Raw genomic sequence first — 57671 nt, 5'->3', positions numbered from 1 at the left:
GCGATCGCGAAGGCGCTGGCCGCCGAAGGCGCGTCGGTCGTCGTGAACTACGCGAGCAGCAAGGCCGGTGCCGACGCCGTCGTGAGCGCGATCGTCGAAACGGGCGGCCGTGCGGTCGCGGTGGGCGGCGACGTGTCGAAGGCAACGGACGCGCAGCGCATCGTCGATGCCGCTATCGAAAACTATGGCCGTCTCGACGTGCTGGTCAACAACTCCGGCGTCTACGAGTTCGCGCCGATCGAGGCGATCACCGAAGAGCACTACCGCCGGCAGTTCGACACAAACGTGTTCGGCGTGCTGCTGACGACGCAGGCCGCCGTCAAGCATCTCGGCGAAGGCGCGAGCATCATCAACATCAGCTCGGTCGTGACGAGCATCACGCCGCCCGCGAGCGCCGTGTACAGCGGCACCAAGGGCGCCGTCGACGCCATCACCGGCGTGCTCGCGCTCGAGCTCGGCCCGCGCAAGATCCGCGTGAACGCGATCAACCCGGGCATGATCGTGACCGAAGGCACGCACAGCGCGGGCATCATCGGCTCGGATCTCGAGAAGCAGGTGCGCAGCCAGACGCCGCTCGGCCGCCTCGGCGAGCCGGACGACATCGCGTCGGTCGCCGTGTTCCTCGCATCGGACGACTCCCGCTGGCTGACCGGCGAGCGCCTCGTCGCGAGCGGCGGGCTGCACTGATCGCGCGAGTCGGCGCGCGCGGCTACGCGATCATCGCGATCGCGTTCGCGCCGACATGCCAGCGCAGGCTCTCGATGACGAGTGCGTGATCGCGTGCGTCGTCGAGCCCTGCGATGGTCATCGCGCCGACGATGCCGCCGCCGGCAAGCCGCAACGGCACGCCGCCGCCATCGAGCGCATAGTCGGCGTCCGACAATCCCTGCGACTGCAACGACCAGCCGGCGCGGCGAAAGCGCGCGCCGACCTCGAACGAACTGACGCCGAAACGGAACACCGTGTTCTGTCGTCGGCGGATCGCGTCGCTGTCGTTGGCGCGGCTGCCGTCCAGCGCGCAATAGAACAGCGGCGCGGCTTCACCGACGATGCCGACCGCGATCGGCAGCCCGCGGCGCGCCGCGAGATTGATGGCGATGTCGCCGAGCCGGCGCGCGACGTCGGCATCGAAGTGCGACAGCATCGGCGTCGACGCGATGTCGCAGATGGGCGCGGGTGCGAAACGGGGGAAGGTGGTCGCCATGGCAACTCCGTGTCGTCGCAAATGCGGCTCACGCACGCGTTTTCATCCTGCGTCTCGCGCGCCGGCCGTCGATCGTTCAGCGCATCGATGCGTCAGCGCCCGGGTGCCGCGTCGAGCATCCATTCGTGCGCGGGGTCGTTCTTGAATGCCCACGCGCGGCTCGGCCCGGCCATCACGTTCAGGTAGTACAGGTTGTAGCCATGCGGCGCGACCACCGGGTGATAGCCGCGCGGCACCAGCACCACGTCGTGGTTCTCGACCGCGCACGCCTCGTCGAGGCTGCGGTCGTCCGTGTACACGCGCTGAAACGCGAAACCCTGCGGCGGATCGATCCGGTGGTAATAGGTTTCCTCGAGCGACGTCTCGTCCGGCGCCGCGTCGCGATCGTGCTTGTGCGGCGGATAGCTGCTCGAGTGGCTCGCGGGCGTGATCACTTCGACGACGAGCAGCCGGTCGGCGGCCGGATTGTCGCCCATCAGGATGTCGCACACGTAGCGCGTGTTGGTGCCGTGCCCGCGCACCGCGCGCCGCATCCGTTCGCCGTCGAGGCGCTGCACGCGCTTGTCGCCGCTCGCGTAAGGCGCGGTGCACAGCGCGACTTCCGCATCGCGCGTCGCGACCAGCGTGACGGTCTTGCCGCCCGGCACGTACAGCGCGTCCGGCGACACTTCCTCGAACACGCTGTCGCGCTTGCCGAGCGCATCGTACGTCTCGCCGTCGACTTGCGCGCGCAGCGTACCGGTGAGCACGACGACGCACAGTTCGCGCGCGCCGGTATCGAGCGTTTCGGTGTCGCCGGCCTTCAGGCGCAGCGCGCGAAAGCCGACATGTTTCCAGCCGGCCGACTCGGGCGTCACGTTGCAGATTTCGCGGTCGGCGGATGCTTTGACCAGCAGGGGAGAAATCGTCATGGAACGGGGCTCCGCAATGGGGTGACAGCGGGGTGACAGGGCTTACGCGCTCAACCGGTCGACGATCGCGCGCAGCGATTCGTAGCCCTTCTTCGCATACTGATAGCTCGGCGCGACGGCCGGGTCCTGCTCGGCCTCGACCACGAGCCAGCCTTCGTAGCCGGCGTCCTTCAGCGTGCGAAGCGTCGCTTCGTAATCGAGCGCGCCGTCGCCCGGCACCGTGAAGGTGCCGTTGATCACGCCGTTCAGGAAGCTCCAGCCGCCGTTGCGCGCCTGCGTGACGACCTGCGGCCGCACGTCCTTGCAGTGCACGTGCACGACGCGCGACACGTGTTTCTTCAGCAGTGCGACGGGATCGGCCGCGCCGCCGAAATACGCGTGACCGGTGTCGAACAGCAGGAACACCTTCGCCGGATCGGTCAGCGCCATCAGCCGGTCGACGTCGGCGGGCGATTCGACGTAAGCGCCCATGTGGTGATGGTAGGCGAGCTTGATCCCGTAGGTCTCGAGCAGGTGCGCGCCGAATGCGTCGAGGCGTGCCGCATAGCGTCGCCAGGCTTCATCGTCGACGAAACGCGGACGCTTCGCGACCGGCGTGTCGATGCGGCCCTGGATCGTGCCCGCGCATTCGCCGTACACCGCGACCTTCACGTCGTTGAACTGCAGCTTCGTCATGTGCGCGCGGCAGCGCTCGATTTCGGCGGCGAGCGCATCGGCGTCGCTCATGCCCGGTTCGACTTCCGCGAGGAAGCCCGAATACCAGCCCGACACGCATACGAGCCCGAATTCGGCGAGCTTCGCCTTCAGCTCGGGGCCCGTCTTCGGAAACTTGTTGCCAAGCTCGAAGCCCGCATAGCCGATTTCGGCGCCTTCCTTCAGCGCCGTCTCGAGCGGCGTCTCGCCGCCGAGCGACGGCAGGTCGTCGTTCATCCACGACAGGGGATTGATACCGATGCGAACGTTCCAGCTCATGACTTGCTTCCTTGGTTCGAATGTTGTTGTCGCGGAGCGGCGGATTGAAACGGAAAGCGTGTCAGCGCCGCTGCCGGGTCTTCGCGTCGAGATACGCGCGATGCGCATCGTCGACGCCGGCGCGCGCGGACACTTGCGGCACCGCGACTTCCCACCACGCGCCGCCGTCCGCGGTCGTGCGCTCGTGCGTCGTGTCGATCACGATGACCTGGCTCGTCTTCGCCGCGCGCGCACGCTTCATTTCGCCGCGCAGCTCGCCGACGTCGCGCACGTGCACGGCTTCGGCGCCCATCGCGCGCGCATGCATCGCGAAGTCGATCGTCGAGCGTTCGCCGCCCTCGGGCACGCAGTCGTCGAGCATGTTGTTGAAGCTCGCGCCGCCGCAGTTCAGTTGCAGCCGCTCGATGCAGCCGTAGCCGCGGTTGTCGAGGATCACGACGATGATCTTGCGGCCGAGCATCACGGACGTCGCGAGCTCCGCGTTGAGCATCATGTACGAGCCGTCGCCGACGATCACGATCACTTCGCGCTCGGGCCGCGCGAGCTTCGCGCCGAGGCCGCCCGCGACCTCGTAGCCCATGCACGAGTACGCGTAGTCCATGTGATAGTTGCCCGGCACGCCGCTGCGCCACAGCTTGTGCAGCTCGGCTGGCAGCGTGCCGGCCGCGCACACGACGAGATCGTCGCGCGCGCTGTCGTGCCCCGCGTCGGCCGCGGAGTCGCGCACCGCGCCGATCACTTCCGCGTCGTACGGCAGCGTGTCCTTCGGCACGCGCGTGGTCAGCTCGGTCACGCGCGCGTTCCACGCGGCGGCCTGGTCGCGGTTCGCGGCGGTCCACGCCGCATCCGCCTGCCAGCCCGCGAGCGCGGCCGACAGCTGGCCGAGGCCGGTGCGCGCGTCGGCGATCAATTGCCGGCCGCGTTTCTTGCCCGCGTCGAACGGCTGCACGTTCAGGCTCAGCAGCGTCGCGTTGCCGAACAGCGCGTGCGAGCCGGTCGTGAAGTCCTGCAGGCGCGTGCCGACCGCGAACACCACGTCGGCCTGTGCGGCCGCGCGGTTCGCGGCAGGCGAGCCCGTCACGCCGATCGAGCCGAGGTTCAGCGGGTGGTCCCACGCGAGGCTGCCCTTGCCGGCCTGCGATTCGGCGACCGGCACGCCATGCGTGTCGGCGAACGTGCGCAGCGCGTCCCATGCCTGGCTGTACAGCACGCCGCCGCCGGCGACGATCAGCGGCTTCTTCGCGGCCTTCAGCACGTCCAGCGCATCCGCGAGTTCGAGCGAGTCCGCGGGCGGCCGGCGCATCCGGATCACCGGTGGCGCGAAGAAATCCTCCGGCCAGTCGTACGCGAAGGTCTGCACGTCCTGCGGCAGCGCGAGACACACGGGTCCGCACTGTGCGGGATCGGTCATCACCTGGATCGCACGCGGCAGCGCCACGAGCAGCTGTTCCGGCGACGTGATCCGGTCGAAGTAGCGCGTCACCGGCCGGAAGCAGTCGTTCGCGCTGACGTCGCCCTGTTCGAAATCCTCGATCTGCTGCAGCACCGGGTCGGGCAACCGCGACACGAACACGTCGCCGGGCAGCAGCAACAGCGGCAGCCGGCCGACGTGCGCGAGCGCGGCGGAGGTCAGCATGTTGGTCGCGCCGGGGCCGATGCTCGACGTCACCGCCATCATTCGCTGGCGGAAATTCGCTTTCGCGAACGCGACGGCCGCATTCGCCATGCCTTGCTCGTTGTGCGCGCGGAACGTCGGCAGCCGGTCCTTTTCGGCGTGCAGCGCTTCGCCGAGCCCGGCCACGTTGCCGTGCCCGAAGATCGCGAAGACGCCGCCGCAGTACGGCAGGATTTCGGTGCGGCCGTCCGGCTGGACGACTTCGGCGCGCAGGGCGGCCAGGTAGCGCACGAGCGCCTGGCTGACGGTCAGTCTCACGGTGGTGGTCATCGTCTGTCGATCAAGAGGAGTCGGGTGGTCGTCACGGACATCTGCATCAGGCTGCTGCCGCGGTGCGCGCGGCGGCGCGGCGGCCGAGCCAGGCGTCGACCAGCTGCGCGAAATTGCCGGCCACTTCGTCGATCAGCGCCTGGTCGTCGATCCGGCCGGCGAGCCAGTGCAGCGACGCGTCGGCCCACAGCGTACGGCCGACCATGAAGCCCTTGACGATCGGGTTGGTCGCCGAGCGGAAGCTGTCGACGAGATACTGCAGCGGCTGGTTCAGCCCGAGGATCACCGCGCCGCGGCAGTACGGGTCGCGCTCGGCAACCAGCGTCTCGAGCCGCGCCCAGCCGTCGGCGCTCATCGGCGCGAGCTTCCACCACTCGGGCATCACGCCGAGGTTGTAGAAGCGCGCGACCGTGCGCAGCACCGCGTCGTCCTCGGTGCCGGCCGGCGTGACCGCGCGCGGCGGAATGATTTCCAGCAGCAACTCGTTGCCGCTCGCGCGCGTGGCTTCCCACAGCTCCAGCACGCGCTGCTCCTGCGCGACGCGCAGGTCGACGTCGTCATCGGGGTGGTAGTGGACGAGGCACTTCACGACCTGCTCGGTCGGCCAGTGCGTGAGCGACGAGCCGACCGAGCGCGTGTCGTCGAAACACAGCGGCCGCGAGCCGGGCAGTTCGACCGGGCGGCCGACCCACCAGCCGCGGCCGGTGGCCGACGCGAGCGCGTCGCTGCCGTACGCGCCGCCGTCGATCAGCACGCCGACATGGCCTTCGATATGGCGATCGCGCTCGACCTGTTCGGCCGCGCGCACGAGCAGGCGCTTCAGCGTCTTGATCCGCGCCTCGTCCGCGCCGGCCTGCACCGCGAGTTCGTAGAACTGGCTGCGATGGTCGAACGCCATCACGCACAGGTCGTCCCATTCGCGGCGCGGCACCGTCACGCGATGCAGGTGCGCGAGCGTGCGATCGGCGTCCACCCGCGGATTGCGGCTGCCGCCGAACCAGTGCGCGAGCTCGGCCGGCGTCGGCATCGCGGCCGAACACGCGTGGCGCGACACGACGATCGCGCCGCACGCATTCGCGATGCGCGTCGATTCGGCCCAGTCGCGCCCGCGCAGCAGCCCGGACAGCAGGCCCGACAGGAACGCGTCGCCCGCGCCGAGGACGTTCAGCACTTCGACGCGTTCGCCATGGAAGGTCGGCGCATCCTCGATGCGTGCAGGGATGTCGCCCTCGATCACGCAGCAGCCGAGCGCACCGCGCTTGACCACCAGCGCCGCGCCGCTCGCGCGGCGCACGGCCTGCAGCGACGCGATCAGGTCGTGCGGCACGCCGCCCGCGATCAGGAATTCTTCCTCGGTGCCGACCAGCAGATCGAATTCGCCGAGCACCTGCTGCAACTGCCGTGTGACCTGCGCGTCCGGCACGTAACGGTTTTCGCCCGCGCCGCGCGCGGTCAGCCCCCACAGCACCGGCCGGTAATCGATGTCGAGGATCCGCACGACGCCGTGGCGGCGCGCGTAGCCGAGCGCGGTCAGCGATGCCTCGCGGGTGCCCGGCGTCGACAGATGGGTGCCCGTGATCGCGAGCGCGCGGCAACCGGCGATGAAGTCCTCGCGGATCTCGTCGGCGCGCAGGGCCATGTCCGCGCAGTTCTCGCGCACGAACAGCAGCGGGAACGTGTCGCGATCCTTCAGACCGAGCAGCACCAGCGCGGTCAGCCGTTCCGGATCCGTCTGCAGCTGGCTCGTGTCGCAGCCTTCGCGGTCGAGCGTCTCGCGCACGAAGCGGCCCATCTGCTCGTCGCCGACGCGCGAGATCATCGCGGTCTTCAGCCCGAGCCGGGCGACGCCGAACGCGACGTTGCCCGACGAGCCGCCGAGATACATCTGGAAGCTGCGCGCGTCTTCCAGGCGGCTGCCGTATTGTTGCGCGTAAAGGTCCACGGCGACGCGGCCGAGGCAGGCGAGATCGACGGGGCGGTCAGTCGGAAAGTTCAACGGGCTCATATCACGTATCACGCTCGCGGCCGGCGTTCGACCATGCCGGCGGATTGGGGACCGATCCAGCGACGGATCTTCGTCGCATGTCACGACGCGACGCGAATGCGCCTGCCGCAACGACTCGGGCTACGGAACGGAGTCTAGACTTTTTGGAAATCCAGTTCCCTAGGTGAAATCACGTAGAAATAAATTTCCAAATATTCGAGGAAGTGATCTACAGTTTCATCCGGATGCTTCAGTCCGTTATCGGACTCGGCCCGGCGGCGCGCAACGCGCCGTTTTCCGCCCCCCGGAGATGAGGAGACAGAGTGATCATGAAGACCAAGCTGATGGCCGCCGCGGCCGCCGCGATCCTGGCCATGCCGCTCGCGCATGCCGAGAAGATCGGCGTGACGATGGCATCGTTCGACGACACGTTCCTGACAATCCTGCGCAACAGCATCGCCGATTCGGCGAAGAAGGACGGCGCGACCGTACAGATCGAGGACGGCGGCAACGACGTCGGCAAGCAGTTGAGCCAGGTCCAGAACATGATCGCGCAGAAGGTCGACGCGATCATCGTGAATGCGGTCGACACCGACGCGACGCCGAAGATCACGAAGATGGTGACCGCCGCGAAGATTCCGCTCGTCTACGTGAACCGCAAGCCGGTCGATTTCGAGAAGTTGCCGGCCGGTGTCGCGGTGGTCGCGTCCGACGAGAAACAGTCCGGCACGCTGCAGGCGCGCCAGGTGTGCAAGCTGCTCGGCGGCAAGGGCGACATCCTCGTGCTGATGGGCGAGCTGTCCAACGAGTCGGCCCGCGCCCGCACCAAGGACATCGAGGACGTGATCGCGACCAAGGACTGTTCCGGCATGAAGATCGTCGACAAGCGCGAAGGCAAGTGGAGCCGCACGCAGGGCCAGGACATCACGATGAACTGGCTGAGCTCCGGGACGAAGTTCGACGCGATCGTGTCGAACAACGACGAAATGGCGATCGGCGCGATCAACGCGCTGAAGGCCGCGCGCAAGCTGACGCCGAAGACGGTCGTCGCGGGCATCGACGCGACGCCGGACGGGCTCGCGGCGATGAAGAGCGGCGACCTGAAGGTGTCCGTGTACCAGAACGCGGCCGGGCAGGGTGCGCAGGCCGTCGCGACCGCGCTGAAGCTCGCGAAGAAGCAGCCGGTCGACCGTTACGTGAACGTGCCGTTCGAGCTCGTCACGCCCGAGAACATGAACCAGTACGCGAAGCACTGACCGGTTTTTCCGCTGAACTGCGCGAGCCCGGCGCGTCCGGGTTCGCGTGTGAATTTCGAGGAACGTCCATGTTTACAGCCAGGATGGCGCGCTCGATGGCCAGCGAAAGCGCGCCGGCCGCCTCGCTCGCCGCATCGGGTTCGTCCGCTGCGCCCGTCGACGATTGCCTGCTGGAGGTGCGCGGCGTCGGCAAGTCGTTTCCCGGCGTCGTCGCGCTCGACGGCGTGCAGTTCCGCGTGCGTCGCGGCACCGTGCATGCGCTGATGGGCGAGAACGGCGCCGGCAAGTCGACGCTGATGAAGATCATCGCCGGCGTCTACACGCCCGACCAGGGCGAGATCCTGATCAACGGCGAGCCGGTCGTGCTGAGCGGCCCGCTCGACGCGCTCGATCGCGGGATCGCGATGATCCACCAGGAACTCAACCTGATGCCGTACATGACGGTCGCGGAGAACATCTGGATCCGCCGCGAACCGAAGAACCGCTTCGGCCTGATCGATCACGCCGAGCTGCGCCGCCGCACCGCTGCGCTGTTCGAGCGGCTGTCGATCGACATCGACCCTGAAGCCGACGTGCGCACACTGACGGTCGCGAGCCGCCAGATGGTCGAGATCGCGAAGGCCGTGTCGTTCGACTCGGACGTGCTGATCATGGACGAGCCGACTTCCGCGCTGACCGACAAGGAGGTCACACACCTGTTCCGGATCATTCGCCAGCTGCGCGAGCAGGGCAAGGGCATCGTCTACATCACGCACAAGATGAACGAGCTGTTCGAGATCGCCGACGAATTCTCGGTGTTCCGCGACGGCAAGTACATCGGCACGCATGCGTCGACCGATGTCACGCGCGACGACATCATCCGGATGATGGTCGGCCGCGAGATCACCCAGATGTTCCCGAAGGAGGAGGTGCCGATCGGCGACGTCGTGCTGGCCGTGAAGAACCTCGGCGTCGACGGCGTGTTCCGCGACGTCAGCTTCGAGCTGCGCGCGGGCGAGATCCTCGGTGTGGCGGGCCTCGTCGGGTCGGGGCGCTCGAACGTCGCAGAGGCGCTGTTCGGCGTCGTGCCGGCGACCTCGGGCGAGATCCGGATCGACGGCAAGCCGGTGCGAATTTCCACGCCCGCGCAGGCGATGAAGCACGGGATGGCGTTCCTCACCGAGGACCGCAAGGACACCGGCTGCTTCCTGAATCTCGACCTGCTCGCGAACATGGAAGCAGCGGTGCTCAGCCATCGCTACGTGAAGTTCAATTTCGTGCGGCAGGCGCAGTTGAAGCGCGACTGCGAGGAAATGAGCCGGATGTTGCGCGTGAAGACGCCGGGGCTGCACGAGGAAATCCAGAACCTGTCGGGCGGCAACCAGCAGAAGGTGCTGATCGGCCGGTGGTTGCTGACGCAACCGCGCATCCTGATCCTCGACGAGCCGACGCGCGGGATCGACGTCGGCGCGAAGGCCGAGATCCACCGGCTCGTCAGCGCGCTCGCCGGCAAGGGCGTCGCGGTTCTGATGATCTCGTCGGAAATGCCGGAAGTGCTCGGCATGAGCGACCGCGTGATGGTGATGCACGAAGGCCGGATGACCGGCATCGTCGAGCGCAAGGACGCCGACCAGGTCCGCATCATGGACCTGGCCTCGCGCTGAGCCGCAACAAGCATGGAGACAACTGAAATGGGCAACCTGAATCCGGTCGCGGACGCGCAGTCCATGACGATCAAGACGCGGCACGCGAAGTGGCCGCCCGAGCTGAGCATCTTTCTGGTGCTGGTGGGCATCAGCCTGTTCTTCGAGGTGATCGGCTGGCTCGTCGTCGGCCAGAGCTTCCTGTTCAACGCCGAGCGGCTCGAGATCATCGTGTTGCAGATGGCCGTGATCGGCATCATCGCGGTCGGCGTGAACCTCGTGATCATCACCAGCGGGATCGACTTGTCGTCGGGGTCGGTCGTCGCCGCGGCGGCCGTCGTGTCGGCCAGTCTCGCACAGGTATCCGATTTTCCGCGCGCGGTGTTCCCGCACCTGACCGACCTGCCGATCATCTGGCCGGTGCTGGCCGGCGTGTGCGTCGGCCTGCTGGTCGGCCTCCTGAACGGCTCGCTGATCGCGCTGACGGGAATCCCGCCGTTCATCGCGACGCTCGGCACGATGGTTGCCGCGCGCGGCTTCGCGAAGTGGTTCACCAACGGGATGCCGGTGTCGATGCTGACCGACCAGTTCGCGGCGATCGGCGCGGGGGCGAACCCGGTCATCATCTTCGTCGTGGTGGCCGCGATCTTTCACGTCGTGCTGCGCTACACGCGCTTCGGCAAGTACACGTACGCGATCGGCGCGAACCGTCACGCGGCCGTCGTGTCGGGCATCAACGTCACGCGTCACCTGGTGTTCGTCTATGCGATCGCGGGCCTCTTGAGCGGGATCGCCGGCACCGTGACGGCCGCGCGTGCGATCTCCGGCCAGTCGGGCATGGGCGTGATGTACGAGCTCGACGCAATCGCGGCCGTCGTGATCGGCGGCACGTCGCTGTCGGGCGGTCTCGGGCGCGTGACGGGCACCGTGATCGGCGTGCTGATCCTCGGCGTGATGACGTCGGGCTTCACGTTCATCCGGATCGACGCGTATTACCAGGAGATGGTCAAGGGCGCGATCATCGTCGCGGCCGTGATCGCCGACCAGTATCGCAACAAGAAGTCGCGCCGCTGAGCGCACGCCTGCGCTCGCGTCAGCCACCCCCATTCGCGAAGGAAGCCCGATGAAGATTGCGCTGGATCCCTACATGATTCGCCACCTGCCGCTCGACCGGCTGCCGCACGCGGTGGCCGAGCTCGGCTACGACCAGATCGAGTTGTCGCCGCGCAGCGACTTTCTCGACTGGTGGGTGATGCCGCGTGCGACCCGCGAGCGCATGGCCGCGTTCCGCCAGGCGATGCGCGCAAGCGGCGTCGGCCTCGCGTCGCTGCAGCCGATGTACCGTTGGGCGAGCCCGTTCGACGACGAGCGGCAATGGGCCGTGCGGTGCTGGAAGAAGGCGATCGAGGTCGCGGTCGAGATGGAGTGCGCGCTGATGGTGTCGGAGTTCGGGCGCGGCGCGTCGCCCGAGCGCTCGGTCGGCGAGCGGCCGGGGGCGAACCCGAAGGAGCTGTGCGAGGCCGCATGGTTCCGGTCGATGGACGAACTGCTGCCGATTCTGGAGCGCGAACGCATCGTGCTGTCTGTCGAGCCGCATCCGGAGGACTGGATCGAGCAGCTGCAGCCGGCGATCGACATCGTCACGAACCTCGGCTCGCCGTCGCTGAAGCTGTCGTACATCGCGCCGCACACGTTCTACTACGGCGACGACATGGCCGCGATGATCGCGCAGGCCGCGCCGATCCTCGCGCACGCGCGCGTGGCCGATACGTTCGACCACCGCAAGAGCAGCCAGCTGCGCTACATCGTGAACCCGCCCGGTTCGAACCAGATCCGTGTGCACCAGCATCTCGACATCGGGCAGGGCGAGATCGACTGGGACGTGTTTTTCCGCGCGCTCGGCACCGCCGGCTTCGACGGCGTGATGTCGTCGTGCGTGTTCGCGTGGGAGGACCGCGCGGAAGCATCGTCGCGCTACATGCGCGACACCATCCAGCGCTACGTCGATCGCCATTTCGACCGCACCGCGCGCTGACCGATTGTTGACCGGCGCGGCACGGGCCGCGCCGCTGATGAACGACTGGAGACTCGTAGATGACCTTGCAAATCGGCGTGATCGGCTGCGGCGCGATCGGCCAGGACCATATCCGCAGACTGACCCGCACGCTGTCCGGCGCGCGCGTCGTGGCCGTCAACGACATCGATCCGCAGCAGGCGCGCGACGCGGTGACGAAGTACGGGCTCGATGCGGAGATCTACGGCGACGGCCACGAGGTCGTCGCGGCCGCCGACGTGCAGGCCGTGCTCGTCACGTCGTGGGGGCCGACGCACGAAGCGTTCGTGCTCGACGCGATCGCGCACGGCAAGCCGGTGTTCTGCGAGAAGCCGCTGGCCGTCACGGCCGACGGCTGCATGCGGATCGTCGAAGCCGAAGTCGCGCACGGCAAGCGGCTCGTGCAGGTCGGCTTCATGCGGCCGTACGACGAAGGCTACCGCGCGCTGAAGCGCGTGATCGACAGCGGCGAAATCGGCGCACCGTTGATGCTGCATTGCGCGCACCGCAACCAGTCGGTCGGCGAGCGCTACACGACCGACATGGCGATCACCGACACGCTGATCCACGAACTCGACGTGTTGCGCTGGCTGCTCGGCGAGGATTACACGAGCGCGCAGGTCGTCTATCCGAAGAAGACGCGCCATGCGTTAGCGCATCTCGCCGATCCGCAGATCGTGCTGCTCGAAACCGCGAGCGGCGTGCGCATCGACGTCGAGATCTTCGTGAACTGCCAGTACGGCTACGACATCCAGTGCGAGGTGGTCGGCGAGCAGGGCATCGCAAAGCTGCCCGATCCGCCGGCCGTCGGGCTCAAGCATGCGGCACGGCAGTCGGTCGAGATCATGACCGACTGGAAGGAGCGCTTCATCGCGTCGTACGACGTCGAGCTGCAGGCGTTCATCGACGGCGTGCGGCAGGGCGCGCTGACCGGGCCGTCCGCGTGGGACGGCTACGCAGCGGCGGTCGCGGCCGATGCGTGCGTGCGCGCACAGAAGAGCGGCGCGGTCGAACCGATCGCGATGGCCGACCGTCCCGCGTTCTATCGCGGCTGATCCGCGGCCACCCGCCGCTTGTCTAACGGACCGACCGACATGACGATGAAGATTGGCTGCGCACCGTGCTGCTGGGGTGTCGACGACGTGAAGAACCCGCACCTGCCGCCGTGGCGGCAGGTGCTCGCCGAGGCCGCGCAGGCCGGTTACTCGGGCATCGAGCTGGGGCCCTACGGCTACATCCCGCTCGAACTGGACGTGGTGAGCGCCGAGCTCGAGCAGCAACGCCTGAGCATCACCGCCGGCACGATCTTCGACGATCTCGTGTCGCCGGAGAACCTGCCGAACCTGCTGCGCCAGACCCGCGACATCTGCGCGCTGATCACGCGGCTGCCCAGGCTGCCGACGCAGGACGGCCAGCGCCATGCGGCGCCGTACCTGGTCGTGATGGACTGGGGCCACGAGGAACGCGACTACGCGGCCGGCCACGGCGATCGTGCGCCGCGGCTGTCGGACGAGCGCTGGTCGACGACGGTCGACCATATCCGGCAGATCGCGACGATCGCGCGCGACGAGTTCGGCGTGCGCGCGGTGATTCATCCGCACGCGGGTGGCTACATCGAGTTCGCGGACGAGATCGACCGGATCGTCGCGGACATTCCGGCCGACACGGCCGGCCTCTGTCTCGACACGGGCCACCTGTACTACTCGGGCATGGAGCCGGAAGCCTGGCTGCGCCGTCACGCGGCGCGCGTCGACTACGTGCATTTCAAGGATATCGACGCGGCGGTGTACGACGCGGTGATGGGCGAGCACATCGCGTTCTTCGCCGCGTGCGCGCGCGGCGTGATGTGCCCGATCGGCACCGGCGTGCTCGACTACCGCGCGATCCGCCAGGCGCTCGACGAGATCGGCTACGCCGGTTACATCACGATCGAGCAGGAGCGCGACCCGCGCAACGCCGGCACGAGCCTGCGCGACGTCGCCGCGAGCCGCGCGTTTCTCGCGTCGGCCGGTTTTGCATGATCTTATGAACACGTACCAGGAACACCACCATCATGATTGACGGACAGATTCTGCTCGGGCATTCGATTCCCTGGGGCATGGTCGGCGGCGGCCTCGGCAGCCAGATCGGCTACAGCCACCGATCGGCCGCGTTGCGCGACGGCAGTTTCCAACTGGTCGCCGGCGCGTTCGACATCGATGCCGAGCGAGGCCGGCAATTCGGCGTGAAGCTCGGTGTCGACGCGCAACGCTGCTATTCCGACTACCGGACGATGTTCGAAGCCGAGGCGAAGCGCGCCGATGGCATCCGCGCGGTGTCGATCGCGACGCCGAACAACACGCACTTCGAGATCTGCCGCGCGGCGCTGAGCGCTGGGCTGCACGTTGTCTGCGAGAAGCCGCTGTGCTTCACGACCGAGGAGGCCGAGGCGCTGCAGCGGCTGTCGGTCGAGAAGAATCGCATCGTCGGCGTCGCGTACGGTTATTCCGGACACCAGATGATCGAGCAAGCGCGCGAGATGATCGCGCGCGGCGATCTCGGCGAGATCCGCATCGTGCAGATGCAGTTCGCGCACGGCTTCCACAGCGAGGGCGTCGAGGCCGCGAGCGCGGCTGCACGCTGGCGCGTCGACCCGAAGTTCGCGGGCCCGAGCTACGTGCTCGGCGACATCGGCACGCATCCGCTGTACATCTCGGAAGTGATGGCGCCGGAACTGAAGATCAAGCGGCTGATGTGTTCGAGGCAGAGCTTCGTGAAGAGCCGCGCGCCGCTCGAGGACAACGCGTTCACGATCATGGAATACGACACCGGCGCGATCGGCTACGTCTGGTCGAGCGCGGTGAACGCGGGGTCGATGCACGGACAGAAGGTGCGCGTGATCGGGTCGAAGGCGAGCGTCGAATGGTGGGACGAGCATCCGAACCAGTTGCGCTACGAAATCCAGGGGCAGCCCGCGCAGGTGCTCGATCGCGGAATGGGGTATCTGCATCCGCAGGCATTGCGCGAGGATCGCATCGGCGCCGGGCATCCGGAAGGGCTGTTCGAAGCGTGGTCGAACCTGTACGCGCGCTTCGCGCTCGCGATGGACGCCGCCGATCGCGGCGACGGGCAGGCGTTGGAGGGCATCCATTTTCCGGACGTCCGCGCGGGTGTCGAGGGCGTGCGATGGGTCGAGAACTGCGTGCGCTCCGCCGATGCGGGCGGCGTGTGGGTCGACTATCGTTGAGCGATGGAGGGGCGATGCCGGCGTCGGCGTCGGTGAACGCCCTAGTCTTTACGCCGGGGCAAGCACGTTGGAAAATCGTTTCCAGCCAAGCCGTGGAGCGTGTGCAGGTGATGATCGAGCGCGTGGGAGCGAGCGTGCGGCGCGGTCCGTGCCGCAAACGTGATTAAATTCGCCCTTCATGCATGTGTACAGGTGAGTCCCGGGCGGCGTGCGTCGGTATCGCGCGCGCATCGGGGCCGTCAATTTCGCGCTATCCGATGAGTTCATCCGAGAAACCTCCCGCCACCGTCGAGCAGTTCCTGCAGCATCTGACGCAGGAGTACGACGGCCTCAGCAATCGCCTGAAGGTGATCGCGCGTCACGTGGAAACGAATCGGGATCAGCTTGGCCTGGAAGGCATCCAGTCGCTCGCGGAGGCGTGTGGGGTCCAGCCGTCGGCCGTCGTGCGGTTCGCGAAGCATTTCGGCTTTTCCGGCTTCTCCGAGATGCAGCGATTGTTCCGCGAGGGCCTGGCCCAGCAGATCGCGCCGGGCCGCGCGTACAACCTGCGATTGCGCGACGTCATCGAATCGGGCTCGTCGAGCCTGCAGCCCGAGCAGATCGCCGACGAATTCATCAAGGGCAGCATTGCCGGGATGCAGCAGCTGCGGCAGACGCTCGACCCGCAGGCGCTCGCGCAGGCCGTCGACCTGCTCGCCGACACGCAGGCAATCTGGATCGCCGGCTCGCGCCGCGCGTTTCCGATCGCCGTCTATCTCGACTACGCGCTGCAGCACACCGACAAGCGCATCGGCCTGTTCAGCGCGCTCGGCAGCATGCATCTCGGGCAGATCCGGTCGGTGCGCGAAGGCGACGTGATGATCGTGATCTCGTTCATGCCGTACGCGGAAGAGACGGTGCAGGTCGCGCAGCAGGCCGTGCAGCGCGGCGCGCGCCTGATCGCGATCACCGACAGCCGGATGAGCCCGCTGGCGCGGGATGCCGAGGTGACGCTGATGGTGCAGGACAGCGCGACGTTCGGGTTCCGTGCGCTGACCGCGACGATGGGCCTCGCGCAGAGCCTGTTCGTGGCGCTCGCATACCGGCTCGAGCTGTCGTACCTGCCGACCGCCGACGGAGCGCACGGCACGAAGGCCGGCTGACACCGGCCTTCCGCATGCCTGCCGCCCGTGGGCACATCCGGCGGGCGGCATACCCATCGCGCTTACTTCGCGGTCGGCATCGCGAACTCGGCACCCTTGCCGATGCTCGATGACCAGCGCTGCATCACCGACTTCTGGCGCGTGTAGAAGCGCACGCCTTCCTCGCCGTATGCATGCATGTCGCCGAACAGGCTCTTCTTCCAGCCGCCGAAGCCGTGCCATGCCATCGGCACCGGAATCGGCACGTTGATGCCGACCATGCCGACCTGGATGCGCCGCGCGAATTCGCGCGCGATGCCGCCGTCGCTCGTGAAGCACGACACGCCATTGCCGAACTCGTGCGCGTTGATCAGGTCGACCGCTTCGCCGAAGTCCTTCACGCGCACGCAGCCGAGCACGGGCCCGAAGATTTCTTCCTTGTAGATGCGCATGTCGGGCGTCACATGATCGAACAGCGTGCCGCCGGTGAAGAAGCCTGCCTCGCGGCCCGGCACGCGCAGCCCGCGCCCGTCGACCACCAGTTGCGCGCCTTCGCTCACGCCTTGCTCGATATAGCCTTCGATGCGCTTCAGCGCTTCGCCGGTGACGATCGGGCCCATCTCGACTTCCGGCGACATCCCGTCGCCGATCACCAGCTTGCGCGCGAGCTCGGCGACCGCCGGCACGATCTTGTCGGCCACGTCGCCGACCAGCACCGCGACGCTGATCGCCATGCAGCGTTCGCCCGCCGAGCCGTACGCGGCGCCGATCAGCGCGTCGACCGCCTGCTCGATGTTCGCGTCGGGCATCACGACGAGGTGGTTCTTCGCGCCGCCGAGCGCCTGCACGCGCTTGCCCGACTGAACCGCACGCTGCTGCACGTAGGCCGCGATCGGCGTCGAGCCGACGAAGCTGACGGCTTGCACATCCGGATGGTCGAGCAGCGCGTCGACCACGTCCTTGTTGCCCTGCACGACGTTGAACACGCCGGCGGGCAGGCCGGCCTGCGTCAGCAGGTCGGCCATGAACAGCGCCGCCGACGGGTCGCGTTCGCTCGGCTTCAGCACGAACGTGTTGCCCGTCGCGAGCGCGACCGGGAACATCCAGCACGGCACCATGCAGGGGAAGTTGAACGGCGTGATCCCGGCGACAACGCCGAGCGGCTGGCGCATCGTCCAGTTGTCGATGCCGGTGCTGACCTGATCGGTGAAGTCGCCCTTCAGAAGCTGCGGCACGCCGCATGCGAATTCGATGATGTCGATGCCGCGCGCGACTTCGCCCTGCGCGTCGGAGAACACCTTGCCGTGCTCGGCCGTGATGATCGCGGCGAGCGCGTCGCGGTGTTCATTCATCAACTGCAGGAAGCGGTGCAGCACGCGTGCGCGGCGGATCGGCGGCGTCTCGGCCCAGGCCGGGAACGCGGCGTGGGCGGACGCGACGGCTTTCTGCACCTCGTCGTCGCCGGCGAGCGCGACGCGGCGCACTGCGCGGCCGAGCGCCGGATTGAGGACGTCCTGGAAGCGGCCGCTGCGGCCGGCAACGGGCGCGCCGTCGACATAGTGGCCGACGTCGGCGTCGGACGTGTAGGCGGGAACCGGGTTCATCGTGTCTCCAGAGGATGGGGGTGGACGGAACCTAGTCTAGGCAAAGCGGCGGGGCGGGAGAAGGCCGCGCAGCTTGATTCACTGTTCAGAATTCTGAATAATCGGTGAATGAATCAGCAAAATGTCCAGGCGCTCTGGCCGCATATCCATTCGCTGACCGTGCTGGCGGCGGCAGGCAGTTTCACGGCCGCTGCGCAGCGGCTCGGCATCAGCAAGGCCGCGATGAGCCAGCGCATCGCCGATCTCGAGAAGGCGGCCGGCGTGCCGCTGGTGCGGCGCACGACGCGCAGCGTTCGGCTCACCGACGCGGGGCAGACGCTGGTCGACAGCACGCGCGACGCGTTCGAATCGATCGGCCAGCACTTCGCGCGCGTGAAGGACCTGGCCGGCGAACCGCGCGGGCTGCTGCGCGTGACGGTGCCCGTCGCGCTGGGGCGCCAGCAGGTCGTGCCGCACTTGCCCGATTTCCTGCGGCAGCATCCGGGCGTGCATATCGAACTCGACCTGTCCGACCGGCTGCATTCGCTGACGCAGGAGGGTTTTGACCTCGCGATCCGCCATACGACGATCGCGCCGCAAACCCACGTCGCGTGGAAGCTGTGCGACACGCGTTCGTTGCTCGTCGCGAGCCGAGACTACCTCGACGCGCGCGGCACGCCGCGCCACCCGAGCGAACTCGTCGACCACAGCTGCCTGTGCTACCTGCGCGACAACGAACCGGCGGCCTGGAGCTTCGAGCCGGACGGCCGCCGGCGCCAGCGCGTGAGCGTGCCCGTGCGCGGCAGCTTTGCGGCGAACAACAGCGAGGCGATGCGCGAGGCCGCGCTCGGCGGGCTCGGCATCGCGCTGCTGCCGGATTTCAGCGCGCGGCGCGATCTCGACGCCGGCCGGCTCGTCGCGCTGCTCGATGGCTGGCGACCGTCGGGCGCGTTCGGCGACCACATCTTCGCGATCCGGCCGTACAGCCCGGTCGTGCCGAGTGCCGTGCGCGCGCTCGTGCGGCACCTGCGCGAGCGGCTCGCGGGCGGTTTCACGGGCGCCTGACGGGCGAGGGCTCGCGAGGGCGGGCGCGCCGCGTCGCATGGCCGGGCGCCGGCCGCGCGGGCAGGGGGGCGCTGCGGTAAAATCGCTGTTTCCTCCCGCGCCCGTGTGGCGCGTCATTCGAAGGTCGACAGCCGATGCAGATTCACAAGGAAGTGGATGCGCGCGGGCTCAATTGCCCGTTGCCGATCCTGCGCGCCAAGAAAGCGCTCGCCGATATGGAGAGTGGGCAGATCCTCAAGGTGCTCGCGACCGATCCGGGCTCGCAGCGCGATTTCGCCGCGTTCGCGAAGCAGACGGGCAACGAGATCGTCGAAGTGACGACCCAGGACAAGACGTTCGTATTCCTGATGCGCCGCCGCTGACGGTCCGCATCACGCGCCGCTTGCGGCACCCGCACGGGCAGCGCGCGTTGCGGCCTGGCCGCGCCTCTGCACCTCTGACAATTCTTAAACCTCGTCACACGGCCGGCTGCGTATACTGACCCGGCCGGTCGTCCGTCTCGGATGGATGCGCCGGCCACGGTACGTCACATGAGGCTGGCACGGGGGCCATGCCTGACGCTACCGTCGTACAAACGGGGAGAGGACATGTCCTTCAGACCAGGGACCATTCGAAGTCCGTCCGCAGCGGAATGCATCGCGCCCGCACGCGCGGCGGGGTTGAGCCGGATCGAGCTCGACCCGGAACGGGATCGCCACGCGCGTGCCGCGCTGGAAGCGTACGCCGATTCGGCGGCGGCCGAGATGCCGTGGCTGGCCGAATCGCTCGATGAAAGGCTGCGCGGCGCCGCGCAGGACGACGGCGCAGGCTTCACATATTGCGGCGCAACGGTCGAGCGCGTGTTCGATATCGCGCAGACGTGGGCGGCGAGCCAGCCCGACTACGCGGCGCCGGCGTGGGAGCGCGTGCGCGGCCAGCTGGAGCGGCTGCTGCGGCAGCCGGAAGATCTCCCGGCCGCGCGGCTGCGGCGCCTGTCGACCGACGATCTGTCCGAGCCGGTGGCCGGCAAGGCGGGCCCCGACTAGGCGCGCGATCGCGCGACGGGAAGGATTATTCGAATAAAGGACCGTAGTTCGCGCAATTTCTTGGCGAATTTCATACTACTATGGTGAAATCGCCGGTTCGTCCGTGCCCCGTTTTCGAGATATTTTGCCGGGGTGCCGTGTCGCGCAGGTTGCGCGCTCGGCAAACGACGGCTCGCCGGCCGGCGTCGGCGGCTGCGCGGGGTGAGCGCGGGGAGCTGAACTGGACGAATCGATTTCGATTTGCGGGGTGCTATGAGAATTGCTGTACTGGATGACGATCCGGCCCAGACGGATTTCGTCAGTCAAACGCTGACGGCCGCCGGCCACACATGCTATGCGTTCAAGGAAGGCAAGGCCCTGAAGAAGCGTCTGCAGCGCGAGACGTTCGATCTGCTCGTGCTCGACTGGAATGTGCCGGACATGTCCGGCGAGGAAGTGCTCAAGTGGGTGCGTGCGAACCAGACCGAGCACAGCCTGCCGATCATCTTCATGACGAGCCGCGACGACGAGGCGGGGATCACGCAGATCCTCAATGCCGGCGCCGACGATTACGTGGTCAAGCCCGTGTCGGGCCCGATCCTGCGCGCGCGCATCGGCTCGCTGCTGCGGCGCGCGTATCCGGTCAACGCGGAGGCGACCGTTCGCGAGTTCGACCAGTTCCGCTTCGACGTGAACCTGAAGCAGGCGTACGTCGGCGACAAGGCCGTGAGCCTCACGCAGAAGGAATTCGAGCTCGCGCTGCTGCTGTTCCAGCACCTCGACCGACCGCTGTCGCGCGCGCACATTCTCGATCTCGTGTGGAAGCAGGCGACCGACATTCCGTCGCGCACGATGGACACGCACATCTCGATGCTGCGCACGAAGCTCGGCCTGCGGCCGGAAAACGGCTATCGCCTCGCGCCGATCTACGGCTACGGCTACCGGCTCGAGCGGGTCGGCCAGGGAGAACCGGAGTGACCCAGCGAATCACGCAGCGCACGGCGCGCTTGCGCACGGCGGCACTGCACGCGGCGTGCGCGGTCGCGGTTGCGTTCGCGTTCGCGGCACAGCAGGCCGTTGCGCAGCCGCCCGCTGCCGTGGGCAAGACGGTCGTCTACCGCACGCATGCCGGCGACACGCTGTACGACGTCGCCGCGCGCTACCTGCAGGGGCCGGACGACTGGCAACTCCTGCAGCAGATCAACGGCGTGCCCGCGCCGAAGCGCCTGCAGCCGGGCGTTGTGCTGAAGCTGCCCGTCGCGCGCTTGCGCAAGGAAAAGCTGACCGCGCGCGTCGTCGCAGTGCAGGGCACGGCCGAGCGCGCGTCCGGCGCCGCTTACGCGCCGCTCGTGAGCGATGCGACGCTCACCGAGGGCGACCGCGTGCGCACGGGCGCGAACGGCTTCCTGACGCTTGAACTGGCCGATGGCACGCACATGAGCCTGCCGCCCGACAGTCAGCTCGACCTGAAGACCTTGCGCCGCACCGTGCTGACCGGCACGCTCGATCGCGAATTCGAACTCACGCGCGGCTCGGTCGACAGCGAGGTCACGCATCTGAAGAAGCGCGACGACCGCTTCCAGATCCGCTCGCCGTCGGTCGTGGCCGGCGTGCGCGGCACGCGGTTCCGCGTGAACTACGACGCCGCCGGCAACGCGGCGACGCGCGTCGAGGTGCTCGACGGCACCGTCGGCGTCGCGGGCAAGCAGCAGTCGGCCGACCCGACGCTCGTGCATGCGAACTTCGGCAGCGTCTCGACGTCATCCGGCGCGGTCGGCGCCCCCGTGCCACTGCTGCCGGCGCCCGCGCTCATGCATCCCGACAAGGTGCAGGACGAGTCCGACCTCACCTTCGACATCGCGCCGCTCGAGCGTGCGCATGCCTATCACCTGCAGCTCGCGCGCGACGCGGGCATGCTCGAGCTGTTCAGCGAAACGCGTACGGTCTCGTCGCGTGCGGTGTTCCGCGAGGTGCCGAACGGTACGTACTTTGTCCGGATTGCCGCGATTGACGACAACGGTCTCGAAGGCATGCCGCACATTTACGCGTTCGAGCGGCGCCTGATGGGGCTCGACGCGACGGCGTCGCCCGGCCCGAACGGCTATGAGTTCCGCTGGTCGCCGAACGGCGCGAGCAAGGATGCGCGTTATCGGTTCGTACTGTCGCGCTCGAAGGACCTGAGCGCGCCGGTCGTCGACCAGATGGGCCTGCAGGCGCGCAGGATCACGGTTTCGCACCTGCCGCCCGGCGACTACTACTGGGCGGTGACGGTCGAGGAGTTCGACGGCGGCAAGTTCTATCAGAAGACGAGTCCGGTCAGCGCGTTCACGTTGTCGCGCTGACCCGCGGCGCATGAAAACCGACTCCGTTTCCCCGCGGCGGCGCCTCGGCCGCCGCTTTCTGATCGAGTGGATCGCGATCGGCTGCCTCGGGATCGCGGTAATCCTCACGTGCGCGTTCGGCCGGTTCTCGTCCAGCGTCGACGGGCTCATCTACGACCGGCTGCTGATGCTGCGCAGCCTGCCGTTGTCGCCCGATGTCGTCGTCGTCGACATCGACAACCAGAGCGTGTCCGCACTCGGTCGCTGGCCGTGGCCGCGCAGCGTGCACGCGCGGCTGCTCGACACGCTGGCGCGTGCGCAGCCGGCTGCCGTCGTCTACGACGTGCTGTTTACCGAGCCGTCGCCGGAAGATCGCGCGTTCGCGGACGCAATGACCCGTGTGCCGACCTTCCTGCCTGTCTTGCTGAGTCCCGAGCAGGCGGACGGCACGCGCACCATCGATCCGCCGGTGGCCGAGCTGTCGGCACGCACGACGGGGCTTGGCCACATCAATCTCGAAGTCGACCCCGACGGTATCGTGCGCAGCGTCGCGCTGTTCGAAAGCGACGGACGCGTGCGCTGGCCGCAACTGATGGTGCCCGTCTATCGTGCGATCCAGGCCGGCCGGCTGCATCCGGTCGGCGGTGTGCCCGGCGCGAATGCGCACGACCTGTCGCGCGACGCGACCGGCGAGGGCCGCTACCTGATCCCGTTCAGCCGCAACACACCCGCCTATCCGACGCTGTCGTTCGACGACGTGCTCGAAGGGCGCGTGAAACCCGACGCGCTGCGCGGCAAGATCGTTGTCGTCGGCGTGACCGCATCGGGCCTCTACGACCGCTTCGCGACCCCGGTGTCGGGTGACTTCGGCCCGCTCGCCGGCGTGTACATTCATGCGAACGTGCTCGACATGCTGACCACCGGCAGCGCGATCCTGCCCGCGTCTCGTATCTGGCTCTTCGCCGCATCGCTGCTGCCGCTCGCCGTGCTGCTGGGCGGATTCCTGATGCTGTCGCCGTGGCGCGCGCTGCTGCTGACGCTGAGCCTGGCCGCGCTGTCCGTCGTCGCGAGCCTGGCGCTGCTGTTCGAGGCGCGCGTGTGGCTGTCGCCCGCGCCGGCGATCTTCGGGCTGATCGCCGTCTACCCGATCTGGAACTGGCGGCGCCTGGAAATGACGATGTCGTACCTGCGCCGCGAGCTGCAGCGGCTGGCCGACGAGCCGCACCTGCTGCCCGAGGCGCCGCGCACGCGCAGCGTCGGCGGCGACGTGCTCGAACGGCAGATGGCGTTGATGGCGCAGGCCGCGCAGCGCGTCCAGGACATGAAGCGCTTCGTGTGGGACAGCCTCGACAGCATGCCGGAGCCGATCTTCGTCACCGACCTGGCAGGGACCGTGCTGATCGCGAACCATGCGGCGAAGCGCTACGGGGAACGCCTCGCGCTGCCGCTGCCGGAAGGGCGGCCGCTGCGCGCCGCGCTCGGCGAGCTGACCTTCATGAAGACCGTCGACGGCAACGCCGAACACGACGTCACGATCCGCGAACACTGGCCGGCCGCGCTCGACCCGACGCTCGGGGCCGAAGACGAAGCGATGGCGCGCGGCATCGAGGTGCGCGATCGCGACGGGCTCGACCATCTGTTACGCTACGCCCCGTGTACGAATGCGCAGGGCCACGTGACGGGCTGGATCGCCGGCCTCGTCGACGTGACCGAACTGCACGCGGCCGAGCGGCAGCGCGAGGAGGCGCTGCACCTGCTGTCGCACGACATGCGCTCGCCGCAGTCGTCGATCCTCGCGCTCGTCGAGATCGAGCGCGATCGCGTCGAAACCGACGCGATGCGCGGGCTGCTCGCGCGGATCGAGCGATATGCGCACCGCGCGCTGTCACTGGCCGACGAGTTCGTGCAGCTGGCGCGCGCGGAGTCGCAGGCATATCAGCTCGAACCGACCAGTCTCGTCGACGTGCTGATCGACGCGAGCGACGAAGTCTGGCCGCAGGCGCAGGCGAAGCGCATCCGCATCGAGACCGACGTCGGCACCGACATGTGCTGGGCGCGTGCCGACCGCTCGCTGATCACGCGCGCGTTCGTCAACTTGCTGAACAATGCGGTCAAATACAGTCCGTCCGACACGGTGATCACGTGTACGCTGACGGTCGAGCATGCGTCGAAGCGGATGTTCTGTACGATTCGCGATCAGGGGTACGGCATTGCGCCGGAAGATCAGCGGCATCTGTTCGAGCGTTTCAAGCGATTCCATGCGGGCGAGCGGCCTGAAATCTCGGGCTCGGGGCTCGGCATGGCATTCGTGAAGACGGTCGTCACGCGCCACGGCGGCAGCGTGACGGTCGACAGCGAAGTGGGTGTCGGCACCGCGGTGACGGTGTCGCTGCCCGCGATCGACGAGCCGTCCGCCTGACAGGGCCGGGCACGACGGCAGGCATTTGGGGGAAGTCATGAGAAAGGAATGGGCAGCGACCGCGGTGGCGGTGGCGCTGTTGACGGGTTGCGCCGGCGTCACGACCGGCGTGAGCGCGCTCGGGCAGCCGACCGCGTTCGAATCCGGGGCGCACGACTACGATTTCGTTCGCACGGCCGCGCAGGCGGACGACGCCGAATACCGGCAGATCGAGACGCTCGTGCGCGACGAACTCGCGCACCGCGGCTTCAACGCGCAGCCCGGCCAGGCCGCGCGCTACCGGCTGTCGATCGCGTACGCGACGCAGCCGGCGTCGGTCGCGGCGACGGCCGACCAGTGCGGCGCGGCAAGCAGCGCGTGCGTGACCGTCGACGGGCCGGCACCGTTAGCGCTGCCGTTCGCCGGCAAGGTGTACCGCCACGTGCTGACGCTGCGTTTCGTCGACGCGAAGTCGGGCGCCGACGTCTATCGCGTGTCGGCGTCGATGCGCGATCGCGATGCGGGCACGCAGCGGGCCGCGCCGACGCTCGTGAAGAGCGCGCTCGCGAAGCTGCCGTTCGAGCAGGGCGACGGTTGGCTCGTGAAGACGAAAAAAGACGACGCGGGCGCAATGCCAAGCGTCGTCTCGGTGAAGTCGGCCGCCATGCGCTGACGCGCCGGCCGTGAGGTGAGGGCGGGCCCGCCGCGCAGGCGAGGCCGGCCCGTGCCGCGTTCAGGCAGCCGGGTGCCCGTTGCCGCGCGCGCGCAGGTACGCGTCGAACTCTGCGCCGACTTCCGGGTGGCGCAGCGCGAATTCGACCGTCGCCTTCAGGTAGCCGAGCTTGCTGCCGCAGTCGTAGCGCGTGCCCTGGTACTTGTACGCCAGCACCTGTTCATCGGCGAGCAGCGCCTGGATCGCGTCGGTGAGCTGCAACTCGCCGCCCGCACCCGGCTTCAGCGCGCGCAGGTGTTGGAAGATCCGCGGCTTCAGGATGTAGCGGCCGACCACGCCGAGGTTCGACGGCGCGACTTCCGGCGCCGGCTTCTCGACGATCGCCGACATCTTGACGATCGACTCTTCCCATTCCTTGCCGTCGACGATGCCGTACGACTTCGTCTCCGACGGCGGGATCTCTTCCACGCCGATCACCGAGCTGTGATAGTGGTCGAACACATCGACCATCTGCTTCATCACGGGCGGGTTGCCGTCGAGCAGGTCGTCGGCGAGGATCACCGCGAACGGGTTGTCGGCGACGAGCTTCTCCGCGCACAGCACCGCATGGCCGAGGCCGAGTGCTTCCGGCTGGCGCACGTAGAAGCAGTCGACGTGGCTCGGCTTGATGCTGCGCACGAGTTCGAGCAGTTTCTCCTTGCCGCGCGCCTCGAGTTCGGCCTCGACTTCGTACGACTTGTCGAAGTGATCCTCGATCGCGCGCTTGCTGCGCCCGGTCACGAAGATCATCTCGGTGATGCCTGCGGCGATCGCTTCCTCGACGGCGTACTGGATCAGCGGCTTGTCGACGACGGGCAGCATTTCCTTCGGGCTCGCCTTCGTTGCCGGGAGGAACCGCGTGCCGAGACCGGCAACGGGGAATACCGCCTTGGTGACTTTCAACATGATCGAACCTTTATTCCTGTAATCGACTTGTCAGACAGTCTATGTTCACGTTCCGATTATAGTGAACGCAAACGACCTTACTGTTTGTTACGCAGGCAACCGATCGAGCTGAGCGCGCAGTTTTTCCAGCGTGCTCTGGAATTCCGCGACGCGCTTCTGCTCCTGTTCGACCACGGCCGGCGGCGCTTTCGCGACGAACGCCTCGTTGCCGAGCTTCGCGTTGCACTTCGCGATTTCGCCCGTCAGACGCGCGATTTCCTTCGACAGGCGCTCGCGTTCGGCCGCGACGTCGATTTCCACCTTCAGCACCAGCTTGTTCGGGCCCACGATCGCGATCGGCGCGCCGTGCGCCGCCTGGTCGAGCGTCGCTTCGTCGGCCAGGATCTGCACTTCCGACAGGCGGGCGAGGGCCTGGACGTACGGCGCGAACGAGCGCAGGCGCTCGGCATCGCCGGCCGCGAGCAGCGGCACCTTGGTCGCCGGCGACAGGTTCATCTCGCCGCGCAGGTTGCGGCACGCGTCGACGATCGCTTTCAGGTCGGCCGCCCATTGCTCCGATGCCTCGTCGATCTTCTGCAGGTTCGCAATCGGATACGCCTGCGTCATCAGCGACGCTTCGCCCTCGGCCTTGCCTTGCGGATAACGGCCGGCGAGCGGCGCGACCTTCTGCCAGAGCGCTTCGGTGATGAACGGAATGATCGGGTGCGCGAGGCGCAGCACCGTTTCCAGCACGCGCAGCAGTGTGCGGCGCGTCGCGCGCTGCTGTTCCGGCGTGCCGTTCTGGATCTGCACCTTCGCGAGTTCGAGGTACCAGTCGCAGTACTCGTCCCACACGAACTTGTAGATGCTGGTGGCGATGTTGTCGAAGCGGTAGTCGGCGAAGCCCTTCGCGATGTCGGCCTCGGTGCGCTGCAGGAGCGACACGATCCAGCGGTCGGCCGCCGAGAAGTCGAGGTAGCCGCCGGGGCCGCAGTCGCCCGCGCCGCACACTTCCGGCTTGTCGGCGCCGCAGTCGTGGCCTTCGCAGTTCATCAGCACGAAGCGCGTGGCGTTCCACAGCTTGTTGCAGAAGTTGCGATAGCCTTCGCAGCGCGCGAGGTCGAAATTCACGTTGCGGCCGAGCGTCGCCATCGACGCCATCGTGAAGCGCAGCGCGTCGGTGCCGAACGCGGCGATGCCGTCCGGGAATTCCTTGCGCGTCTTCTTCTCGATGGTGGCGGCCTGTTTCGGGTTCATCAGGCCCGTCGTGCGCTTCGCGACCAGCGTTTCGAGGTCGATGCCGTCGACGATGTCGATCGGGTCGAGCGTGTTGCCCTTGCTCTTCGACATCTTCTGGCCTTCCGCGTCGCGCACGAGGCCGTGCACGTAGACGGTGTGGAACGGCACCTTGCCGGTGAAGTGCGTCGTCATCATCACCATCCGGGCGACCCAGAAGAAGATGATGTCGAAACCCGTGACGAGCACCGACGACGGCAGGAAGTGCTTCAGTTCAGGCGTTTCGTTCGGCCAGCCGAGCGACGAGAACGGCACGAGCGCCGACGAGAACCACGTGTCGAGCACGTCTTCATCGCGCTTCAGCGCGCCCGTGTAGCCCTGCGCGGCGGCCTTCGCGCGCGCGTCTTCCTCGTTGCGTGCGACGAACACCTCGCCGTTCTCGCCGTACCATGCGGGAATCTGGTGGCCCCACCACAGCTGGCGCGAGATGCACCAGTCCTGGATGTTCTCGAGCCACTGGTAGTAGGTGGTCGTCCAGTTTTCCGGCACGAACTTGATCTGGCCGTTGCGCACGACGTCGAGCGACGTTTCGGTGATCGACTTGCCCGGGTTGAACGTGCCTTCCGGCGCCGGCTTCGTCATCGCGACGAACCACTGGTCGGTCAGCATCGGCTCGATCACGACGCCCGTGCGGTCGCCGCGCGGCACCATCAGCTTGTGCGGCTTCACGGAGTCGAGGAAGCCTTCCGCATCGAGGTCGGCGACGATCGCCTTGCGCGCGTCGAAGCGGTCGAGGCCGCGATACTGCTCGGGGCCGTTGTCGTTGATCTTGGCGTCGAGCGTCAGGATCTCGATCGGCGTGAGGTTGTGGCGCAGGCCGACCTGGTAGTCGTTGAAGTCGTGCGCGGGCGTGACCTTCACGACCCCCGTGCCGAACTCGCGGTCGACGTAGTCGTCGGCGATCACCGGGATCTCGCGGCCCGTCAGCGGCAGCGTGACGAGCTTGCCGATCAGGTGCGCGTAGCGTTCGTCCTCCGGATGGACCATCAGCGCGACGTCGCCGAGCATCGTCTCGGGACGCGTCGTCGCGACGGTCAGCGAGCCCGAACCGTCGACGAGCGGGTAGCGGATGTGCCACAGGTGGCCGTTTTCCTCTTCGCTCGCGACCTCGAGATCCGACACCGCGGTGAGCAGCACCGGATCCCAGTTAACGAGGCGCTTGCCGCGGTAGATCAGGCCCTGTTCGTAGAGCGTGACGAACACGTCGCGCACGGCGGCCGACATCTTGTCGTCCATCGTGAAGTATTCGCGCGACCAGTCGGGCGACGCGCCGAGGCGGCGCACCTGGCCGGTGATCGTCGAACCGGATTTTTCCTTCCATTCCCACACGCGCTCGACGAACTTCTCACGGCCGAGGTCGTGTCGCGACACGCCCTGTGCGTCGAGCTGGCGCTCGACGACGATCTGGGTCGCGATCCCCGCGTGGTCGGTGCCGGGCAGCCACAGTGTGTTCTCGCCGAGCATCCGGTGGTAGCGGGTGAGGCCGTCCATGATCGTCTGGTTGAACGCGTGGCCCATGTGCAGCGTGCCCGTCACGTTCGGCGGCGGCAACTGGATCGAGAAATCGGGGCGGGCCGGATCGAAGGCCGGGGCCGCATAGCCGCGCTTTTCCCACTCCGGCCCCCATTGGGACTCGATGGTGCGGGGCTCGAAACTCTTCGCAAGCGTGTTGTCGCTCATGGTGGAAATCTGCCGAAAAATGCGTGAATTGGATGCCGAATCTGACAATTATAAATGGATGCACATCGGCCAGCCATCGCTGGCCCGCGCGGGCAGGTCGCAGGGGCGCCGCAACGCGGGCGACGGCATGCGGCGGAACGGATCGAAAACGGCATCGCGCGGCCGACTTATAATGGCGGGTCCGCACTTTTCTCGCACGTCCGCTGCCGCTCCATGCCCGATCTGCTCGCCAATCTGAACCCTGAACAATACGCCGCCGTCACGCTGCCGAACGAACCGGCGCTGATCCTCGCGGGGGCGGGCAGCGGCAAGACCCGCGTGCTGATCACGCGCATCGCGTGGCTGATTCAGCAGGGCTACGCGTCGCCGGCCACCGTGCTTGCCGTCACCTTCACGAACAAGGCCGCGCGCGAAATGATGGCGCGGCTGTCGGCGATGATGCCGATCGACACGCGCGGCATGTGGATCGGCACGTTCCACGGGCTGTGCAACCGGATGCTGCGCACGCACTGGCGCGACGCCGGCCTGCCGCAGACCTTCCAGATCCTCGACACGGCCGACCAGTTGTCCGCGATCAAGCGGCTGATGAAGGCGGCGAATGTCGACGACGAAAAATATCCGCCGAAGAACGTCCAGTACTTCATCAACAACGCGAAGGAGCAGGGGCTGCGTCCCGACAAGGTCGACGCGTCCGACAACTTCAACCGCAAGTTCGTCGAGCTCTACCAGGCGTACGACCAGCAGTGCCAGCGCGAGGGCGTCGTCGACTTCCCCGAGCTGCTGCTGCGCTGCTACGAGCTGCTCGCGTACAACGCGCCGCTGCGCGCGCACTACCAGGCGCGCTTCAAGCATATTCTCGTCGACGAGTTCCAGGACACCAACAAGCTGCAGTACGCGTGGCTCAAGATGCTCGCGGGCGGCGAAAACGCGATCTTCGCTGTCGGCGACGACGACCAGTCTATCTACGCGTTCCGCGGTGCGAACGTCGGCAACATGCGCGACTTCGAAGACGAATTCCGCGTGCGCAACCTGATCAAGCTCGAGCAGAACTACCGGTCGCACGGCAACATCCTCGACGCGGCGAACCAGCTGATCTCGAACAACTCGCATCGCCTCGGCAAGAACCTGCGCACCGACGCTGGCCATGGCGAGCCCGTGCGCGTGTACGAGGCGAGCACCGATGCGCAAGAAGCCGGCTGGATCGTCGAGGAGATCCGCTCGCTGATCAACACCGGGATGTCGCGCAGCGAGGTGGCCGTCCTGTATCGCAGCAATGCGCAGTCGCGTGCGATCGAGCACACGCTGATGACGTCGGGCATCCCGTATCGCGTGTACGGCGGCCTGCGCTTCTTCGAGCGCCAGGAAGTGAAGCACGCGCTCGCGTACCTGCGCCTGATCGACAACCCGAACGACGACACCGCGTTCGTGCGCGTCGTGAATTTCCCGACGCGCGGGATCGGCGCGCGCTCGATCGAGCAGCTCGCGGACGCCGCGCGCCTGTACGACTGCTCGATGGCCGCGGCGATCCCGTACGTCACCGGCAAGGCCGGCACGAGCCTCGGCGCGTTCGCGAACCTGGTCGCGAAGATGCGCGCCGAGACGCAGCAGATGAGCCTGCCGGAAACGGTCGAATACGTCGTGCGCGCGAGTGGCCTCGCCGATTTCTACCAGGGCGAGCGCGAAGGCCAGGACCGCCTCGAGAACTTGCAGGAACTCGTGAACGCGGCCACCGCGTTCGTCAGCGAGGAAGGCTACGGGCTCGATGCGCCGGCCCGCTCGATTCCGCTGCGCGCGGGCGCGATCGCGGCGCCGGAGCTTGGCGTGGACGTGGACGATCCGACAGTCGACGTGCTCGATCCGGCGCCGCTCGGCGACCCCGCGCAGAACCCCGACACGATGACGCCGCTCGCGGGCTTCCTGTCGCACGCGTCGCTGGAGGCCGGCGACAACCAGGCGCAGGCCGGCCAGGACGCGGTGCAGTTGATGACGGTGCACGCGGCGAAGGGTCTCGAATTCTCGGCCGTGTTCATCACCGGCCTCGAGGAAGGGCTGTTCCCGCACGAGAACAGCGTGCTCGAATCGGATGGTCTCGAGGAAGAGCGGCGGCTGATGTACGTCGCGATCACGCGCGCGAAGGAGCGGCTCTACCTGTCGTTCGCGCAGAGCCGGATGCTGCACGGCCAGACGCGATACAACGTGCGCTCGCGCTTTTTCGACGAATTGCCGGAGCACGTGCTGAAGTGGCTCACGCCGAAGGTCGAGGCGGGTTCGCGCTGGGGCGGCCGCTCGGACAACGCCGGCTGGGGGCGCGACTGGTTCGCGCGGCCGGGCGGCGGCAGTCGCGAGCAGGTCGTCGACGCGGCGGTCTCCGCGCCGCTGCCGGCGTTCGCGAACAAGCAGCGCGCGGCCGACACCGGCTTCCGCATCGGCCAGCAGGTATTCCATACCAAGTTCGGCGAGGGGACGGTCACTGCGCTCGAAGGCAACGGCGCCGATGCGAAGGCGCAGGTGAAGTTCAAACGGCACGGCGAGAAGTGGCTCGCGCTGGCGGTCGCGAAACTGCAGGCGGTGGAATGATGAGCATCGCCATGACTGAAACGGTTTCGACGCGCCCGCTCGGCATTCTGGCAGCGCTGCCCGAGGAACTCGGCGACCTGATCGCCGCGATGCGTGCCGAAGGCGTGATGAAGACGATCACGCTCGGTCGCCGCGATTATCACGTCGGCACCGTGCACGGCGCGGCCTGCGTCGTCACGCTCGCGCGGGTCGGCAAGGTTGCGGCCGCCGCGACGGTCAGCGCACTGATTCATGTGTTCGGCGTGTCCGGCATCGTATTCACCGGCGTCGCCGGCGGCGTGTCGCGCACGGTACGCGTCGGCGACGTCGTCGTCGCCGATCTGCTGCTGCAGCACGATCTCGATGCGTCGCCGCTGTTTCCGCGCTACGAGGTGCCGCTGCTCGGCATCACGCGGTTCGCGACCGATGCGGCGCTGACGGCTCGTCTGAAGGCCGCGTGCACGCTGTTCGTCGCCGAGGAGGGCGCGCGGTTCGCCGAGCGTTTCGGGCTGGCGGGTGCGACGTTGCACGGCGGGCTGATCATCAGCGGCGACCGCTTCGTGTCGAGCGAGCGGGAAGTCGTCGCGCTGCGCGACGCGCTGCCGGACGCGCTCGCGGTCGAGATGGAAGGTGCGGCGATCGCGCAGGTGTGCGCCGAGCACGACGTGCCGTTCGCCATCGTGCGCACGATCTCCGATACGGCCGACGATCACGCGACGCAGTCGTTCTCGCATTTCCTGTCGGCGATCGCGAGCAGCTATTCGTCCGGCATCCTCAAGCGTTTCCTTTCGCTGCATGCGACGACGGCGGCCTGAAGCCGCCGTCGCACTTTCCCTTCGAATCGGTCGGCCGGCCGCGGCACACATGCCGCGCCCGGTTCGTCACGTCTTCTTGCGCCGGCTGCTTTCGAGGTTCGGCAGGAACACCGTCAGCACGCCGATCAGCGGCAGGAACGAGCACACCTTGTAGACGAACGTGATGCTCGTCGCATCCGCGAGCTGGCCGAGCACGGCGGCACCCACGCCGCCCAGGCCGAACGCGAAGCCGAAGAACAGGCCCGCGACCATCCCGACCTTGCCGGGCATCAGCTCCGTCGCATAGACGAGGATCGCGGCGAACGCCGACGCCAGCACGACGCCGATGATCACGCTCAGCACGCTTGTCCAGAACAGGTTCGCGTACGGCAGCAGCAGCGTGAACGGCGCGACACCGAGGATCGACACCCAGATCACGTACTTGCGGCCGATCCGGTCGCCAACCGGGCCGCCGATCAGCGTGCCGGCCGCGACTGCCGCGAGGAACACGAACAGGTGGATCTGCGCGGCCTGCACCGACAGGTGGAACTTGTCGATCAGGTAGAACGTGAAATAGCTGTTGATGCTTGCGAGGTAGAAGTACTTCGAGAAGACCAGCAGCACCAGCACGCCGATCGCGGCGAGCACGCGGCCCTGCGACAGTGTCGGATGGCCGGCCGCCGCGGCCTTCTTCTTCATCGACGGATGCTTCTTGTACCAGTGGCCGATCTGCGTGAGGACGACCATCGCGACGAGCGCGGCCGCCGAGAACCACGCAATGCTGTGCTGGCCGTGCGGAATGATCACCAGCGCGGCGAGCAGCGGCCCGAGTGCCGAACCTGCGTTGCCGCCGACCTGGAACAGCGACTGCGCGAGCCCGTGCTGACCGCCCGATGCCATCCGCGCGACGCGCGACGATTCCGGATGGAACACCGATGAGCCGCAGCCGACCAGCGCCGCCGCCGCCAGCAGTGTCGGGAAGTTCTGCGCGGCCGACATCAGCAGCAGCCCCGCGAGGGTGAAGCCCATCCCGACCGGCAGCGAATACGGTTTCGGCCGCTTGTCCGTGTACAGGCCGACAAGCGGCTGCAGCAGCGACGCGGTGATCTGGTAGGTCAGCGTGATCAGGCCGATCTGCGCGAACGACAGCGCGAACTGGCTCTTGAGCATCGGGTAGATCGCGAGGATCAACGACTGGATCATGTCGTTGAGCATGTGCGAGAAGCTGATCGCGCCGAGCACGGGGTAAACGGTACGCGGAGCGGGTGGGGCAGACGGCTGGGCTGCGGCTGTTGCGCCGGCGCCCGTATCGAGGCTGGTTTCCATGTGAGCTGAGCGAGTTGAGGTGGCGGGACGCGCTCTGATGGGGATCGGCGCGTTCGAATCGTTGTTGCGTCAAAGAAGTCTAATGTGGCGCATCGAGAATGTCAGGACAAGTTTTGTCGCGATTCGGACATTGCTGTGACGATTCGGCCATGACGCGTTTTTTGGCCAGGTATAACGCTGCGACGCTGCGGCGGGTCCGCCTTTCATCGGGCCGCGCGGGACCGGGTTGGTGTTTGCCCGGACTCAAGGCGCGCCGATGGCGGCCGTAGAACGACGCAGCGACATCACGAGTGCGCCACGTGCGGCACCGGCCACGAGCCGGGCGAGCGCAGGGCGCGCGGCATGGCGGGCCATCGCGGCAATGCCGGCCGCCGGAACCGACCTTTCCGGCGGCATGATCAATACGGGGAAATATCGATGAAAGCAGCTTCATTGCATCCGCGGCCGGTTGCGGCCGCCGCCGCATCCGACGCAGCCGTCAGGCCCGCCGCATGGCGCGCGCGCTCAGCCGGGCGCGAACGCCGGTCGTGGACGGTCAAGGCGACGTTGCGCGCGGCCTTCGCGATCCTGCTGGCCGGCACGCTCGCGATCGGCGTGTTTTCGTTGTGGCAGATCAGCCGGCTGAACGCGTCGATTGCGTCGGTCTATGAGCAGGGGCACGTCGCGAGCCGGGCGGCGGAGGAGGTGCGCGCCGAGGTGCTGCGCGCGAGCCGCGCGCAGAAGATGCTGCTGACCGCGACCACCGCGAAGGAGCGCGACGACCTGGGCGCCGAGGTTGGCGCGGGGCTCGCGTCGATCGGCCAGGCGCTCGCGACGCTGCAGCGATACGCGGATCCGTCCGATGCGGACGATTCCGCGCGACTGCGCGCGTTCTCGATGGCGGTCGGCACGTGGAGCGGCCATCTGCGCGATTTCGTCGCGCTCGTGCAGGCGCAGCCGCTCGACCTGTCGCAGATGAACTGGCAAGTCGGCACGCAGGACGTGTCGCTGCTGGTCGAGACCGGCAAGCTCGAGAAGCTCGTCGCGATGCTGGTGAAGACGCGCGGCGCGAAGTCGAAGGCGACGCTCGATGCGTCCGCAACGATCTTCTCGTCGTCGTTCGCGATGATCGCGGCGATGACGGCCGCGCTGATCGTGCTGGCGATCGCGATTGCCGAAGGGGTCGTGCGCCGCCTCGCGTCGCAGCTCGGCGGCGAGCCCGCGGAGGCGAAGGCGATCGCCGCCGACATCGCGCGCGGCGACCTCACACGGCATATACCGCTCGGCCGGCACGACCGCGACAGCATGGTGCGTGCGCTGTCCGACATGCAGACCGGGCTCGCGGCGACCGTCGGCGAGATCGCCGTTAGCGCCGAGGCGATCGCGGCCGCGTCCGGCGAGATCTCGACCGGTAACCTCGACCTGTCGCGGCGCACCGAGCAGCAGGCCGTCGCGCTGGAGCGCACCGCGGCCAGCATGGAGGAACTCACGTCGACGGTGCGGCAGAATGCCGAGAACGCGCGGCAAGCGAGCACGCTCGCGGCCAATGCGTCGGCCGTCGCGGAGGCGGGCGGCGAAGTCGTCGGGCGTGTGGTCGCGACGATGAGCGAGATCGACGACAGCGCGAAGAACATTCGCGACATCATCGGCACGATCGAGGGGATCGCGTTCCAGACCAACATTCTCGCGTTGAACGCCGCGGTCGAGGCGGCGCGCGCGGGTGAGCAGGGACGCGGTTTTTCGGTGGTCGCGGGCGAGGTGCGGCTGCTCGCGCAGCGCGCGGCGACCGCGGCGAAGGAGATCCGTGCGCTGATCGGCGCGTCGGTCGAGCGCGTCGCGAACGGCGCGGCGCTCGCGCACGACGCGGGCCGCACGATGAACGACGTGGTGCGGGCGGTCAAGCGCGTGACCGACATCATCGGCGAGATCTCCGCGGCGTCGGACGAGCAGAGCGCGGGAATCGACGAGATCGGCCGCGCCGTCACGCAGATGGATGCGGGCACGCAGCAGAACGCGGCGCTCGTCGAACAGGCAGCCGCAGCAGCGAACGCGCTCGACGAGCAGGCGCAGGCCCTCAAGTCGCTGGTCGGACGCTTTCGCATCGCGGCCTGAGCGTCGCTTCGTCCCACGCCGTCGCGAGCCGTCCGTGGGCGACGCGCAGGCTGGCGGGCTGCTGTCGATCGGTGACAGTCCGTGCAGTCGGCCCGCACGCAATCCCTTACAATGCGCCTCCACATAGCTGGGGGCCAGATCCGCGGGCACGGTCGCACCGACTCCGGGGCGACCGCACGCCGAGCGGGTCGTAACAATGACGATGACGATTTACCTGACGGGATACGTGTGGATGCTCGCGTCCGCCGCGATCGGAATGCGCACGCGTACGGCCGCGTGGCGATGGCTCGCGGCGGGCATCGCGCCGGCCGCCGCGTTCGCCGTGCTGCGGGGCCGGACGGGCACCGACACGGCGATCTACCACGACATCATTACCGGCATCTGGAGCGGCAACCTGAAGGTCGTGCCGCGCACGCTCGAACCGGGCTTCGTCTGGCTCGTGCGCGCGCTTGGGTGGCTCGGGCACGATCCGCACATCGCGATGGCGATCCTGTCGCTGCTGGTCGTTGTCGCGTGCGTGGCCGCGTTCGGCCGGAGCGCCGAGGACGCATGTGTGTTCGCCACGCTGATCTTTCCGCTGTTCTTCTACGACATGGCGATGAGCGGCGTGCGCTACGGCGTCGCGTTCTGTGTCGCGAAGCTTGCTTCGGACGCGTGGGCGCGCAGGCGGCACGGCGCGTCGTTCGCGTTCGCTGCCGCGGCGACCAGCATGCACGTGTCGGCGGCGCTGCTTGTCGTGCTGCTGCAGATCCGACGGTTGCGCCTGCTGCGCTATGCGGGGCTGGCGGTCGCGATCGGCGGCGTGCTGTTCGCGATGCATCACGACGCGCTGCTCGCGAAGGTCGGCCTGTATGCGGCGTTCACGCCGCCCGCGCAGACATCGGGCGGCGCACCGCTCGGCCTTGCGATGCTGACGCTCGCTGCCGGCTGGGTGCTGCTGGCGCGCATGCCGCGCACGCTCGTGTTCCTGTTCGTTTGCGAGATCGCGAGCTTCGCGCTCGCGCGGGTCAGCTATGCGGGGCTGCGTTTCCAGTGGCTCGTGCTGTTCGCGATGGGCTGTCAGTTCGTGCCGATACAGCACGTGCCGGGGATCCGGCGCCGGCACGTCATCGTTGCGCTGGCCCTGATCGGCGCCGTCGGCTTCGCGATGCGAATGCGCAACATGCTCGGCGAATACGGGCTCGGCCCGTCGCCGTTCCTGCCTTACCGGTTCTTCTGGGAATGACGCGGCCGGGTGCGGTGGCGCCCGGCCGGAGTGCGGTCACGACTTCTTCTGCTTGTCCGGATCGATGATGACCGTGCAGGTCGTGCCCGCCGACAGCACCACGTCGGCCGGCACTTCGTCGATGCGGATGCGCACCGGCACGCGCTGCGCGAGGCGCACCCAGTTGAAGGTCGGGTTCACGTCCGCGACGAGGTCGCGGCTTTGCGGGTTGTCGCGATCGTAGATGCCGCGCGAGATGCTCTCGACATGGCCCTTCATCACGCCGCCGCTCATCAGCCGCATCTCGGCCGGTGCGCCGACCTTCACGCGCGGCAGCTTGGTCTCCTCGAAGTAGCCGTAGACCCAGAACGAATGGCTGTCGACGATCGCGAGCTTCGCCTGGCCGGCCACCGCGTAGTTGCCCTTGAACGTCTGCAGGTTCGTGATGTAGCCGTCGACCGGCGCGACCACGCGCGTGCGTTCGAGATTGAGCTTCGCGGCATCGAGCGCGGCGATTGCCTGCTGGTACTGCGCGTCGGCGCTCGATGCGCTGTGCGCCGCGTTCTCTCGGTTTTCCTTCGACACGACGAGCGCGTCGAGGTCGGCACGACGGGCCGCGTCGTCGCGGCGCATCTGCAGTTCCGCGCGGCGGGCGGCGACGGCCGCCTGCGCCTGCTCGACTGCGATCTGATAGTGCGACGGGTCGATCTGCATGATCAGGTCGCCTTTTTTCACGAGCTGGTTGTCATGCACCGGCAGCTCGACGATCGCGCCCGACACGTCCGGCGCGACGTTGACGATCTCGGCACGGACGCGCCCGTCGCGCGTCCAGGGATCGTCCATGTAGTGCACCCACAGCGAGCGCCCGATCAGGATCGCGACGAGAAGGATGACGGCGGTCGCGACGAAGCCGAAGAGTTTTCTGAGAATCATGATGGTTCGGAATCAACGGTAAACGGCAAGACTCAGTCCGCCGCAAATGCAGACGAGAAGGCACGCGCGGAACAGCGACGGGTGCCAGACGAGACGGTAGAGGCCCGTGTAGGCAAGCAGGCGGTCGACGGCCCAGGTCGCCAGCGCGCCCAGGACGAACATCAGGACCACCGTGGGCATGTAGGCATCGAGAATGGCGATTTCACGCGGCATCATGACGAGGCTCCTTGTTGGGGACGCACGGGGCGATTGCGGTTGAGCGGCTCGAGGGGCGATTCCGGATCGAGCAGCGCCGTGCGTACGAAATGCAGATGACTCAGGATGCGCTGCAGCCGATGACGCTCCTCGCGCGACGGCGTGAACGCATCGAGCGTCTGCCGGGTCGCGTCGATCGCGGCGTTGACCGCGTCGAGCGTCGCGTCGAAGCGCGCTGCGTTCGGCTTGCGGAACAGCGCGGACAGCGCTGTGCGCATCGTCTCGATCGCGCGTCGCCACGGCGTCGTCGGCGCATAGCGCGGGTCGGACGGCAGCATCGCCAGTTCGGTGCGCAGGTCGAGCGCCGCATTGCCCGTCTCCAGCACCGCGAACATCCAGCGCAGCGCGTCGCGCTGCACGTCGGGCTGGTCGGCCGATAGCGTGTGCGCCTGGAACATCAGGTCGCGCGCGCCGCTCTCGAAGCGCGTGCGCAGTCCGGCCAGACGTGCGTGGCACGCGGCGACCACCTGGTGGCGCAGGTCGGCGAACAGCCGCTTCTTGAGCCACGGCGCGGTCGGCGGAAACAGCACCGCGAACGCGATCGCCGAGACCAGCATCGACAGCACCAGCGCGAGCGCGTCGTTCATGAAGCTCATCGGGTCGTAGTGCGTGATGTTGTCGGGGCCGGCGAGGAAGCTGAAGAAGATCAGGTAGCCCATCCCGTAGCCCGCGAGCTTCGGCTTCAACGTCATGAAGATGCCGATCGCGAGCAGCGGCGCGAGGGCCGCGCACAGCAGCGGGAAGCCGTCGATGTGCGGGTAGATGCCGAATGTCAGCAGGAAGCCCGTGCATACGGCCAGCGCCGTACCCATGCCCATCTGGGCGGACATCGCGGTCGGGCGCGGCGTCGACGACGCGAGCGCGCAGGTGGCCGCGGCCGTCAGCGTCATCGTCACGCCGCTCGGCCACGCGGTTTCGATCCAGAACCAGCCGAGCACCAGGATCACGGTCGCGGTCCGAATCGCCGCGATCACCATCGCCGTCACGTTGGTGCGCGGTTCGTAGCGCTCGATCCAGCGTTCGCGCTCGTGCGTCGGGGTCGACAGCGACGCATAGGTCGCCGCGTATTCGTGCAGGTCCGTGATGAAGCGGTACAGCAGCTCGGTGGCCGTGTCGAAGTCGAGCAGTGGAAAATCCGGTTGCGTCTCGAGCGCGGCGCGCGTCACGCGGATGCGGCGCGGCAGCGCGTCGCGCCACGCGAGCAGCTGTTCAGCCGCGAGCGCGGCGTCGGCCGACGAGCGTACCGGTTCGCCATTGCGCGTCAGAAGTGGCGCGATTTCGCGGAAGTACGGCTCGATCGCATCGATCGCGGCCTGCGCGCCGGCCGCGCGCAGCCGGTTCATCAACTGGTGCAGTGCGTGGAAGCGGCTCGATACGCTCATGAACTCGCTGTTCAGCCGCGCGAGGCGGCCGCTGCGCATCCGCGTGTCCGGATCCTCGAACACGGCCATGCTGCGCGCCGCTTCGAAGCCGACCACATCCGCGACGAAGCGCGCATGGATGGTTTCGATGTGCGCGCGGTCGAGCTGGCCCGACAGCGCCGCCGCGACGTAGTCGACGAAGCTGCTGAAGCGCTTGCGCACGGTCGTGCGCATCTGCTCGCCGGTGTACTGCGGAAACACCAGCGCGCTGACGACGCCTGCGGACACGATCCCGACCATGATCTCGGCGACCCGCGTCATCGCGCTCATGAACGCGCCGTCCGGATGTTGCGATGCCGGCAGCCCGATCAGCGCGGTCGTGTAACCGGCGAGCAGGAAGCCGTAGCTGCGGAAGTTGCGGTTGCGCGCGGCGCCGGCCGTGCACAGGGCGACCCACAGCGCGACGGCCAGCAGGAACAGCTGCGGCTGCTGCGGGAACAACCCGACGAACGTGAGCGTCGCGATCAGCCCGAAGATCGTGCCGGCGACCCGGTAGAAGCTCTTCGCGAGCACCGCGCCGCTTTGCGGCTGCATCACGATGAACACTGTGGTCATCGCCGTCTTCGGCGCCGGCAGGTCGAGCCGCATCGACACGCCGGTCGCGATGAACGCGGCGAGCAGTGCCTTGAACAGATAAAGCCACGCGGCGCCGTCGCTGCGGGCCCAGTCGCCGAACGCGGCGGACCAGGCCGCGAGCGGGCCGGCGGCGTGCGTGGAAGCGGGGGAGGAGGCGGACATGACGGTTGCTCCGCGTTACCGTGCGGCCGACGCGGCACTCGCGGCGGATTCGTCATGCGGCGGATGGCCGCCCTGAACGTCTGTTTCCGTCTCGACGCCGCCGCCGAGCGCGGCCATCAGCTGCGCGTGCGCGGCGAGGCGCTCCGCGTCAATGCGGGCCGCCGTCTCCTGCGCGCGCAGCAGCTGCTGTTGCGCGACCAGCACGTTCACGTAATCGGTTAGCCCGCGGCGGAAGCCTTCGCGCGACAGCTGGTAGCTGCGGTCGTTGGCGGCGACCGAGCGCGCGGCGTCCTTCTTCTGCGTATCGAGCGAGCGGATCCGCACGACCTGGTCGGCGATGTCCTTGAGCGCGCCGACGACCGTCTGGTTGTAGCGCTCGACCGCCTGGTCGTAGCCGGCGTCGGCTGCACCGAGTTGCGCGCGCAGGCGGCCGCCTTCGAAGATCGGCAGCGACAGCGCGGGGCCGGCGGTCCAGCCGCCGTTCATCGCCCGCAGGAAGTCGGCGAACGGCGCGGTCACGCCGAAGCCGCCGACCGTCGCGAGCAGATCGATGTTCGGGTAGAACGCGGCTTTCGCGACATCGATGCCCCGTGCCTGCGCGTCGACCATCCAGCGGGCCGCGACGACGTCCGGGCGACGGCCGAGCAGGTCGGCCGGCATGGCGGACGGCAAGCCGGCCGGCGCGTCGAGCGACAGGCTCGGCCGCTTGATCGCATCGCCGGCGCCCGGGCCCTTGCCCGCGAGCGCGGCGAGCTGGTGGCGCGCGAGCTGGATCGCTTCTTCATAGCTGTCGATCAGGCGCTCGTAGTCGGGCAGCGTCGATTCGGCCTGGCTGACTTCGAGCTGCGTGCCGAGGCCCGCCTGCAGGCGCTTGCGCGCGAGATCGGCCAGTGAGCGCTGGCGTTCGAACGTTTCGTGCGCGAGGTCGAGCAGCGCGTAGTTCATCGACATGCCGACATACGCGCGTACGACGTTGACCTCGAGCTCGAGCTTCGCCGCCCGTGCGTCGGCTGCGGTCGCATGCGCGGTGTCGAGCGCGCGCTCGGTCGCGTTCTTGTCCTTGCCCCACAGGTCGAGGTGGTACGACAGGCCGAGCGTGCCGGTGTTGTTCCACGTGTCGGTGTTGGCGAGCGGCCCCGGGCCGTAGTAGACGTTATCGGGCCAGTGCTGGCGCATCAGCGACAGGTTGCCGTTGATCTGCGGCAATTCCGCCGAACGGGCCACGCGTGCCATCGCCTGCGCTTCGCGAACGCGGGCCTCGGCGGCCGCGAGGGTCGGGTTGCCGGCCTGCGCGGCGGCGATCCACGCGTCGAGTTGCGGGTCGCGGTACGCGCGCCACCAGTCGGACGCGGGCCAGCCTGCGTCGCGGTTCGCCGCGCGGATGGCGGCACCGGCATCGAGCGTGTTCGCTTCGATGCGGGCGGACTGCGGCTTGTTGTCGCCCATGCTCGCGCACCCGGCCATTATTAATGAGACTGCAAGAACCGCCAGTGCCAGCGTCCCTTTTGTTGCCGGAGACCGCACGATTTTCTCCCTTTCGGATATAGATGAGTCGGATGCGATTATATTTTTCAGTGATTCCTGAATAAATGGACAAGGATGCAAGTCATTTTTACGAATCCTGAGATAATATTTGTTCGACCCTGTGCAACAATCCATCCGGATTCAAACGGGTAATGGGATGGATACGCTACAAAACATGCGGGTATTCGTCCGCGTGGTCGACGCGGGGAGCTTTACCGCGGCCGCCCAGCAGATGAATTCGACTACTGCCTACGCGTCGCGCGCCGTGTCGGATCTCGAGGCGCACCTGCGCACGCGCCTCCTGAACCGGACGACACGCCGGATCGCGCTGACCGAGGCAGGCGAGCGCTACCTGCAGCGCTGCGAGCAGATCCTCGCGTACGTCGACCAGGCCGAGGCCGAAGCGGGCGACGCGCACGCGCGCCCGTCGGGCAAGCTGAAGGTCCATTGCTTCACGAGCCTCGGGCAGCACTACCTGGTGCCGGCCATCGCGCGCTATCGGCAGCGCTATCCGGACGTGCACGTCGAACTGACGCTCGCGCAGCGGATGCCCGACCTGCTCGACGAGGGGTACGACGTCGCGATCGTCGTCGGCCGCGACCTGCCCGATTCGGGGCTCGTGTCGCAGCGGCTCGGCGAGAGCTACAGCGTCGTGTGCGCGTCGCCCGGCTATGTCGACGCGCACGGCGTGCCGCGGACTCCCGCGGATCTCGAGCATCACGTCTGTCTCGGGATGGTCGCGCCGGGCTTTCACTTCGACGAGTGGTCGCTGTCGGGGCCGCGCGGCGACGAGGTGATTCCGATCACGGCGCCGCCGTTCCGCGTGAACGTCGCAGAGGCGCTCGCGGTGGCCGTGCGGGAAGGGATGGGGATCGGCGGGTTGCCGCTCTATTCGGCGATCGGCGGGCTGCGCAGCGGGCACATCGTGCGCGTGATGCCCGAATACCGGTCGCACGTGATGAACATTTACGCGCTGTATCCGTCGCGCCAGTACCTCGACGCGAAAATCCGCACCTGGGTCGATTTTTTGCGCGACGAGTTGCCGGCCACGCTCGAAGCCGACGAAGCCGCGCTCGCGCAGTTCACGGCTGCGACATGAGCGCGCGGTCGAGCCCGATCTGACGAGATTTGTCCTTCGCGCAACATTTTTTTACCCTCGGACGGCGGACAGTTTGATACTGTTCAAATCAGAGAGATTTGGATCTGCCCATACCCGGAGTCGCAATGGATACGCAACTGATGATCGGCCTTGGAGTTCTGCTTGGTGCGGCTGCTGCCGCCGCGGCGACGCGCGATCTGCTGCGCGCGATGAAGGCACGGATGAAGCCGGTGCCGGTGCGGGTGCGCCCGTCGTCGAACGGATCGCGCCGCGCCGATCGCTGATCGGGCGGCCTTTCGGATCCGGAAGGGCCGCATCACGCGGCCCGATGGCCGGGCGCTCAGCCGAGTTCGACCACTCTGTCCCACGCAAACGCGGGATTTTCCAGTTCGCCGGTGCGCCGGTGGATATAGCCGCGCGGGTTGCACACCACGCGCGTGCCGCTGTCGGTCACGTAATCGAATGATGTATGCGTGTGGCCATGGATCCATAGGTCCACGGGCGGCCGCACGAGTTCAGCCATGTCCGTGACGAATCCCGCAGATGCGAGGTCTTCCGCGTAACGCTCGGCCAGCGAGCGCAGGTGCGGCGCATGATGGGTGACGACGATCGTGCGGCCGTCGAACGGCGTCGCGAGCCGTGCTTCCAGCCACGCACGGCCTTGCCGGTGCAGCGCGATCGCGTCGGCCGGCGTGAAATCCCGCTCCGGCGCCACCGTCGCATGCAGTGCCGCATCGTGCGGCCACGTCACCTGGATCAAGCCCTTGAAATCGAGCATCACACGCACGCCGGCATCGACCGCGCGTGCGATGCTCGTCTCGTCGGCGCCGAACAGCGAGAAATCGGACCACAGCGTCGTACCCAGGACGCGGAAGCGCTGCGCCGGATCGACGTACACGCCGTTGTTCAGGTAATGCACGTTGTCGATCGCCTGCGCGGCGTCGCGCATCGCGGTTTCGAGCGCGCCGAATTCCCCGTCGTAGTACTCGTGGTTGCCCGGCACGTAGATCACCGGCACGTCCGTGTCGAACGTTTCGGCGGCCCAGCGCAGGCCTTCCGCGTGATTGTGGATGTCGCCGGCCAGCACGACGAGATCCGCGTCGGCATGCGCGATCGTGTCGGGCTGGTTGCTTTCGAGATGCAGGTCGGAAAGGACGCGAACTCTCATGGACATCGCTCCGGGTTGGGGGCTTCAGCGCAGAACCTTGCCGGGATTCATCAGCCCGCGTGGGTCGAGCGCGTTCTTCAGCGTGCGCATGAGTGCCGTTTCGACCGGCGACTTGTAGCGCTGCGCGTCGTCGATCTTCAACTGGCCGATCCCGTGCTCCGCGCTGATCGTGCCGTGGTGGTGGTGCACGTTGTCGTAGACGATGCGATTGATCGGCTTCTGGAATTCCGCGAGGAACGCCTTCGGGTCGCCGCCTTCGGGCGTCTGCACGTTGTAGTGCAGGTTGCCGTCGCCGAGGTGGCCGAACGTGACCATCCGTGCGCCGGGCGCGGCCTGCTGGATTGCCGCGTCGGTTTCGTCGATGAAGCGCGCGATCGACGAGATCGGCACCGCGATGTCGTGCTTGATGTTCAGTCCCTCGTCGGCCTGCGCGAGCGGGATGTGTTCGCGCAGATCCCAGAACGCGCGCGACTGCGCGAGATTTTCCGCGACCACCGCGTCGACCACGAGCCCGGCCTCGAACGCCTCTTCCATCAGCTTTTCGAACAGCGCGCGGGCGTGCGTTTCGCTTTCGTTGTCCGACAGTTCGAGCAGCACCGTCTGCGCATGCGTGCGGTCGAACGGATAGCGCAGTTGCGGATAATGCTTGCCGACGAGCTGCATGCAGAAGTCGGACATCAGCTCGAAACCGGTCAACAGCGGGCCGGCCGCGCGCTGCGCGAGCGCGAGGAAGTCGAGCGCCGCGTGCGGCGACTCGAGCGCGGCCAGCGCGGTGACCTGCGCGGCCGGCAGCGGATGCAGCTTCATCACGGCGGCCGTGATGATCCCGAGCGTGCCCTCCGCACCGATGAACAAATCGCGCAGGTCGTAGCCCGTGTTGTCCTTGCGCAAGCCGCGCAGGCCGTCCCAGGTCTCACCCTGCGGCGTCACGATCTCGAGCCCGAGGCACAGCTCGCGCGCGTTGCCATAGCGCAGCACCGCGGTGCCGCCCGCGTTGGTCGACAGGTTGCCGCCGATCGTGCAGCTGCCTTCGGCGGCGAGGCTCAGCGCGAACAGCCGGCCGCCTTCGCGGGCGCGCGCCTGCACGTCGGCGAGGATCACGCCGGCTTCGACCGTGATCGTGTTGTTGTGCGGATCGAGCGCGCGCACGCGGTTCAGGCGCGCGAGGCTCAGCACGGCCTGGCCGCCGCTCGCGTCAGGCGTCGCGCCGCCGGCGAGGCCCGTGTTGCCGCCCTGCGGCACGAGCGCGACGCCATGCGTGTTCGCGAGCCGGACGAGCGCGGCGACTTCGGCTGTATCGGCCGGTTTCAGCACCGCGCACGCGCGGCCTTGGTAGCGGCGGCGCCAGTCGATCAGGAACGGCTCGGTGTCGTGCGGATCGGTCAGAACGTAGGTGGCGCCGATCGCGTCGCGGCAGGCGGATACGAAGGCTTCGGAAGAATTCATCACGTTCGGTCGCGTAAGGGTCAGGACGCGGCGCGCTGCCGCTTCGCCGCGCGCTTGAACGGCGCGACGTATGCAAGCGCTGCCACGAAGAAGCCGACGGCGAGCGCGGTCTCGCACCAGCCGAGCGTCGCGGACAACCCGCGGTCGGACATGCCGCGCACGACGCCTTCGGCGAAATAGACGAGGATCAGCATGCTCGCCCACTGCATCGTATAGATGTTACGCCGCCAGACGCCGGGCAGCGCGAGCGCGAGCGGCACGGCCTTGAGCATCAGCGCCGAGCCGCCCGGGCGCAGCGGCGCGAGCCACAGTTCCCACGCGAGCGACAGCGCGATCAGTGCGATGAGGCACGCGGCCGCGGCCAGCGCGTAGCGCGGCCGGGCGGCGACGGCGGGGCGGGCGGGCGCATTCATGCGGCTTCGGCCGCCTGGGCGGCGGACAGGGCCGACGCCGCGCGGGCGAGCCGCGCGCCGAGCGCGGCCGCGAGTGCTTTTTCGTCGGCCGACAGCCCTTCGGGCGCGCTGCGATCGTGCTGCGACACGTGCGATGCGCCGTACGGCGTGCCGCCGGTGCGTGTCGTGCTGAGCGCGGCTTCCGTGTACGGGATCCCGACGATCATCATCCCGTGATGCAGCAGCGGCAGCATCATCGACAGCAGCGTCGATTCCTGGCCGCCGTGCAGGCTGCCGGTCGACGTGAACACGCAGGCCGGCTTGCCGGTCAGCGCGCCTGACAGCCATTGCGGGGTCGTGCCGTCGAGGAAATACTTGAGCGAGGCGGCCATGTTGCCGAAGCGGGTCGGCGAGCCGAGCGCGAGGCCCGCGCATTCCTCGAGATCGCGGAGTTCCGCGTAGGGCGGGCCGTCGTCGGGGATGTCGGGGGCGGTGGCTTCGCAGACAGTCGAGACGGGCGGCACGGTGCGGATGCGGGCCTGCATGCCGGGCACGCTGTCGATGCCGTTCGCGATAGCTAGCGCGAGATCGCGCGTGGCGCCGTGGCGGCTGTAATAGAGGACGAGAATGTCTTTCATGGGCGACGGGGCCGCGTGCGGCCGCGCGCATGCCCGGTGCAGTCGGCCCCTGCTGGATCGAGCGGCTATTATAGGGGCTGAAGTCGTCGCGCAGCGCGGCGGCGGCGCGCCGTCGCGCACGCGCCATCGAGAAGGAGAAGCCGTTTGCCGAAGTTGAGCGTCGATCTCGACACCCTCAAGCGCCTCGCGCAGTTCGCGGCCCGGCGTAGCGCCGAGGATCGCATCCCGCAAGTGGCGGGCAGCCTCACGTTCACGACGATGCTGGCACTCGTGCCGCTCGTGACGGTCGCGTTCGCGCTGTTCACCGCGTTCCCGATGTTCGCATCGTTTCAGATCTCGCTGCAGGGGTTCCTCGCGGATCACCTGATGCCCGCGCAGTTCAACGTCCAGATCTTCAAGTACCTGAACCAGTTCGCGTCGAAGGCCAAGGGGCTGACGACGGCCGGCCTGATCGTGCTCGTCGTCACTTCGGTGATGACGATGATGACGATCGAGTCCGCGTTCAACCTGATCTGGCGGGTGCGCAAGCCGCGGCCGTTCGCGCAGCGCGTGCTCGCGTACTGGGCGCTGATCACGCTTGGCCCCTTGCTGTTCGGCGTGAGCCTGTCGATCTCGTCGTACCTATTCACGCAGTCGCTGGCGTTCACCGGCGCCGGGCCGTCGACGTCGATCGTCGAATGGCTGCTCGCGTTCGTGTCGCTGCCGCTGACCGTGCTCGCGTTCACGCTGCTGTACGTGTACCTGCCGAACTGCACGGTCGCATGGCGCGACGCGGTGATCGGCGGGCTGTTCGCGGCCATCGCGTTCGAGCTCGCGAAGCGCGGCTTCGGCTATTACGTGCGGCGTATTCCGACCTATACGGCCGTCTACGGTGCGTTCGCGGCGCTGCCGGTGTTCCTGCTGTGGGTGTACCTGAGCTGGTTCATCGCGCTGCTCGGCGCGATGGTGGCGTCCGCGCTGCCGGCGATTCGCGTCGGCCAGTTCCATCGCATCCACTATCCGGGCAGCGATCTGCTCGACGCGCTCGAATTGCTCGCGCGACTGGCCGAGGCGCGCGCGGTCGGCAAGGCGGGCTATACCGCGATGCGGCTCGCGACCATGTTGCGCTGCGACATGGAAACCGCGCAGCGGCTGCTGCTGACGATGGAGGAGCGGGAATGGATCGCGCGGCTGGACAGCGGCGAACTCGCGCCGCGCTACATCCTGCTGGCGAATCCGGAGCAACTGACGCTGGCGCAGCTGTTCGACGTGCTGGTGATCGACCGCACGGAACTGACCTACCAGCTGCAGCGACGCCGCAGCCACGTCGAAGGTGCGGCATTGCTGGAGGTGCTGTCGAACGACCGGTTCGACGTATCGCTTGCGTCGCTGATCGCCGAGCACCGGCTCGCCGGCGTGCAGCCGGCGGAGACCGTGCCGGGGTCCGTGCCCGGCGCGGCGCCCGACCCGCACGCGCGGCCGCCGAAAACGGCGTGACGCGCCGCCGGGCGGGCGTTACAGCGGGATCTTCCCGGTGCAGATGTCCTTGAACATCACCCAGTCGCCCATCAGGCTGTAGATCGGGTGCCGGAACGTGGCGGGGCGGTTCTTCTCGAAGAAGAAGTGTCCGACCCACGCGAATCCGTAGCCGCACACGACCGCCGCCGGCAGCCACGGCCAGTGGCCCGTCGCGATCGCCATCGCGACGCAGCCGATCACGCCGAGCGAGCCGATGAAGTGCAGCCGCCGCGACGTGAGGTTCTGGTGCTCGTTCAGATAGTACGGGTAGAAATCAGCGAAGCTGGCGAATTGCTCCGTATGCGTATGCGCCATGGCCGTCTCCTCGGGCCGCTGTCGATGGAGTCATTGTGCGGCGGGCGGCCCGCGTCCGCAAGCGGGGGCGGCCGCGCCGCGCGGGCCCGCGCTTTCCTTTTGACAGGCTTTCCGATAGGATCGAAAGCGGATTTGCATTCAAGCATGAGGGGACTACGATGCGCGTCAGCGATATTCTGAAAGTGAAGGGCAACACGCTGTTTACGGTGACGCCCGATAAGCCGCTGCGCGAAGCGGTCGATACGATGGCCGAACACGATATCGGTTCGCTCGTCGTGATGGAGTACGGCGATCTCGTCGGGATGCTGACGTTCCGCGAGATCATCCTGCGTCTCCACGTGAACGGCGGCGCGATCGGCGACGTGCAGGTGCGCAAGGTGATGGACGAGCCGCTCACGTGCACGCCGGAAACCGATGTCAACGAAGTGCGCCGGATGATGCTCGAGCGCCACGCGCGCTACATGCCGGTGCTCGACAAGAAGGTGCTGATGGGCGTCATCTCGTTCTACGACGTCGCGAAGACGGTCGTCGAGGCGCAAAGCTTCGAGAACCGGATGCTGAAGGCGTACATCCGCGACTGGCCGGAATCGGAAGCCGAAGCGCAGAAGCCGTGAAGCACGTCGCGCCCTGTGCCATGACGCGCGGGCGCTGCCACTCGGCGCGCGGCGGCGCAGGTTCAGCCTGCGCCGCCGTTTTTTCGACAACCACACAAGGCCCGCGCAGCTTCGCCTAGACGATGCGCGCGTATTCCGCATGAGCGATCACACGCAAGTCTCTTCCGCGTCGCGCGGCGAACGGCGCGCCCACGCGTCGCAGTTCGACCTGTTGCGCCAGCGCCGTTTCGCGCCGTTCTTCACGACCCAGTTCCTCGGGGCGCTGAACGACAACGTGTTCAAGATCGGATTCACATCGCTCGTCACCTATCACACCACGCGGTTCTCGGGCGTCGACGCGAAGACGGCCGCATTCCTGATTTCCGCGATCTTCATTCTGCCGTTCGTGCTGTTTTCGGCCACCTCCGGCCAGATCGCCGACAAATACGACAAGGCGACGCTCACGCGCTTCGTGAAGACTTTCGAGATCGTGCTGATGTTGGTCGGCGCGGCCGGCTTCGTCACGCACAGCGCGACGCTGCTGTACCTGTGCACGTTCATGATGGGGATGCACTCGACGCTGTTCGGCCCCGTCAAGTATTCGTACCTGCCGCAGCATCTCGGCGACCACGAACTGGTCGGCGGCAATGGTCTCGTCGAGATGGGCACGTTCATCGCGATCCTGATCGGGACGATCATCGGCGGTGCGGCCGCGGGCATCGAAGGCAGCGGTGAGCGCGTGCTCGCCGTCAGCGTCGTCGTCATCGCGCTCGCGGGGCGGCTCGTCGCGCAGCGCGTGCCGCCGACGCCGGCGCCGCAGCCCGATCTCGTGATCAACTGGAACCCGTTCAGCGAGACGTGGCGCAACCTCGGGCTCGCGCGACAGAATCGCACCGTGTTCCTGAGCCTGCTCGGCATCTCGTGGCTGTGGTTCGTCGGCGCGACCTTCCTGACGTCATTCTTCAATTTTGCGAAGGATGTGCTGTCCGCGAGCCCCGATGTCGTCACGGTCCTGCTCGCGACGTTCTCCGTCGGGATCGGCCTCGGCTCGCTGCTGTGCGAGCGGCTGTCGCAGCGGCGCGTCGAGATCGGCCTCGTGCCGCTCGGCTCGATCGGCATCAGCGTGTTCGCGATCGAGCTGTATTTCGCGAGCCACTCGCTGCCGTCGCCCGGGCATTTGCTGTCGGTCGGGGAATTCCTGGCCGGTGCGCGCCACTGGCGCATCCTGGCCGACCTGTTCCTGCTCGCGATGTTCGGCGGCTTCTACAGCGTGCCGCTGTATGCGTTGATCCAGAGTCGCAGCGCGCCGACCCATCGTGCGCGGATCATCGCCGCGAACAACATCCTGAACGCGCTGTTCATGATCCTGTCGGCCCTGATGGCGATGGGGCTGACCAAGGCCGGCGTCGACATCCCGGGCCTGTTCCTCGTCACCGCGCTGCTGAACGTCGTGGTCGCGACGTACATCTACCTGCTCGTTCCGGAGTTCCTGCTGCGCTTCGTCGCGTGGGTGCTGGTGCACACGTTCTACCGGATTCGCCTCGTGCATGCGGAGCGGATCCCGGAAGAGGGCGCGGCCGTGCTCGTATGCAACCACGTGAGCTACGTCGACGCGCTCGTGCTGGCGGCGGCGAGCCCGCGGCCGATCCGGTTCGTGATGGATCACCGGATATTCAAGACACGCTTCGCGAGCTGGGTGTTCCGGCATGCGAAGGCGATTCCGATCGCGCCGCGCCATGAGGATCCCGACATGCTCGCACGCGCGTACGACGCGTGCGAGGCCGCGCTGAAGGATGGTGAACTCGTGTGCATCTTCCCGGAAGGCAAGCTGACCAAGACGGGGGACATCAACATGTTCCACCACGGCATCACCGAAATCCTGGGCCGTACGCCGGCGCCCGTGATTCCGATGGCGTTGCGCGGGCTGTGGGGCAGCTATTTCTCCCGTCATGCCGATGCGCGCATGCCGCGACCCATCAAGCGCGGCGTGATGAGCCGGCTGACGCTCGCGGTCGGCGAGCCGATCCCGGCCCCGGTCGCGACGCCCGAGGCGCTGCAGGCCGCGGTGACCGAGTTACGCGGCGCGCGAAAGTGAGCAGGGGCGGGCCCGGCGCGATGCCGCCGGGCCGTGCCGACGGCGGCGAACCGGCCCGTGGACCGGAACGGCGCGGGTCGACGGCCCTTGCGCCCGGCCGTCTGCGTGACAGGTCCGTGTGGTCTGAACGGTTCACGCGGCCCGCGGGCACGGGACGGCTGGCATAATAGCGGTTTACTTCTTTTTCTCGACCGGCAAACGATCGGCCTGCCAGCGGTCCCGGCAGCGCATCGGTTTGTCCAATTCTCTTTGGGCGGTTCCATCATGTCCGGCAATACCCTCGGCACGCTTTTCACTGTCACGACCTTCGGCGAATCGCACGGTCCCGCGATCGGCTGCGTGATCGACGGCTGCCCGCCGGGAATGGGGCTGACCGAAGCCGACATCCAGGTCGAACTCGATCGCCGCAAGCCCGGCACGTCGCGGCACGTGACGCAGCGCCAGGAGGCGGACGAGGTCGAGATCCTGTCCGGCGTGTTCGAAGGCGTGACGACCGGCACGCCGATCGCGCTGCTGATCCGCAACACCGACCAGCGCAGCAAGGACTACGGCAACATCGTCGAGACGTTCCGGCCCGGCCATGCCGACTACACCTACTGGCAGAAATATGGCATCCGCGACTACCGCGGCGGCGGCCGCTCGTCCGCGCGCCTGACCGCGCCGATCGTCGGCGCGGGCGCGGTTGCGAAGAAATGGTTGCGCGAGCGTTTCGGCGTCGAGGTGCGCGGCTACATGAGCGGTCTCGGCGAGATCGACGTGCCGTTCGTCGACTGGTCGCACGTTCGCGAGAATCCGTTCTTCTCGCCGAACGCGGCGGTCGTTCCGGAGCTGGAAGCCTACATGGACGCGTTGCGCAAGGACGGTGACTCGATCGGCGCGCGCATCGACGTCGTTGCGTCGGGCGTGCCGGTCGGCTGGGGCGAGCCGGTGTTCGATCGGCTCGACGCGGACATCGCGAAGGCGATGATGAGCATCAACGCGGTGAAGGGCGTCGAGATCGGCGCGGGCTTCGACAGCGTCGCGCAGCGCGGCTCGGTGCACGGTGACGAACTGACGCCGGCCGGCTTCGTTGGGAACCATGCGGGCGGCGTGCTCGGCGGGATCTCAACGGGGCAGGACATCACCGTGTCGATCGCGATCAAGCCGACATCGAGCATCCGCACGTCGCGCCGTTCGATCACGAAGTCCGGCGAAGAGGCGACGGTCGAAACCTTCGGCCGCCACGACCCGTGCGTCGGCATTCGCGCGACCCCGATCGCCGAGTCGATGCTCGCGCTGGTGCTGATCGACCATGCGCTGCGCCATCGTGCGCAGTGCGGCGACGTCGAGACGCCGACGCCGAAGATCGCGGGCAGCGCGACCTGATGCACCGGGGCCGGCACGCGCCGGCTCGACCGATTCGATGCGAAACGGGGCGCCTGGGGCGCCCCGTTTTCATTGGGCCGCCGAATTCGGCGGCGCGGCCGATTCGCGCACCCGCAACTCCGGCAGGATCGCGCAACCGGGCCCGGCTTCTCCGTGCTCGAGTGCGTCGAGCAACGCGCGGGCGGCCTTGCGGCCGATCGCATCGGTGTCGACCCACATCGTCGTCAGCGCAGGCCGGATTTCGCGAGCCAGCGCGACATCGTCGAAGCCGGTGATCGACAATTGCGACGGCACCTCGAGGCCGATTGCCTGCGCTTCCAGTAGGGCACCGAGCGCGAGCGCGTCGTTGCCGCAGATCACGGCCGTCGGGCGCGTCGCCCCGCTGTCGGCGATCGCGCGCAGGCTCGCACGGCCGAACGCGATCGTGGCCGGGCCTTCATGCTGGTGGATCGGCCGGACCGCGAGCCCACGCGCGGCGAGCGTGTCGTGGATGCCGCGCAGGCGAGCCTGCACACGATCGTTGTCCGCCGAAGGCTGCATGATGATCGCGAAATCGCGATGCCCGAGGTCGAGCAGGTGCGTGGTCAGTCGCGCGAATGCCGCGCGGTTGTCGAAACCGATGCAGCAATGCGGGCTGTCGTCGCGGTAGGCATAGGTGACGACATACGGCACCCGATGCAGGTCGAGCAGTTCGAATACTTCCGCCGGATAGGCTTCGCCGACCAGCGACACGGCTTCGACGCCGCGCGACAGCATCGCCCGCACCTGCGCGAGCGCCTGTGCCGGGTCGTAATTCGAGCAGCCGAGGAACAGGGTGATGCCGTGCTCGGCCATGACCGCCTGCATGCCCGCTACCTGCGACGCAAACACCTGGTCGTCGAGCGTCGGGATGATCGCACCGGTGATGTGGGTTCGCGTGGATGCGAGTGCTCGGCCGGCCGCGTTGGGAATCCAGTTCAGTGCGCGTGCCGCATCGCGCACGCGCTGCTGCACGTCGGCAGAGACCTTGCCGGGGTCGTTGTAGACACGCGAAACGGTCGCGGTCGACACGCCGGCGAGTTTCGCGACATCCCCGAGCACCGATCGGCCGCTGCCGCGGCGTGCGCGAGCCGCGCCGCCGCTGGATGGGGGCGTACTCATTGGTCATCCCCGGGCGCGGCTGCCCCGCAGGCGCCGCGCGTGGTCAAAAACGCCATCGTTTACCCTCGATTCATCGTGGTCCCGCTTGCATTCCCGGTCGTGCCTGTGCGAATGTAAGCGCTATCTTGATGCTACTCCGTATTATGTCAGACACAGATTGCAGCCGCATTGTGAAATTTTCGTCGACGACGGCCGTTCCGGCTATTTTGTTTGCCGTAAATGTAAGCGATTACATTGAATGAAACTCCACGCAAAGCCCCCTCGAATCGCGGTCGTCGGCAGTATCAACGTCGACCTCGTCACGCATGCGCCACGGCTGCCCGTGCCGGGCGAAACGCTGCTCGGCACGACGTTCCAGACCGTTCACGGCGGCAAGGGTGCGAACCAGGCGGTGGCGGCGGCCCGTCTGGGGGCGTCGGTCGCGATGATCGGCTGCGTTGGCGACGACGCGTTCGGGGCGCGCGTGCACGACGCGCTGGCGGCCGAACGTATCGACGTGACGCACCTGCACCGGATCGACGGCGAGGCAACCGGCGTGGCGACGATCACGGTCGATGCGCACGGGGCGAACAGCATCGTGGTCGTGCCCGGTGCAAACGCACGCCTCGATGCCGAATTGATCGATGAGGCGCGCGAGGCGATCGCCGGCGCGGCGCTGATGGTGTGCCAGCTCGAGGTGCCGATCGAGAGCGTCGCGCGCGCAATCGGCAGTGCGATCGCACATCGCACGCCGGTGCTGCTCAATCCAGCGCCTGCACGGCCGCTGTTCGACGCGTTGCTGGCCCAGATCGACTACCTCGTCGTCAACGAAACGGAAGCGGAGTCGCTGACCGGCATCGCCGTCGGCGACGACGCCTCGGCGGTGCGCGCCGCCGAGGCGCTGCGCGCGAAAGGCGTCGGCAACGTGCTGGTCACGCTGGGTGCGCGCGGCGTCTGCTGGCGCGGCAGCGCAGGGAACGGCCGCCATCGGGCAATGGCGGTGGTCGCCGTCGATACCACGGCGGCCGGCGACACCTTCGTCGGCGGATTCGCGGCCGCCCGGACGAGTGGTGCGTCGATGGACGACGCGATCGCGTTCGGCCAGCGCGCGGCTGCAATCAGCGTCACGCGCCACGGCGCGCAGACGTCGATTCCGACACGCGAGGAAGTGGAGAGCATGGCGGTATAGATTCCGCGACGACGGAAAGCGCGGGCAGGCACCCGCCTATGACATGGAGACAATCGAAATGAACGAAGACCAGGCTGTTCCGACTGCGCCGCCACGTATCCGGCGCGGACAACGTATCGCGCTTGCGCTGCTGATGGCGAGCGGAATCGTCAACTATCTCGATCGCGGCACGCTGGCCGTCGCGAGTTCGGCAATCCGGAGCGATCTCGGGCTGTCGCTCTCGCAGATGGGGTTGCTGCTGTCGGCATTCTCGTGGAGCTATGCGCTGTGCCAGTTTCCGGTCGGCGGACTCGTCGATCGCATCGGGCCGCGACGACTGCTCGGCATCGGGCTGATCGTCTGGTCGTTCGCGCAGGCAGCGGGCGGCCTCGTCTCCACCTTCGGCTGGTTCATCGTCGCGCGCATCGTGCTCGGCATCGGCGAGGCGCCGCAGTTCCCGTCGGCGGCGCGGGTGGTGAGCAACTGGTTTCCGTTGCGTGCACGCGGTACGCCGACCGGGATCTTCAACGCGGCGTCGCCGCTCGGTACCGCGCTCGCGCCGTTGCTGCTGTCGGTACTCGTCGCTTCGTTCGACTGGCGCTGGGCATTCGTCGTCACGGGGGCACTCGGTCTCGTTGTCGCCGTCGTCTGGTTTGCGTCGTATCGCGATCCGGCGCGTGCGCAATTGACCGCGGCGGAACGAGCGTATCTCGATGCCGATGCGCAGACGGCCGTCGCGGCACCCAAGCTGACCTTCGCCGACTGGCGCAGTCTGTTTTCGCACGGCACGACCTGGGGCATGCTGATCGGATTCTTCGGTTCGGTGTATCTGAACTGGGTCTACCTGACCTGGCTGCCGGGATATCTGACGATGGAGCGTCACATGAGCCTCATTCGCACCGGGTTTGCGGCATCCGTGCCGTTCCTGTGCGGGTTCGTCGGTTCGCTCGTTGCCGGCTGGCTGTCGGATCTGGTGACGCGCCGTAGCCGCTCGCCAGTCGTGAGCCGGCGCAATGCGGTGGTCGTCGCGATGCTCGGGATGGTCGCGTTCACGATTCCGGCCGCGCTCGTGCAGAGCAACACGGTGGCGCTCGCATGCATTTCGGTCGTGATCTTTCTCGCCAATGCGGCATCGGCATGTTCGTGGGCGCTCGCGACGGCGGCCGCACCGCCGAGCCGTGTCGCATCGCTCGGCGCGATCCAGAATTTCGGCGGTTTCATCGGCGGTGCGCTCGCGCCGATCCTGACGGGTGTGATCGCGCAGAAGTGGTCGTTCGTGCCGGCGTTGCTGACGGCGGCGGCAATCGCATTCGCCGGTGCGATGGCTTACCTGCTGCTGGTGCGCAAGCCGATTCCCGAGCAGTCCGCGAGTGCGGCGCCTGGCGCGCTACCGGCTTGAGGCTGCCGGCTACCCCCTGTATTCATTGAAGGAAGGAGAAACAGATGCAATCACATCAGCAGGCGAGCACGACCATCGAAGGGATCGTGCCGGTGATGCTGACGCCGTTCGACGATGCCGGCTCGATCGACTACGCGGGCCTCGAGCGACTCATCGAATGGTATCTGGCGCACGGCTCGGATGCGCTGTTCGCGGTCGCGCAATCGAGCGAGATGCAATTCCTGAGTCTTGCAGAACGGGCGGAGCTTGCGCGCTTCGTGGTCGAGCGGGTGGCCGGGCGCGTGCCTGTCGTCGCGTCCGGGCACGTCAGCGAAGATCTGGACGCGCAGGTCGCCGAGCTGTGTGCCGCGGCGGAATCGGGTGCGCAGGGCGTCGTGCTCGTGACCAACCGCCTCGATCCACAGCGCAAGGGCAGCGCCGCGTTTCTCGATCATCTTCACAAGCTGCTCGCCCGATTGCCGGCGGATCTGCCGCTTGGCTTGTATGAATGTCCGGCGCCTTATCGGCGATTGCTGTCCGATGACGAACTGCGCGCGTGCATCGACACCGGCCGCTTCGTGATGTTGAAGGACGTGAGCTGCGACCTGGAGACGGTGAAGCGACGCGTTGCGCTGGCCGCGGGCTCGCCGATGAAGATCCTGAATGCGAACGCCGCGATCGCATGGGATGCGATGAAGGCGGGCTCCGCCGGTTTCAACGGCGTGTTCACCAACTTCCATCCCGATCTGTATCGGTGGCTGCGCACGCAGGGTGACTCGGATCCGGCGCTTGCCGAAGAATTGTCGGCGTTCCTGGTGCTCTCGGCGGTGTCGGAAGCGCTTGGCTACCCGGCGCTCGCGAAGATCTATCATCAACGGATCGGCACGTTCGGATCGATTCGCTGCCGCTCGATCGACTACGACGTGCGGGAGCGGTTCTGGGCACTCGATGCGGTGCTCGACAAGATCGTGTCCGGTACTGAGCATTTCCGTCGACGGATAGCGGCGCGCTAGCGCAGCCGGTGCGGGGCGCGGTGGATGAATCGCGCGACCGATGGCGGGCAGGGCAGCGTCGAATGCCGATCGGACGAAAAAAAACGCCGCGCAAGGCGGCGTTTTCCGGCAGGTTACATGTTCGGGTAATTCGGCCCGCCACCGCCTTCCGGCGTGACCCACACGATGTTCTGTGTCGGGTCCTTGATGTCGCACGTCTTGCAGTGCACGCAGTTCTGCGCGTTGATGACCAGCCGGTCGCTGCCGTCGTCGTTCTTCACGAACTCGTACACCGCCGCCGGGCAGAAGCGCCCCTCCGGCCCCGC

Annotated in this window: 48 protein-coding genes and 1 pseudogene (1 of these 49 running past the window's edge); 29 read left to right on the top strand and 20 right to left on the bottom strand. The window is 67.6% G+C overall.

What is annotated here, in order from left to right; all coding sequences use genetic code 11:
- Positions 1-687, top strand: partial view of a glucose 1-dehydrogenase gene (locus DIE11_RS19950; RefSeq protein ID WP_124626537.1) — the 3' portion only. 60 nt of this gene lie to the left of the window's left edge; 687 of the gene's 747 nt are visible here — the last part of the coding sequence; its start codon lies off the left edge, out of view; its stop codon occupies positions 685-687.
- A 22-nt stretch (positions 688-709) separates the two neighbouring features.
- On the opposite strand, the gene DIE11_RS19945 is transcribed toward DIE11_RS19950, so the two are convergent.
- The 5 genes from DIE11_RS19945 to iolC form a co-directional block, all read right to left on the bottom strand.
- Positions 710-1204, bottom strand: coding sequence for a heme-degrading domain-containing protein (locus DIE11_RS19945; protein WP_124626535.1), 495 nt, complete (start codon positions 1202-1204; stop codon positions 710-712).
- A 92-nt stretch (positions 1205-1296) separates the two neighbouring features.
- A complete protein-coding gene (gene iolB, locus DIE11_RS19940) occupies positions 1297-2115 on the bottom strand; it encodes a 5-deoxy-glucuronate isomerase (RefSeq protein ID WP_124626534.1) in 819 nt (272 codons plus the stop codon).
- Positions 2116-2157: 42 nt separating this feature from the next.
- A complete protein-coding gene (iolE, locus tag DIE11_RS19935; protein WP_124626532.1) occupies positions 2158-3087 on the bottom strand; it encodes a myo-inosose-2 dehydratase in 930 nt (309 codons plus the stop codon).
- A 61-nt stretch (positions 3088-3148) separates the two neighbouring features.
- The gene (gene iolD, locus DIE11_RS19930) at positions 3149-5032 is read right to left on the bottom strand and encodes a 3D-(3,5/4)-trihydroxycyclohexane-1,2-dione acylhydrolase (decyclizing) (protein WP_124626529.1); all 1884 of its coding nucleotides are present in this window, start codon (positions 5030-5032) and stop codon (positions 3149-3151) included.
- A gap of 46 nt (positions 5033-5078) precedes the next feature.
- Positions 5079-7037: a bifunctional 5-dehydro-2-deoxygluconokinase/5-dehydro-2-deoxyphosphogluconate aldolase gene (gene iolC / locus DIE11_RS19925; protein WP_124626528.1), complete on the bottom strand. Its 1959-nt coding sequence runs from the start codon at positions 7035-7037 to the stop codon at positions 5079-5081.
- 308 nt (positions 7038-7345) lie between these two features.
- On the opposite strand from iolC, the gene DIE11_RS19920 reads away from it, so the two are divergent.
- The 8 genes from DIE11_RS19920 to DIE11_RS19885 all read left to right on the top strand — a co-directional run bounded on the left by DIE11_RS19920 (position 7346) and on the right by DIE11_RS19885 (position 16315).
- The gene (locus DIE11_RS19920; RefSeq protein WP_059606524.1) at positions 7346-8272 is read left to right on the top strand and encodes a sugar ABC transporter substrate-binding protein; all 927 of its coding nucleotides are present in this window, start codon (positions 7346-7348) and stop codon (positions 8270-8272) included.
- Between the two features lie 68 nt (positions 8273-8340).
- Positions 8341-9915 carry a sugar ABC transporter ATP-binding protein gene (locus tag DIE11_RS19915; protein WP_124626526.1) on the top strand — a complete coding sequence of 525 codons (1575 nt, stop codon included), beginning with the start codon at positions 8341-8343 and terminating at the stop codon, positions 9913-9915.
- A 27-nt stretch (positions 9916-9942) separates the two neighbouring features.
- On the top strand, positions 9943-10968 hold the full coding sequence (locus tag DIE11_RS19910; RefSeq protein ID WP_014722872.1) for an ABC transporter permease: 1026 nt from the start codon (positions 9943-9945) through the stop codon (positions 10966-10968).
- Positions 10969-11017: 49 nt separating this feature from the next.
- The gene (locus DIE11_RS19905) at positions 11018-11929 is read left to right on the top strand and encodes a sugar phosphate isomerase/epimerase family protein (RefSeq protein ID WP_059606530.1); all 912 of its coding nucleotides are present in this window, start codon (positions 11018-11020) and stop codon (positions 11927-11929) included.
- A 59-nt stretch (positions 11930-11988) separates the two neighbouring features.
- Positions 11989-13002: a Gfo/Idh/MocA family protein gene (locus DIE11_RS19900; protein ID WP_124626524.1), complete on the top strand. Its 1014-nt coding sequence runs from the start codon at positions 11989-11991 to the stop codon at positions 13000-13002.
- Positions 13003-13041: 39 nt separating this feature from the next.
- Complete coding sequence (locus DIE11_RS19895) at positions 13042-13968, top strand: TIM barrel protein (protein WP_124626522.1); 927 nt, start codon at positions 13042-13044, stop codon at positions 13966-13968.
- Between the two features lie 32 nt (positions 13969-14000).
- The gene (locus tag DIE11_RS19890; RefSeq protein ID WP_124626520.1) at positions 14001-15173 is read left to right on the top strand and encodes a Gfo/Idh/MocA family protein; all 1173 of its coding nucleotides are present in this window, start codon (positions 14001-14003) and stop codon (positions 15171-15173) included.
- Positions 15174-15430: 257 nt separating this feature from the next.
- Positions 15431-16315: a MurR/RpiR family transcriptional regulator gene (locus tag DIE11_RS19885; protein ID WP_124626518.1), complete on the top strand. Its 885-nt coding sequence runs from the start codon at positions 15431-15433 to the stop codon at positions 16313-16315.
- A gap of 62 nt (positions 16316-16377) precedes the next feature.
- On the opposite strand, the gene DIE11_RS19880 is transcribed toward DIE11_RS19885, so the two are convergent.
- Positions 16378-17898, bottom strand: a complete 1521-nt coding sequence (locus tag DIE11_RS19880; RefSeq protein ID WP_124626516.1) for a CoA-acylating methylmalonate-semialdehyde dehydrogenase — start codon at positions 17896-17898, stop codon at positions 16378-16380.
- 108 nt (positions 17899-18006) lie between these two features.
- Here DIE11_RS19880 and DIE11_RS19875 point away from each other — a divergent pair, with 108 nt between their 5' ends.
- The 7 genes from DIE11_RS19875 to DIE11_RS19845 all read left to right on the top strand — a co-directional run bounded on the left by DIE11_RS19875 (position 18007) and on the right by DIE11_RS19845 (position 25338).
- The gene (locus DIE11_RS19875) at positions 18007-18942 is read left to right on the top strand and encodes a LysR family transcriptional regulator (protein WP_059606543.1); all 936 of its coding nucleotides are present in this window, start codon (positions 18007-18009) and stop codon (positions 18940-18942) included.
- Positions 18943-19076: 134 nt separating this feature from the next.
- The gene (locus DIE11_RS19870; RefSeq protein WP_006753156.1) at positions 19077-19304 is read left to right on the top strand and encodes a sulfurtransferase TusA family protein; all 228 of its coding nucleotides are present in this window, start codon (positions 19077-19079) and stop codon (positions 19302-19304) included.
- A 225-nt stretch (positions 19305-19529) separates the two neighbouring features.
- Positions 19530-19967, top strand: a complete 438-nt coding sequence (locus tag DIE11_RS19865; protein WP_124626514.1) for a peptidase — start codon at positions 19530-19532, stop codon at positions 19965-19967.
- 252 nt (positions 19968-20219) lie between these two features.
- Positions 20220-20924, top strand: a complete 705-nt coding sequence (locus DIE11_RS19860; RefSeq protein WP_006402120.1) for a response regulator transcription factor — start codon at positions 20220-20222, stop codon at positions 20922-20924.
- Entirely contained in the window at positions 20921-22288 is a 1368-nt protein-coding gene (locus DIE11_RS19855) for a FecR domain-containing protein (protein WP_124626512.1), read from the top strand. Before DIE11_RS19860 ends, DIE11_RS19855 begins: the two co-directional genes overlap by 4 nt.
- A gap of 10 nt (positions 22289-22298) precedes the next feature.
- Complete coding sequence (locus DIE11_RS19850; RefSeq protein ID WP_124626510.1) at positions 22299-24686, top strand: CHASE2 domain-containing protein; 2388 nt, start codon at positions 22299-22301, stop codon at positions 24684-24686.
- 37 nt (positions 24687-24723) lie between these two features.
- Positions 24724-25338, top strand: coding sequence for a DUF4136 domain-containing protein (locus DIE11_RS19845; protein ID WP_124626508.1), 615 nt, complete (start codon positions 24724-24726; stop codon positions 25336-25338).
- Between the two features lie 60 nt (positions 25339-25398).
- Here DIE11_RS19845 and galU read toward each other — a convergent pair whose 3' ends face one another.
- Both galU and DIE11_RS19835 read right to left on the bottom strand, forming a co-directional pair.
- Positions 25399-26283, bottom strand: coding sequence for a UTP--glucose-1-phosphate uridylyltransferase GalU (gene galU / locus DIE11_RS19840; RefSeq protein WP_059606556.1), 885 nt, complete (start codon positions 26281-26283; stop codon positions 25399-25401).
- An 87-nt stretch (positions 26284-26370) separates the two neighbouring features.
- Positions 26371-29238, bottom strand: a complete 2868-nt coding sequence (locus DIE11_RS19835; protein WP_124626506.1) for a valine--tRNA ligase — start codon at positions 29236-29238, stop codon at positions 26371-26373.
- A 213-nt stretch (positions 29239-29451) separates the two neighbouring features.
- Between DIE11_RS19835 and DIE11_RS19830 the strand changes: the two genes are divergently transcribed.
- Together DIE11_RS19830 and DIE11_RS19825 are read left to right on the top strand one after the other, a co-directional pair.
- Positions 29452-31815: a UvrD-helicase domain-containing protein gene (locus DIE11_RS19830; RefSeq protein ID WP_124626505.1), complete on the top strand. Its 2364-nt coding sequence runs from the start codon at positions 29452-29454 to the stop codon at positions 31813-31815.
- Positions 31812-32609 carry a 5'-methylthioadenosine/adenosylhomocysteine nucleosidase gene (locus DIE11_RS19825; RefSeq protein ID WP_124626503.1) on the top strand — a complete coding sequence of 266 codons (798 nt, stop codon included), beginning with the start codon at positions 31812-31814 and terminating at the stop codon, positions 32607-32609. The genes DIE11_RS19830 and DIE11_RS19825 overlap by 4 nt, the downstream gene beginning before the upstream one ends.
- Before the next feature lie 66 nt (positions 32610-32675).
- Here the strand turns inward: DIE11_RS19825 and DIE11_RS19820 are convergent, their stop codons facing one another.
- The gene (locus tag DIE11_RS19820; RefSeq protein WP_059606563.1) at positions 32676-33914 is read right to left on the bottom strand and encodes an MFS transporter; all 1239 of its coding nucleotides are present in this window, start codon (positions 33912-33914) and stop codon (positions 32676-32678) included.
- A 417-nt stretch (positions 33915-34331) separates the two neighbouring features.
- On the opposite strand from DIE11_RS19820, the gene DIE11_RS19815 reads away from it, so the two are divergent.
- Together DIE11_RS19815 and DIE11_RS19810 are read left to right on the top strand one after the other, a co-directional pair.
- Entirely contained in the window at positions 34332-36005 is a 1674-nt protein-coding gene (locus DIE11_RS19815; protein WP_124626501.1) for a methyl-accepting chemotaxis protein, read from the top strand.
- A gap of 196 nt (positions 36006-36201) precedes the next feature.
- Positions 36202-37230 carry an EpsG family protein gene (locus DIE11_RS19810; RefSeq protein WP_124626499.1) on the top strand — a complete coding sequence of 343 codons (1029 nt, stop codon included), beginning with the start codon at positions 36202-36204 and terminating at the stop codon, positions 37228-37230.
- Positions 37231-37266: 36 nt separating this feature from the next.
- Here DIE11_RS19810 and DIE11_RS19805 read toward each other — a convergent pair whose 3' ends face one another.
- From DIE11_RS19805 to DIE11_RS19790, 4 genes and pseudogenes are all read right to left on the bottom strand, one after another.
- The gene (locus DIE11_RS19805; protein ID WP_047900486.1) at positions 37267-38142 is read right to left on the bottom strand and encodes an HlyD family secretion protein; all 876 of its coding nucleotides are present in this window, start codon (positions 38140-38142) and stop codon (positions 37267-37269) included.
- A 12-nt stretch (positions 38143-38154) separates the two neighbouring features.
- Positions 38155-38358 carry a DUF1656 domain-containing protein gene (locus DIE11_RS19800; RefSeq protein ID WP_011351756.1) on the bottom strand — a complete coding sequence of 68 codons (204 nt, stop codon included), beginning with the start codon at positions 38356-38358 and terminating at the stop codon, positions 38155-38157.
- Positions 38355-40556 (bottom strand): FUSC family protein, encoded by a 2202-nt coding sequence (locus DIE11_RS19795; RefSeq protein WP_124626497.1) that lies wholly within the window; start codon positions 40554-40556, stop codon positions 38355-38357. Before DIE11_RS19795 ends, DIE11_RS19800 begins: the two co-directional genes overlap by 4 nt.
- Before the next feature lie 21 nt (positions 40557-40577).
- A pseudogene (locus DIE11_RS19790) lies at positions 40578-42080 on the bottom strand (efflux transporter outer membrane subunit); the annotation flags it as partial.
- Positions 42081-42237: 157 nt separating this feature from the next.
- Here DIE11_RS19790 and DIE11_RS19785 point away from each other — a divergent pair.
- Both DIE11_RS19785 and DIE11_RS36415 read left to right on the top strand, forming a co-directional pair.
- On the top strand, positions 42238-43179 hold the full coding sequence (locus DIE11_RS19785) for a LysR family transcriptional regulator (protein ID WP_059606568.1): 942 nt from the start codon (positions 42238-42240) through the stop codon (positions 43177-43179).
- A gap of 125 nt (positions 43180-43304) precedes the next feature.
- On the top strand, positions 43305-43463 hold the full coding sequence (locus tag DIE11_RS36415) for a hypothetical protein (protein WP_170296438.1): 159 nt from the start codon (positions 43305-43307) through the stop codon (positions 43461-43463).
- Between the two features lie 56 nt (positions 43464-43519).
- On the opposite strand, the gene DIE11_RS19780 is transcribed toward DIE11_RS36415, so the two are convergent.
- From DIE11_RS19780 to wrbA, 4 genes are read right to left on the bottom strand one after another with little or no spacing between them, the layout of a single operon-like run.
- Positions 43520-44347, bottom strand: a complete 828-nt coding sequence (locus tag DIE11_RS19780; RefSeq protein ID WP_124626495.1) for a metallophosphoesterase — start codon at positions 44345-44347, stop codon at positions 43520-43522.
- A gap of 24 nt (positions 44348-44371) precedes the next feature.
- Positions 44372-45793 (bottom strand): FAD-binding oxidoreductase, encoded by a 1422-nt coding sequence (locus DIE11_RS19775; RefSeq protein WP_124626707.1) that lies wholly within the window; start codon positions 45791-45793, stop codon positions 44372-44374.
- A 20-nt stretch (positions 45794-45813) separates the two neighbouring features.
- Positions 45814-46206, bottom strand: a complete 393-nt coding sequence (locus DIE11_RS19770; RefSeq protein ID WP_124626493.1) for a DUF2069 domain-containing protein — start codon at positions 46204-46206, stop codon at positions 45814-45816.
- The gene (gene wrbA, locus DIE11_RS19765) at positions 46203-46823 is read right to left on the bottom strand and encodes an NAD(P)H:quinone oxidoreductase (protein WP_059606576.1); all 621 of its coding nucleotides are present in this window, start codon (positions 46821-46823) and stop codon (positions 46203-46205) included. Before wrbA ends, DIE11_RS19770 begins: the two co-directional genes overlap by 4 nt.
- Positions 46824-46967: 144 nt before the next feature.
- Between wrbA and DIE11_RS19760 the strand changes: the two genes are divergently transcribed.
- Positions 46968-48299: a YihY family inner membrane protein gene (locus DIE11_RS19760; protein WP_124626491.1), complete on the top strand. Its 1332-nt coding sequence runs from the start codon at positions 46968-46970 to the stop codon at positions 48297-48299.
- Positions 48300-48317: 18 nt separating this feature from the next.
- On the opposite strand, the gene DIE11_RS19755 is transcribed toward DIE11_RS19760, so the two are convergent.
- A complete protein-coding gene (locus tag DIE11_RS19755; RefSeq protein WP_044846067.1) occupies positions 48318-48635 on the bottom strand; it encodes an Mpo1-like protein in 318 nt (105 codons plus the stop codon).
- Positions 48636-48793: 158 nt separating this feature from the next.
- On the opposite strand from DIE11_RS19755, the gene DIE11_RS19750 reads away from it, so the two are divergent.
- From DIE11_RS19750 to aroC, 3 genes are all read left to right on the top strand, one after another.
- Positions 48794-49249 carry a CBS domain-containing protein gene (locus tag DIE11_RS19750; RefSeq protein ID WP_044846066.1) on the top strand — a complete coding sequence of 152 codons (456 nt, stop codon included), beginning with the start codon at positions 48794-48796 and terminating at the stop codon, positions 49247-49249.
- Between the two features lie 139 nt (positions 49250-49388).
- Positions 49389-51323 carry an MFS transporter gene (locus tag DIE11_RS19745; RefSeq protein WP_124626489.1) on the top strand — a complete coding sequence of 645 codons (1935 nt, stop codon included), beginning with the start codon at positions 49389-49391 and terminating at the stop codon, positions 51321-51323.
- Between the two features lie 264 nt (positions 51324-51587).
- On the top strand, positions 51588-52688 hold the full coding sequence (gene aroC, locus DIE11_RS19740) for a chorismate synthase (RefSeq protein WP_124626487.1): 1101 nt from the start codon (positions 51588-51590) through the stop codon (positions 52686-52688).
- 69 nt (positions 52689-52757) lie between these two features.
- Here the strand turns inward: aroC and DIE11_RS19735 are convergent, their stop codons facing one another.
- On the bottom strand, positions 52758-53828 hold the full coding sequence (locus tag DIE11_RS19735) for a LacI family DNA-binding transcriptional regulator (protein ID WP_124626485.1): 1071 nt from the start codon (positions 53826-53828) through the stop codon (positions 52758-52760).
- A 238-nt stretch (positions 53829-54066) separates the two neighbouring features.
- Here DIE11_RS19735 and rbsK point away from each other — a divergent pair, with 238 nt between their 5' ends.
- From rbsK to DIE11_RS19720, 3 genes are read left to right on the top strand one after another with little or no spacing between them, the layout of a single operon-like run.
- Positions 54067-54996 (top strand): ribokinase, encoded by a 930-nt coding sequence (gene rbsK, locus DIE11_RS19730; protein WP_124626483.1) that lies wholly within the window; start codon positions 54067-54069, stop codon positions 54994-54996.
- 58 nt (positions 54997-55054) lie between these two features.
- On the top strand, positions 55055-56374 hold the full coding sequence (locus tag DIE11_RS19725; protein WP_059606588.1) for an MFS transporter: 1320 nt from the start codon (positions 55055-55057) through the stop codon (positions 56372-56374).
- A gap of 44 nt (positions 56375-56418) precedes the next feature.
- Positions 56419-57366, top strand: coding sequence for a dihydrodipicolinate synthase family protein (locus DIE11_RS19720; RefSeq protein ID WP_124626481.1), 948 nt, complete (start codon positions 56419-56421; stop codon positions 57364-57366).
- A 113-nt stretch (positions 57367-57479) separates the two neighbouring features.
- Here the strand turns inward: DIE11_RS19720 and DIE11_RS19715 are convergent.
- Positions 57480-57671: 4Fe-4S dicluster domain-containing protein (locus DIE11_RS19715; RefSeq protein WP_185633789.1), on the bottom strand; the 192-nt coding region annotated here is incomplete at its 5' end.

The sequence above is a fragment of the Burkholderia sp. Bp9012 genome, from assembly GCF_003853825.1.
In the GTDB taxonomy this organism is placed as follows: Bacteria; Pseudomonadota; Gammaproteobacteria; order Burkholderiales; family Burkholderiaceae; genus Burkholderia; species Burkholderia diffusa.
Note: the sequence above shows the minus strand (reverse complement) of the source record. Positions and strands in the feature narration are given on the sequence as shown.

Bases quoted from the DNA above. Each gene is read 5' to 3' on its own strand.
- DIE11_RS19920 (WP_059606524.1), top strand. From the start codon at position 7,346: ATGAAGACCAAGCTGATGGCCGCCGCGGCCGCCGCGATCCTGGCCATG.
- DIE11_RS19750 (WP_044846066.1), top strand. From the start codon at position 48,794: ATGCGCGTCAGCGATATTCTGAAAGTGAAGGGCAACACGCTGTTTACG.
- iolC (WP_124626528.1), bottom strand. From the start codon at position 7,037: ATGAGCCCGTTGAACTTTCCGACTGACCGCCCCGTCGATCTCGCCTGC.
- DIE11_RS19820 (WP_059606563.1), bottom strand. From the start codon at position 33,914: ATGGAAACCAGCCTCGATACGGGCGCCGGCGCAACAGCCGCAGCCCAG.
- DIE11_RS19875 (WP_059606543.1), top strand. From the start codon at position 18,007: ATGAATCAGCAAAATGTCCAGGCGCTCTGGCCGCATATCCATTCGCTG.
- DIE11_RS19775 (WP_124626707.1), bottom strand. From the start codon at position 45,793: ATGAATTCTTCCGAAGCCTTCGTATCCGCCTGCCGCGACGCGATCGGC.
- iolE (WP_124626532.1), bottom strand. From the start codon at position 3,087: ATGAGCTGGAACGTTCGCATCGGTATCAATCCCCTGTCGTGGATGAAC.
- DIE11_RS19845 (WP_124626508.1), top strand. From the start codon at position 24,724: ATGAGAAAGGAATGGGCAGCGACCGCGGTGGCGGTGGCGCTGTTGACG.
- DIE11_RS19805 (WP_047900486.1), bottom strand. From the start codon at position 38,142: ATGATTCTCAGAAAACTCTTCGGCTTCGTCGCGACCGCCGTCATCCTT.
- DIE11_RS19890 (WP_124626520.1), top strand. From the start codon at position 14,001: ATGATTGACGGACAGATTCTGCTCGGGCATTCGATTCCCTGGGGCATG.
- DIE11_RS19800 (WP_011351756.1), bottom strand. From the start codon at position 38,358: ATGATGCCGCGTGAAATCGCCATTCTCGATGCCTACATGCCCACGGTG.
- DIE11_RS19815 (WP_124626501.1), top strand. From the start codon at position 34,332: ATGAAAGCAGCTTCATTGCATCCGCGGCCGGTTGCGGCCGCCGCCGCA.
- DIE11_RS19910 (WP_014722872.1), top strand. From the start codon at position 9,943: ATGGGCAACCTGAATCCGGTCGCGGACGCGCAGTCCATGACGATCAAG.
- DIE11_RS19725 (WP_059606588.1), top strand. From the start codon at position 55,055: ATGAACGAAGACCAGGCTGTTCCGACTGCGCCGCCACGTATCCGGCGC.
- DIE11_RS19785 (WP_059606568.1), top strand. From the start codon at position 42,238: ATGGATACGCTACAAAACATGCGGGTATTCGTCCGCGTGGTCGACGCG.
- DIE11_RS36415 (WP_170296438.1), top strand. From the start codon at position 43,305: ATGGATACGCAACTGATGATCGGCCTTGGAGTTCTGCTTGGTGCGGCT.
- DIE11_RS19865 (WP_124626514.1), top strand. From the start codon at position 19,530: ATGTCCTTCAGACCAGGGACCATTCGAAGTCCGTCCGCAGCGGAATGC.
- DIE11_RS19850 (WP_124626510.1), top strand. From the start codon at position 22,299: ATGAAAACCGACTCCGTTTCCCCGCGGCGGCGCCTCGGCCGCCGCTTT.
- DIE11_RS19915 (WP_124626526.1), top strand. From the start codon at position 8,341: ATGTTTACAGCCAGGATGGCGCGCTCGATGGCCAGCGAAAGCGCGCCG.
- iolD (WP_124626529.1), bottom strand. From the start codon at position 5,032: ATGACCACCACCGTGAGACTGACCGTCAGCCAGGCGCTCGTGCGCTAC.
- DIE11_RS19885 (WP_124626518.1), top strand. From the start codon at position 15,431: ATGAGTTCATCCGAGAAACCTCCCGCCACCGTCGAGCAGTTCCTGCAG.
- aroC (WP_124626487.1), top strand. From the start codon at position 51,588: ATGTCCGGCAATACCCTCGGCACGCTTTTCACTGTCACGACCTTCGGC.
- DIE11_RS19830 (WP_124626505.1), top strand. From the start codon at position 29,452: ATGCCCGATCTGCTCGCCAATCTGAACCCTGAACAATACGCCGCCGTC.
- DIE11_RS19770 (WP_124626493.1), bottom strand. From the start codon at position 46,206: ATGAATGCGCCCGCCCGCCCCGCCGTCGCCGCCCGGCCGCGCTACGCG.
- DIE11_RS19860 (WP_006402120.1), top strand. From the start codon at position 20,220: ATGAGAATTGCTGTACTGGATGACGATCCGGCCCAGACGGATTTCGTC.
- DIE11_RS19810 (WP_124626499.1), top strand. From the start codon at position 36,202: ATGACGATGACGATTTACCTGACGGGATACGTGTGGATGCTCGCGTCC.
- DIE11_RS19780 (WP_124626495.1), bottom strand. From the start codon at position 44,347: ATGAGAGTTCGCGTCCTTTCCGACCTGCATCTCGAAAGCAACCAGCCC.
- DIE11_RS19835 (WP_124626506.1), bottom strand. From the start codon at position 29,238: ATGAGCGACAACACGCTTGCGAAGAGTTTCGAGCCCCGCACCATCGAG.
- DIE11_RS19895 (WP_124626522.1), top strand. From the start codon at position 13,042: ATGACGATGAAGATTGGCTGCGCACCGTGCTGCTGGGGTGTCGACGAC.
- DIE11_RS19720 (WP_124626481.1), top strand. From the start codon at position 56,419: ATGCAATCACATCAGCAGGCGAGCACGACCATCGAAGGGATCGTGCCG.
- iolB (WP_124626534.1), bottom strand. From the start codon at position 2,115: ATGACGATTTCTCCCCTGCTGGTCAAAGCATCCGCCGACCGCGAAATC.
- DIE11_RS19825 (WP_124626503.1), top strand. From the start codon at position 31,812: ATGATGAGCATCGCCATGACTGAAACGGTTTCGACGCGCCCGCTCGGC.
- rbsK (WP_124626483.1), top strand. From the start codon at position 54,067: ATGAAACTCCACGCAAAGCCCCCTCGAATCGCGGTCGTCGGCAGTATC.
- DIE11_RS19905 (WP_059606530.1), top strand. From the start codon at position 11,018: ATGAAGATTGCGCTGGATCCCTACATGATTCGCCACCTGCCGCTCGAC.
- galU (WP_059606556.1), bottom strand. From the start codon at position 26,283: ATGTTGAAAGTCACCAAGGCGGTATTCCCCGTTGCCGGTCTCGGCACG.
- DIE11_RS19900 (WP_124626524.1), top strand. From the start codon at position 11,989: ATGACCTTGCAAATCGGCGTGATCGGCTGCGGCGCGATCGGCCAGGAC.
- DIE11_RS19945 (WP_124626535.1), bottom strand. From the start codon at position 1,204: ATGGCGACCACCTTCCCCCGTTTCGCACCCGCGCCCATCTGCGACATC.
- DIE11_RS19795 (WP_124626497.1), bottom strand. From the start codon at position 40,556: ATGTCCGCCTCCTCCCCCGCTTCCACGCACGCCGCCGGCCCGCTCGCG.
- wrbA (WP_059606576.1), bottom strand. From the start codon at position 46,823: ATGAAAGACATTCTCGTCCTCTATTACAGCCGCCACGGCGCCACGCGC.
- DIE11_RS19870 (WP_006753156.1), top strand. From the start codon at position 19,077: ATGCAGATTCACAAGGAAGTGGATGCGCGCGGGCTCAATTGCCCGTTG.
- DIE11_RS19755 (WP_044846067.1), bottom strand. From the start codon at position 48,635: ATGGCGCATACGCATACGGAGCAATTCGCCAGCTTCGCTGATTTCTAC.
- DIE11_RS19735 (WP_124626485.1), bottom strand. From the start codon at position 53,828: ATGAGTACGCCCCCATCCAGCGGCGGCGCGGCTCGCGCACGCCGCGGC.
- DIE11_RS19745 (WP_124626489.1), top strand. From the start codon at position 49,389: ATGAGCGATCACACGCAAGTCTCTTCCGCGTCGCGCGGCGAACGGCGC.
- DIE11_RS19880 (WP_124626516.1), bottom strand. From the start codon at position 17,898: ATGAACCCGGTTCCCGCCTACACGTCCGACGCCGACGTCGGCCACTAT.